The following is a 57,671-nucleotide window of genomic DNA, read 5'->3' as shown; positions in this document are numbered from 1 at the left end:
TGAACAAAAAACTTCTGGACGACACGATCAGTTCGGATGCATACTTTTGTGAAAATGGCATTTTTAAAAGAAATCAGCACTGAGGCGCTGCTCCGGGCAGGATACGCGGGCATGTTTTTTTCTCTTCCCCTGGCGACTTCTCCAACGGTGGTCTGCGGGACCTTTGTCCTTATCGTCTGGGTATTGTCAGGCAAATTTCTGGCAAGCGCACAGGAATTCTATAAATCTGACCTGATGTTACCTGTCGCCATTCTTGTTACGCTTCCCTGGATCGGTCTTCTCTATTGTCCCTCTCCTGCAGACGGCCTCTCTATCGCCCTCAAAACCCATTACTGGTTGTATGCGATAGCACTTGCAACACTCCCTGGTGACGAAAAATATCCTGACCTGACTTTCAGGATGTTTCTCGCCGGACTCTCAGTCAACAGTATTATCTCCGTGCTGCAGTTTGCGGGGATCGTTTCTCTGAAGAAAGGGCTCGCCACCGGACTTCTTGGGGGAAGCTCGCCTCACATTACCTATTCCCTGCTCCTTACGACCGGGATACTTCTTGCGTCCTTCGGCGTCCTGAAATCAGAATCGAAAAGAGAGCGTCTGTTGTACTCAGCGCTCATGCTCCAGTATCTCTTTACCATCGGGTACGTCGGCGGCAGGAGCGGCTATATCGCCCTGATTATCCTGTCCCCTTTTGTCGTATACAACATCATGGGGCAAAAGCATATCGTGAAGATAATCGCGGTCAGCATTATTGCCGTCTCCCTGCTGTTCGTTTCCCCTGTCATACGTTCGCGCTTCATGAAAGCCGGGGAGGATATCGTTTATTATCAGGCTGGTGCTATTAATACCTCCGTAGGGTTGCGGTTTCATATGTGGGAGATTGCGATATCGGAAATAAAGAAAAGCCCCCTGACAGGAATTGGCACGGGAGGCTTCAGAAAGTCCTGGGAAAACTTCAAGGGAGATCCTTTGCTTCCTTTTCATGACCACCCCCATAACAGTTTTCTCCATATGATGGTAAGTTACGGCATCGTAGGTCTGGCCGCCTTCTGTTACCTTCTCTTTCTGCTGCTCAAAAAAGGCTGGCATGGCCGGCATTCTACCCTCGGGTTCTCGGTATTTGCGTTTACCGCAGTTTTCATCATCGGCAGCCTGACCGATACCCAGGTGCTTACCTTTGCAACGGCAATCGCGTTTTCTCTCTTTGCCGGACAGTCCGAGGCAATAGATGTCTCCTGAAAAAACTCCTCTTTCTGTTGCGATCATCACGAAAAACGAGGAGAGAAATCTGCCGGACTGCCTCAGAAGCGTCTCCTTTGCAGATGAAATTATAGTCGTCGATTCCGGGAGTACCGATAAGACGGTGGCCATAGCTCGTGATTTTGGCTGCCGGGTCTTTGTAGAAGACTGGAAAGGCGACGGCCCCCAAAAGAACAGTGCCATTGATAAATGCAGACATGAATGGGTTCTCATCGTTGATGCGGATGAAAGAATTCCAGAGGAGACGAAGGCCGAGATCAAGAGACTTCTGGACAATGACCAGGGCGCGGACGCTTACAGCTTCCCAAGAAAAAACTACTTTCATGGCAGGTGGATCAGACACTGCGGATGGTGGCCAGACAGAATAATACGTCTCGTCAAGAAGAGCAAGGGGCGTTATAAATCCATAACCCACGGCATATGGGCCACAAACGGCACGTTGACCAGGACTCATGCACCGATAGAACATTTCAGCTTTTTCTCCTACTCTGACATGCTGAGGATCATGGAGGGAAGATCTACGGACATGGCAAAGGAACTCTTTGATGCAGGCAAACGCGTTAATGCGGTTACTCCCTTCCTGCATGGGGCCACAATGTTCATGCAGGTCTATATCCTAAAGCTGGGGTTTCTCAACGGCCTTGACGGGTTTATCATTGCGATTACCAGAGCAGGGGGGTCCTTCCTGAAATATGCCAAACTCCTTGAGCTGCAGCGCAGTCAGCACCGCGATGGCTAAGCCATCGGGATAACCGGTAATTGCCCCATGGAGACGGTTTCATGTGATCTGTGCGGCCGCTTGGACTGTCGGCCCTATGTACGTTCAAAAGATTACATAAACAAGAAAGAGGGGGAATTTTCCGTTGTTCAATGCAGGGCATGTGGTCTGATCTATACCAATCCGCGTCCGGACAAGCATGAAATCAGGTCATATTATCCTGAGACAACCCATTATTATGTCTTAAGCAACGCCGCTTTTGTCCCGATAAAAACCGTGAAAGGCATCTATAGAATTCTTCTGCAGTATTTCCGTGGATATTTCCCGGAAAAAAACAGGAGTCGTCTCATCCAATGCCTGCTCTATCCGGTCTATCTCTCAAGGAAAATCAAATTTGATATTGAAGGAATACCACACTACCAGCAAAGGGGAAGGTTATTGGAGATAGGATGTTCATACGGCAAATTCCTCCACGAAATGAAGCAGCTCGGCTGGGAGGTTCAGGGAACCGACATGAGCGAAGAGGCTGTATCGACCGGCAGAAAGGTCTTCGGCCTTCCGCTGATCAATGCTGATATTGATGAGTTTGACCCTGCTCAGGCCTCCTTCGATGTAATTATCATGAGGATGTTTCTTGAGCATGCTCCTTCTCCGCGGAGGATCCTGGAGAAGGCTGCCCGCTGGCTCAGGCCGCAGGGACAGCTTATTATCAGTGTGCCGGATGTCTCAGGTATTGAGTCAAGGCTGTTCCGGAACTATTTTTATGGTCTTCATCTTCCAAACCACCTCTATCACTTCACCCCTGAGACCCTTGGCGCCTATTTAAAATCCTCGGGATTCAGGACGGTAAAGACCGTCCATCATACTACCGATGCTGATTTCTATGGCAGTCTGAAGAACGCATCCGAAGGCGGGTCCTCAATGCGGCTTTTGTCTTTCATGCAATCAGGGGTTATTAAAATCTTCATACGATTAATGCTGAAATTTATCGCCAGGTTCTGGAGGACCGGAAGAATGACGGTCTTTGCGGTCAGGGACTGACCATGCCGCAGAACCGTTGCGCCTTCAGGAGATGGTAACGTGTATACCGTGCTTTTTTTATACCAGGATGAGCTGATGCCAAGCAGCAGGATCAGGGTCTTGAACCTCCTTCCTGAAATACAAAAAGCTGGGGTTTGTGTTGAAGCCAGGGCCTATCCAAAAAGCATCTCTGACAGAATGCGCCTGTTTCGGAAACTCGGAAGGTTCAATGTCGTATTTCTTCAGAAGAAACTGCTCTCCCCCTTCGAAGTAAAACTGCTCAGGTCCTGCGCCCGGAAGCTTATTTTTGATTTTGATGACGCCATTTATTACCGGGATGATTCACACGCGTCCTTTGAAAGCATGGCGAGACTTTCAAAGTTCAAACAAATTACGGGAGCAGCAGACCTCGTTATTGCCGGCAACCGGGTACTGGCCGACTACGCAAATAAATTCAATAAAAATGTGGTCGTGCTGCCTTCGGCAGTTGAGACCCGCAGTATTCCTGTCAAGGATCATTCCGTCCGAAACAGGGATATGGTTATCGGCTGGATCGGCGGGAAAGGGAATCTGCGCCATCTGGCAATGCTCTCGGAAACATTTCAAAACCTTGCCCGCAGCAACAATATCCGGGTGAGAGTGATCTGCAGCGACACGATTCAAATACCCGGCGTGCAGGTTGATTTCGTGCCCTGGAGTCTTACCACACAGGAAAGAGAGATCGCCCTCTTTGACATCGGCGTCATGCCCCTTCCCTCAAATAAATGGAGCGAAGGCAAGTGCGGATACAAGGCGCTGCAGTATATGGCGGCAGGGGTACCGCCGGTCGTCTCTGATGTGGGCATCAACAGGGAGATCGTTGAGCACGGCAAAGAGGGGCTTGTGATATCGACCCGTGAAGGTTTTTATGATGCCCTGCGCTCTTTAATACAGAGCGAAAAACAGAGGATAGAATTTGGGGAGAATGCCAGAAAAAAAACAGAAGCGTATTATTCTGTCGAGGCTATCGGCAGGCAACTTGCAGACCTGCTGCTCAGGATGACCTGATGAGCAGTCGAAATACCGGGACAATCCCGGCCATAGGGCCTGCTGTCTACATTTTCTTGTAGAATTCTGACATCCTTACCAGGACATCTCGAAGCTGGGCATTTTTTTGCTTCAGCAGCTGACCGGGGGCACTGATAACAGCATAGTCTTCTTTTTTATGCACGGTAAAGGAGCCCATGTTATACATCTCGGTAGAGTAGACAATCTTCAGTTCGTGGTCGATCATGACAGCTGTATCCCAATTGGCTGCCGTTATATAGGAGTGGGGTTCTTCTCTCAGCAGGGAAATCCCCTGGGAGTATTCGCCGGGAGGGGAGACACATCCAAGGGACTCCATCAGGGTCGGCACGAGGTCATGATGCGAACTGATCCTCCGGACGACCCGGTGGCTGATGCCGGGGTAATGCATCACAAAGGCAGTCTTCAGCTGGTAGTCATCAAAAGACGACGTATGGCCCCAAAAGCCGTTTTCGAAGAACTCCTCTCCATGATCGCCGGTTATTACGACGATCGTATTGTCCAGCAGACGCCTCTCCTTCAAAGACCTGATGACCTTACCAAGCAGGTGGTCCTCATAGAAGACGGCATTTTTATACATATTCTTCAGCAGCGGGACTTTTGACTTCTCAACGTCCCTGAAATAATTGATCTCACCTTTGAGCACCGGCCTGAACTTTGTAAATTCATCCGGAAAGGCAAACGGCTCATGGGAGGAATTGTAGTAGAGGAAGGCAAAAAACGGCTGCTGAGGACTCCTGTTTCCGAGATAGTCCTCAAAATCCCTGGTCAACAGCTCGTCCCGTTTCGGTATGGTATCAGCATTATAGGTATCCTTTATGCTGTCGGGAATCTTTATGAAGGCAGTCTTTCTGAATTCAGGGAATGTCAGCCGGGTGCTCGACAGGATAGTAAAATCATATCCCTTCTCCTGAAGGGTATCCAGCAGGACCGGGGATCTGCGCTGGGCAAGAAAGGTATGCCAGTATGACCCGTGTACCCCGTACAGAAGCGAAAATATGCCAAACCTCGTGCCGTTGCCTCCGCTGTAGTTGTCGGCATAAACGATGCTTTCCTTTGCAAAGGCCGAGAGGTTCGGCATGACCTCCTCATCAAGCATGTCAAAGCGGAGACCGTCGAGAACGACAACAACAATGTTGTAATTGCGACCGGTTCCAGGGTCAAATACCGGCGGCTTCCGGGGATAATTCAGAGTTGAATCCGAGGGTGAAAACTTGAACCCGGCCTCCCTGTTCACCTGGATATGAAGGACTTTTGAGGCAAATCTCCTTATGGTCAGCGGCTGATACAGAGGGTAAAGCTTGGCGTTGCCAATGATGTCAGTTACATTAAAAAGATCTCCATAGGCATAAAGCCCTTTATCCGCAACAATGAGCAGCAGACAGGCAACAAAGACCGCCCGGGAAATCCTTATCGTATGGGAAAGTCTGGCAGGAACAAATGTTCTGTAGACACTGGCCAGGTATGCATTAATGACAAACTCCAGAGAGAATATTACCGCGCTCCAGAAAGAAAGCAGCGCTATCGTGCCCATACCAAGGATGACAGAATCCCTCACCCCTTCCGTAGTCACAATATTCAGCACAAGGGAATTAATATGGTAGCGGAAGATCTCATAGAGCTTCGTATCCACAAGGAGGAGTATCTGCAAAAGGGAAAAGAGCACTATCCTGAGCACAATCATTGCCCTTCGGGGAAGAAATCCGGTAAACAGCAGTATTATCATCCCTGCGGCGAGGTTAAGCAGCAAATAGTGGCCTGCAAACGATACAAGGCTTACCATCAGGCCAAACAGGGTACCATACTTCGCCCCGAAGGCAAACAGAGGGTAAGAAATGCACATTGAAAGAATAGTGTTGGCCGCCACAACAGGAAACAGAGACGTAAAAAACAGCGGCGGGATGAAATGTTTTTTCATGGTTCCGTTCCTGCGGGAAGGAAAACGTTGCGTTTGCGCATATGCTATTATACTAAAAGAATGGCTCCCAATAACCTATACAGACCTGTTTTATGAATCCTCTTATGCGGGTAGCGATAATCAAGAGCAACTATACCCCCTATGGCGGCGGGGAGAAATATACCACACGGCTGATCGATGCCTTTGCAAAAAGGGATATTGTCGTTGATGTCGTCACCGCGGAATCTGTGCGATGGGAAAAGACCTCCCCGCATGTCAACTGGGTGCCTCTGAAGCAGTTCAGATACAATAACCTGCTCAGGCTTCTCTCTTTTAACGCCTCGGCCAACAGGCATTTTAAAGCCACAAGATACGATTGCGTACTCGGTATGGACCGCACAGATTATCAGACGCACCTGCGTGCCGGGGGAGGATGCCATGCAGCGTGGCTCGACAGGAGATGCACTGAAAGCTCAGCCCTCAGATGCCTCAGCTTCCGCCTCAACCCCTTTCACCGGATGATGCTCCGGATTGAGAAGAGGGCTTTTCTTTCAGAAAATTTAAAAAAGATATTCTGTAATTCTTTTTTTGTGCGCGACGAGATGCTCAGGTATTATCCCGCCGCAGCCGGAAAACTGACCGTGGTGCATAACGGGGTAGAATGGAACGAGTTCTCCGGGGTCTTTGAACAGGGTCTAAGAGAAAAGGATACTCTGCGCAGAGGGCTCTCGTTACAAAACGAAATGTTTTACTTTCTCCATGTGGGGAGCGGTTATGAGAGGAAAGGAGTCGCAAAGTCGATAGAAGCCCTGAAAATGCTCCCCGAAAAGACGGGACTGATCGTAGTAGGAAAAGACAGGAATGAAAAGCAGTATCGAGGGCTGGCCAGCAGGCTGGGACTTTCTGCGAGGGTCATCTTCTGCGGGCCGCAAAAAAACGTCATCCCTTTTTTCCAGTCGGCCGATGCCTTTGTGCTGCCGACAATCTACGATCCGTTTTCGAACGCCTCTCTGGAGGCATTGGCCATGGGACTTTATACGGTGACCAGCAACTCAAACGGCTGTTCAGAGGTCATACAGGAGGGGGCAGGGGCAATAATCAAAGACCTGAAAAATATCGGATCTGTTGCCGGGGCCATGAGCACCGCAATGCAGAAACACCGGTCAAAAACGGAAATCAGAGAATCGGTAAGACATCTTGAGTTCGAGGGACAGTTAGGAAAGATAGTCGACGGCTGTCTTTCTGAAGACGTGCCCTGTTGATATCACGAAACAAGCCTAAGACCCGGTCGCTGCCCTGCTCACCTATTATCTTCTTATGGAGAGCTGGCCATAGGGAGACTCCCGCAGGCTATCTGCTGAACTGAAGCTCATAGAGCTCCCGGTAGATGCCGTTTTTATCAAAGAGCTCCTGATGGTTTCCGGATTCTACAATCATTCCCTTGTCCAGGACAATGATCCGGTCAGCTTTTTTCACCGTCGAAAGCCGGTGAGCGATCACAAAGGTCGTCCTGTTTTCCATGAGGTTTTCGAGGGCCTTCTGCACCATCATCTCAGAGGACGTATCAAGAGATGAGGTCGCTTCGTCGAGGATAAGGATAGGGGGATTCTTGAGTATGGCCCGGGCGATTGAGAGTCTCTGCCGCTGCCCTCCGGAAAGCCTCACCCCCCTTTCACCGATCATGGTCTCGTAGCCTTGCGGAAGTTCCATAATAAAATCGTGCGCGTATGCGGCCTTTGCTGCAGATATCACATCGGTCATATCTGAGCCGGGTTTCCCATAGGCGATATTGGCAAAAATAGTGTCATCGAAAAGTATCACTTCCTGGCTCACGATGCCGAACTGGTTTCTTAATGAATGAAATGTGGCCGAAGATATATCCATCCCGTCGATATAAATAGCGCCTTCTGTCGGCAGATAAAATCTGGGCAGCAGATTAATAAGGGTAGTCTTGCCTCCGCCGCTCTTGCCGACAATGGCAAGTACCGCGCCCTTCTCCACGTGCAGGTCTATATTGCGCAACGCCTCATGTTTGGCTGCCGGATAGATAAAAGAAACCCCTTTAAAATCGATCTCTTTCGCAATCGGCTTTAGTTCTTCACGGCCTTCGGATTCCCTGTTTTCCGCCAATAAGGAATATATCCTCTCCAGCGGCCCGCGCGTCTGCTGAATACCTACATTTACCTTGGCAAGTCTCTTTGCCGGCGTATACACCAAAAAAATGGCCGTCAGAAATGAGATAAAATCTCCGACCGTAATGACATTCTGGGTAATAAGCCTGCCGCCATACCAGATGACAAATCCAATACCAATCCCGCCAACCGCCTCCATGATCAGGCCGGCAAATTCAGAGACCCTGGTCGCACGCATATTTTCCCGGTAGAAATCTTTGTTAATGCGCTTAAAGCGCTCCAGGTCATCTGCCTGTCGGGAAAAGGCCTTTATGATCTTGATGCCTGAAAAACTCTCATTCAGGAATGCCGTAATAATAGATATTTTTTCCTGTGTGCGCCGGCTGATAAGCTTTATTCTCTTGCCCAGTCGTCCAACGCCATAAAATGCGGTAGGCAAAATCAGCAGCGCAATAAGGGTCAGGTCCCATCTCCGCCAGAAAGCGACGGCTGAAAGCGCGACCACAGTGGTGCTCTCGATAAACAGGTCCTTGACCGTCAGGGAGATAACTCCCTGCAGGATAGAGGTATCGTTAATGGTTTTTGATATGAGTTCCCCACTGGACGTTTTGCCGAAATATCCTATCGGCAGATCCAGGATATGAGCATACAGGTTATTCCTGAGGTTCATCACCATTTTCTGTGCCGCAGATTTCATGAGATATTCATGGAAAAAGAGAAACACGCCTTTAAGCAGGAAGATAAGAAATATTGCGGCAGGGAGCAGCCACAGCATCGTCGTGTTCTTCTTGATCAGGATATCGTCCATCATAGGCTTCACCAGCCAGGCAAGAGACCCGTTGAGACCTGACACGATTACACTGATTATGCCCGCGAGGGCAACCCTGTGCCAGTACGGTTTTACGAGTTGAATAATTTTCCTGTAATCTTCCAATAAACTATATCTCCATTAGGTCAGCGGCGGCCGGCAGCGCCATCAGGTTATGATCTCTCAAATCCGAACAATTTCGGACTATTGCCAAAGCAGGTACACTTAATAATTACCGCCGACCAGTGTGGCGGTTATGGCACCGACAGCGACTTTTGTCTGCATTTTGACCGGGGTCCTCTTTTGGTCGTCGGTCAGCCAGATGAGCATTTCGCCCTTCCGGTTGAAGATGCCCTCCGACTTCATCAGCGGCTTGATGACTATGGTCTCCACCTCGCCGAGGATCGTGCTGATCTTTTCTTTTCTGACTACCTGGACCTCGACATTCCAAATTTTTTTACTGTCAAATATATCAACATAGACCGGTTTCCCCACTTCAAGTTTCAGGGTCCTCACATAATAGAGGACTGAAAGGGGATCAAAGACATTTTCGTGCACAGGATATTCTTTCCGGTCCTTCTCTTTTTCAAGATGATCGATAAACTGGGCGGTGTGCTTGACATGGTCGAATATAATCTCCTTGTCTCTTCTGTGCTTGCCTTCCCTGATCTTCAGCCTGAAGTTTTTGGTCTGCCCAATAAAAATGGAGGACTTGCCCCTGGCGAGTACCGACTCAACCCGGTCGTCGACCGTATAGAATACGGAAACCCATGCAGCGGAGTTCGCCGTAGATATCACCCGTATCGCCTCTTTTTCTTCCACCACCTCAAGGACCGCATTCCCTGCTTTCACGCCTGTCCAGGTCAGATCGAAGATGAGCTTTTCCGGCATTGAAAACGCAGACGAATCAGCCGGGGAAAACAGCATGATGCAGATAAGGCATGCAAGCAGACAATACCCTGCTACGACCATTTTCAGGGGAAATTGCATCTCTGCTGCGCTATATTCAGATTTTCTTTTCATGATGGTTATAACTTGCTTAACACTATAATTTAAAAAAGGTTTTTGGTATAGTAATACATGCTTATTATTCCTGCAATAGATTTAAAGGACGGCGTCTGCGTCAGGCTGCAGCAGGGGCGGAAAGAGGCTGTCACGGTCTATTCCGACGATGCCGCAGGTACAGCGAAAAAATGGGAGGCAATGGGAGCTAAAGTGCTCCATGTCGTAGACCTTGACGGCGCCTTCACCGGCAGCCAGAAGAACCTCAGCAAGATCCTGGAGATCAGGAAGAACGTCAAAATGATCATCGAGGTGGGCGGCGGCATCAGGGACATCGTCACTGTAGACCGGCTTATTTCGGCAGGCATCAACCGTGTCATCATCGGCACCGCGGCAATCGAAGACCCCTCGTTGCTGATAGAGGCATGCAGACAGTTCCCCGGCAAGATCTTTATCGGCATCGATGCAAAGGACGGCAAGGTAGCGGTCAAGGGCTGGGAAGAGGTGAGCGCAATCGATGCGATAGAGCTTGCAAAAAGGGTCGAGACCATAGGCGTGGGTGGCATTATTTATACTGACATTGCCCGTGACGGCATGCTGACCGGTCCGAATATCCCTGCCCAGGAAGAAATGGCAAAAACGGTAAAGATCCCTGTTATTGCATCAGGCGGCATCGCAACCATCGATGACATAAAGAACCTCCTGAAGATCCCGAACCTCTGGGGCGCAATCACCGGCAAGGCGATCTATTCCGGTTCCCTTGACCTCAAAGAAGCAATACGGCTGACAGAAGCCGGTCATTGATATGCTTGCTAAGCGCATAATCCCCTGTCTCGATGTCAAGGACGGCCGCGTCGTAAAAGGCGTCAGCTTCGTCAATCTCCGCGACGCCGGAGACCCGGTTGAAAACGCAAAGTTCTATGACGAACAGGGCGCTGACGAACTCATCTTCCTTGATATAACCGCATCCCACGAGAAACGCAAAATCATCCTTGATATTGTCGAAAGGACCGCTGAAGACGTATTCATGCCTCTGACAGTCGGCGGCGGGATCAAGACGATTGAGGACATACGCAACCTGCTCAATTCAGGCTGCGACAAGGTCTCGATCAATACAACCGCAGTGAAAGACCCGCATTTCATCAGCCGCGCTGCAGAGAAGTTCGGCAGCCAGTGCATTGTTGTTGCGATCGATGCAAAGAGGGTCGCTGACAATATGGCCAATGCTACTGGTGAAGACTGGTTTTCCGATGCATCGCTCAAAGATGTAATCCTCGATATGAATGCCCTCTCAAAAGAAGGGGGCGATCTCACCTGGGCGATCTCGACCCATGGCGGCCGTCAGATGAAGCTTATCAATGCCGTGAAATGGGCGAAGAAGATGGAGGAGCTTGGTGCAGGAGAGTTCATGCTCACCTCCATGGACAAGGACGGGACCAAAGATGGTTACGATATCGAGCTGACCAGGACTATCTCAGAGGCAGTCTCGATCCCGGTCATTGCGTCAGGTGGCGTAGGCAATCTTGAACATATTTATGAGGGTCTTACTGCAGGAAAGGCAGATGCAGCTCTGGCAGCCTCGATCTTTCACTTCAGGGAATATTCAGTCAGGGAAGCAAAGGAATACCTCAGAGAACGAAACGTGCCGATAAGACTTTAGTACCTTCTTCCCCAATTAACAAATTAGGACCACTTCCCCTCAGTGCAGAAATTCTATCGCTAAAGCTTACTGCTATGCTGCATGAAGCGGAGCAATGCGTTCTATTGTTTTTTTCATTGCACGCGCTGCCTCCCAGAGATCGATGGCACGCTGTGCATTCAGCCAAAATTCAGGGGTATTGCCGAACAACTTTGCAAGGCGTAATGCCATGGCCGGGCTCAGAGCCCGCCGCTCCCTGAGAAGTTCATTTACTGTCTGGCGCGACACACCAAGGGCTTTAGCAAAACCGGCCACAGTCAGTCCGAAATCCGGCAGGAAATCCTCACGCAGCATCTCGCCGGGATGGACAGGCCGAATGCTCCGTTCTTTCTTGTTAGGAATACTCATAGGGCACCTCTCCTTAATGGTAATCTGTCAGTTCGACATCATATGCATCTTTATCAACGAACCGGAAGCAGATACGCCATTGATCGTTAACCGAGATTGAATACTGTCCTTTCCTATCCCTCACACAACGCCGTGCATCAGCCGGGAGCGTATAGCCAAAGTGAAAAAACTGCGCTTAATGCGACTCGGCTGGATGCGATTGCTGTACGCTGTATTGCTTGCGTTATTATTTTCTCTCTTTGATCTCTTTCATGCGTCGCTGCAATTCCTCAGCTACTTCCTCGTCTCTTTGAATTGCTCGATTCTGCCATTCGTCAAGCTGTTCTTCGCTCGGATATTTTTTCCCCGTTGCCTCCGATATTATTGTGTTAATCCGTTCACTATTATATGCATAAAAATCAGTAGATTTTAGATCAGGGTGGTTGATGCCGAGGTCTGCGCAGTAATACTGATTTCTCTTGTCAGGCTCATGAATGACACAATAGCCGACGGCTGCCCTAAAAAAAGAGGTTTGTGATGCAAGTTTACCAATAATATAAATAGAATGCCGCCGAACTATCGGCGAGACATCTTTTTCTGAGAGATTGCCCACAGCAAGCAGCAACGAAAAGAGCAGGGGGCGATCCTGTATATTTGCATCCTTTATCCTATCCAGCGCCTTTAGTCGTTTCCTTACGGAAGTGTCTGATAGATGGACGGTATACTTTGTAAGGTTAGCAGTATTAAGCACTTGACCTTTTCCGTTTTGTGAATAATCGATGAGCAAGTAAGATGCACGACTTTTAGCATTTCGGTACTTTGTGTAATGCGATTCAAGATCATTATAAATCTGCTTCGCAACTTCAAACTGCCCAAGACTTATAAATGCGCGGGCAAGGAGGTAGAACGAATCCGCCCGCATATCAGCATCTGGTAATTTCGTTATAACAGACTTGTAATTCTTCAGTAAAACAGTTGTATCTTCTAAATCAAATATTTCCGAAAGTCCATTCTCTTTAGGATTCCAGGTAAGCATTCGTAATTGCTGGTTTATTTCATCGATAGCCTGGCGCACATTTGAATTCTTTGGGTACTTAACAATAAAGGGCGAAAATGCATTAATTGCCCGGCGTAAATGGCAATCAATATCGCTTTCGCATTCGCCGATGTTAGCCATGTCACTTGCATGATGAAACATAGCATCTTCAGTAGAATAGTTTCTTTCTTTTGCCAGAACGGCGGCAGGAGAAATCAGAAAGCAAATGGCGACAAAGCAGAATATTATTAGTATCTTCATTTTACTTTGCGTACAACAACTAATATACCCCGAGGGCTTTTTCTTGGCTCATAAGCGAAATGATAGCATAGCCCCCTTGCCTTGTGAAGAATAAAGTTAACTAAATCAACGGGTAATATTTCCGGCAAATGGTATTTGCTGTTATTACGGACTAAAAGCCGGCAGGGTAAAACATCGGAATTTTGTCACTGATGAGTTACAAGAGTAAGTAACACTGATAGCTACAGACGTTCAAAGTCGACTACAGGAAGCACGTGCAACTGTGAATGTCCGAAAGAAGAATAACTCAAACCTTCTGCGGCACCTTGCTTTTGTCTTTCCGCTCTATCTTATACTGGTCAATAGTGGACTGATCAGCAGGGTGCACCGTGAGATAGCGGACGTCGTCCCCGTTCCAGATCTTCACCTTAACTTCGGCCAGATGTTTACCATCGGAATAGCGTGCGCAGAGTGAAGCAGCGATCCTTGTCATCTCTTCATCCGCATCTCCCCTGATCACCGTAATCGGACTGGCATGGTCCTCTGCCTTCATAAAGGTACCCTTTTCTCCAAGGATCAGAAGAATAGCGTTGTTTTCTGCTTCATCCCTTCCGACGATAACTTTACAGGTATCGGACAGCCTGAAATGCCTGCCGACACGGAGCAGGTTCAGGTCGTCAAGAGATGGGTCCCTGTCGTATGCAAGTGATTCGCTTAAGCGATAGGAATAGTTCGGCTCCGTAAGAAGACAGCCGCTGGCCGGCAAAGGATAGTCAGTCAGGCCGAACTCTGCAGCAAGCGCCATCTGCGGTTTTCTCGTGCGGCCGCCAAATCCGTATAACATATCGCGGTCCACAAGCCCCTCCTGTTCGGCAATGGTAGGCTTCAGCAGCTTTGCGGTAAGCGGCCTCAGGATGCGGCCCCGCAGGCCTGTTTCCCGGTCGATGATATCGAGGGCATCCCTGCGCTGGCTCATGGGCCTCTGTCCCAGCACCTCACCGGTGATGATGAAATCGGCGTTGACCATTTTCATGAATACCTTTGCCTCATTCAGCATCAATATCCTGCAGTCCATGCAGGGGTTCATGTTTTTACCATGGCCGAACTTCGGATTTTTTACAATATCGATAAACTTGTCTGAAAGATGGCAGAGCTTCACCTCAAAGCCGAACTGCTGCGCTGCGGCAAAGGGGTTTTTCGAGCATGATGACTTGTCGGTGATGTCGCAGCCGAAGTGGTTCAGGAAGGTGACAGCCTTCACCTCAATCCCCTGCTTCATCACCGTCAGGATTGCAAGCGTGCTGTCAAGACCGCCTGAGTACAGGGCAATGGCCTTTACGGGTCGTGATGGGTTACGAGTAATGAGTGATGAGTTTTCCATGATTGTCTAAACGATATTCCTGATTCGTTACTCGAACGATTCCAGCAACTGTTCCGGAGTAGCTACCGCTGTCCCGACCTCACCGACAACAATACCGGCTGCATGATTGGCGATCACCGCAGAATCCTCGAGGCTTGCGCCTGATGCCGTGGCAAGCGTAAACGCAGAGATGACCGTATCGCCGGCGCCGGTAACGTCATAGACTTGCCGCGCAACGGTCGGGATATGGGTGACCTTGTTCTTCTCAAACAGACTCATCCCCTGCTCTCCTCTCGTAATAAGAGCAGCCTTCAAAGACAATTTTCTCAGGAGCGCCTGGCCTGCCCTGTTCAGAGATTTATCGTCCCTGATATCAAGTCCGGCTCCAAAGGCAGCCTCCATAAGGTTCGGCGTAATGAGCGAGACACCCTTATAAAAATCGAAGTGGCCGACCTTGGGATCAACCGCGACGAACATATTCTTTGCCCGTGTCTTTTTCAGAATGCCTTTGACAAGATCTGCAGTGACCATGCCCTTCTTATAGTCAGATATGATCACCGCGTCATAGTCATTCAGAATGGAGTGGATATGGGAAAGTATGCCTTTTAATATCCTGCCGACAACATATTTGCTGTCCTCGCGGTCGAACCTGACCACCTGCTGGTTATGGGCAATAACACGCGTCTTTACCGTTGTCGGCCTGTTCTCCGTAAAAAGGCCGCTGCAGTCAACGCCCTTCTGCTGCAGAATGCTTTTCAAAGCCTCTCCTGCCATGTCCTCGCCATTGATGCCGATTACTGCGGCATGCGCACCTAACGAAACAATGTTGTGGGCAACATTGGCAGCCCCCCCAAGCAGGAAGGTCTCCCGTGTCACCTCAACAACCGGCACAGGGGCCTCAGGGGATATCCTGTTCACTTTCCCCAGGATATAATGGTCAAGGATAATGTCGCCGATGACCAATATCTTCCTGTTCTTGAAATTCTTAATGATTTTCTGATAATTCATATCATTTATGATACCTGAGCGGCGTAAGAAAAATGAACAACAGGAACGCAGACCACCCTTGCTTAAGGGTATCATCTTCGGGTTCGCCATTCTCCCGGATTAATACCCTGAACGATATGCGGCCTGCCCTTTTGAAACGATCCTGCAACCATTTCTGGACCAGGCTATCCCGTTAATCACCTATACGTCGCGGTGATATTCCTGTATCGATTTAATATTGATCTTCTTTTTCTGGAGCTGTTCGATCGCGGTGACGACCGCCTTAGCGCCTGATACGGTGGTGGTATACGGCACGCCATACTGGAGTGCGCTTCGCCTGATCGACATGGAGTCCATCTTCGCCTGCGCTCCGCTTACCGTGTTTATCACAAAAACGACCTCTTTGTTTTTAATAAGATCCACGATATGCGGCCTGCCTTCCGTTACTTTATTGATCACCTCAACATCATGTCCCTTTTCGTTAAGGAACGCTGCTGTGCCTTTTGTCGCAACTACGGTAAAGCTTGCGGCATAGAGCCTGCTCACAAGATCACAAATTCCAATTTTGTCCTTGTCCCTGATGCTTATCACAATCTTGCCGGATAGCGGGAGCTTATTGTTGCTCGCTGCCTGGGCCTTTGCGTACGCCCTCCCAAAATCATTATCAATTCCCATTACCTCACCGGTAGACTTCATCTCAGGCCCCAGTATGGTGTCGACGCCCGGGAACTTGTCAAAGGGAAATACTGCTTCTTTGACCGCAACATGCTTTATCTGCACCTCAGTTGTGATGCCAAGCTCTTTCAGGGTCTTGCCGGTCATCACCTTGGCAGCGATCTTTGCAAGCGGGACACCGGTAGCCTTCGAAACAAACGGCACGGTCCTTGAGCCGCGGGGGTTTACCTCAAGGATATAGATCTCGTCCTTCTTTACAGCGAACTGCACATTCATAAGGCCGATAACGCCCAGTTCAAGGGCAAGCTCTTTTGACTGCCTTTTTATCTCATCTATGATCTCTTTGCTCAGGGAATAAGGCGGCAATGAGCAGGCGGAGTCGCCTGAGTGTATGCCGGCCTCTTCAATATGTTCCATGACACCGCCGATGATAACGTCTGTGCCGTCAGAGAGCGCATCAACGTCAACTTCGATGGCATCGTCAAGATATTTATCAACAAGGATCGGGTGTTCAGGCGACGCCTTGACCATGCGCTCCATATAATTTCTGATGGTGTCTTCGTCGTACACGATCTCCATCGCCCTTCCCCCAAGCACATAGGACGGCCTTACCATGACCGGATACCCTATGATCTTTGCCGCTGCCACAGCCTCTTCAACTGACATGACCGTGTCACTTTCCGGCTGTTTCAAATTCAGTTTGTGAAGGAGTGCCTTAAAACGTTTCCTGTCTTCAGCCCTGTCGATCGCATCAGGAGATGTGCCTAATATTTTAATGCCCTCCTTTTCAAGGGGAACAGCAAGCTTGAGCGGTGTCTGGCCGCCAAACTGAACGATCACGCCGATCGGCTTTTCTGCATCAATGATATTAAGGACATCCTCGATCGTGAGCGGCTCAAAATAGAGCCTGTCAGCAGTGTCATAGTCTGTGCTGACGGTCTCGGGATTACAGTTGACCATGATAGTCTCATAGCCTAATTCGCGCAGGGCATACACAGCATGTACGCAGCAATAGTCAAATTCTATCCCCTGCCCGATCCTGTTGGGGCCGGAACCGAGGATAATGATCTTCTGTTTTTCGGTTGGGTTGGCTTCAGAGTCAAAAATTGGTAAAGAGTCACCTGTTATCTTGTAGTATGGCCTTTCATATGTTGAATACAGGTATGGCGTATATGCAGCAAATTCTGCAGCGCAAGTATCGACCATTTTATACACAGGCCGGATATTATTTTCTCTTCTGAAATTTCTGATCTCAGCCTCCTGCAGTCCGAGGAGTTGGCCAAGTCTCTTGTCAGAGAACCCGTATTCCTTTGCCTGCCGCACGAGGTCTGCCTTTGCCGAAAGCTGATCACTGATAGCTGACCGTTTCATCTCTTCCTCAAACTCAATGATCTCTCTCAGATTGTTCAGGAACCAGGGATCGATCATCGAATGTTCGTAGATCTCCTGGACGGTCATGCCTGTGCGCAGGGCCTGTGCAACGTACCACATGCGCTCAGCGCTCGGGATCTTCAGTTTCTTCTTGATCTTCTCAAAATCGCCGGTGACCTCTTCAAGGCCGTAGCTGCCGTTTTCAAGGCTCCGCAGTGCCTTCTGGAGGGATTCCTTAAAGGTCCTGCCTATGGACATGGCCTCTCCGACTGACTTCATCTGCGTAGTCAGCAGCGGATCAGCCTCAGGGAACTTTTCAAAGGCGAACCTCGGGAACTTTGTGACCACATAGTCAATGGTCGGTTCAAATGACGCAGGCGTTTCACGCGTGATGTCGTTCCTGATCTCATCAAGCGTGAGCCCCACTGCCAATTTTGCCGCGATCTTGGCAATCGGAAAGCCCGTTGCCTTGGACGCAAGCGCAGAACTGCGCGAGACGCGAGGATTCATCTCTATGATGATCATGCGGCCGGTGTCCGGATTAAGTGCAAACTGGATGTTCGATCCTCCGGTGTCAACACCGATTTCGCGTATGATCGCGATCGAGGCGTCCCGCATGCGCTGATATTCCTTGTCTGTCAGCGTCTGGGCAGGGGCAACGGTTATCGAATCGCCGGTATGCACGCCCATGGGATCGAAATTCTCAATCGAGCAGATGATCACCACGTTGTCTTTTGTATCGCGCATCACCTCGAGTTCATATTCCTTCCACCCGAGGCACGATTCCTCGACCAGTATCTGGCTTACCGGGCTGAGCTTCAGCCCTTTATCAAGCAGCTCCGTATACTCCTCGATGTTGTAGGCAATACCACCGCCTGTGCCGCCGAGCGTGAAGGCAGGCCGCATGATCGCAGGGAAGCCGATCTGGTCGATAGCATCAAGACCTTCTTTGAGTGTCGAGACCGTAGAGCTCTTCGGAAGATCAAGCCCGATCTTGAGCATGGCCTGTTTGAAGAGTTCTCTGTCCTCAGCCTTTTTGATCGCATGGAGCTTTGCGCCGATAAGTTCCACCTTGTATTTATCAAGGATGCCGCCTTCTGCAAGTTTCACTGCCAGATTCAGCGCGGTCTGTCCGCCCATGGTCGGCAAAATGGCATCAGGCCGTTCTTTTTCTATGATCATCTCGAGGATCTCGACGGTCAGCGGCTCGATATACGTCACATCAGCAGTCTCAGGGTCTGTCATGATCGTGGCAGGGTTTGAGTTGACGAGAACTACCTGGTAGCCCTCGTCGCGCAGCGCCTTGCACGCCTGGGTGCCGGAATAGTCAAATTCGCATGCCTGGCCGATCACGATCGGGCCTGAACCGATAAGCAGTATCTTTTTGATGTCTTCTCTCTTGGGCACAATTACCTCTCAGCTCTCTATATTAGATTTTCAGAAATTCCTTTATCTCATCATAAACAGTAATCACATCCTGCATCGCACTGTCAGCAAATAGTATACTGTCAGTCCCGTCAGCATGCCTGAACTTGAGGCAGTAGAAGATCGTTTCTTCGCCGAATCCGGGTATCGCCGCATTGTGCTGCGCCGAGATCTTCTGCACAAATTCGACGCCGTCACGGTTTGTGACCTCTGTCTTCTGCGTATCTATCCGGAGGCCGGTAATTTCTGCCAGCGGGACCGTTTCCAGGACCTTCTTTCGGATGCCCTGTCGGGTTATTACGGCCTTTGCTTCTGCCCTGTCGAATACCGTCTCAAGAAATTGTTCCCTGAATACAAATTTTCTGAAGAGCGGAAAGGTCCCGATGAACAGAAGCATAAAGATTGCATAAAAAACCATCTCTTTTCCAAAACTCATCACCAGAATAAAATAGGCGATACCGGCAAGGGTAAAGGATGCAAGCCAGGATGAAAACTCCCTGTTGTACACCCCGCTATGCAGCACACTTGCCTGGCCGGCGATAAAGCTGGCTGTCCTGAGGATGAGCCTTTTTTCGTCTTTTGACAGGCTGTATGTACCGGTCTGTTTTTCAATCAAGCCGCACCTTTCTCTATCATCTGCCTGAACTGCGTAAATAGGTGCGTTGAATCATTGGGGCCGGGTCCGGCCTCAGGGTGGTGCTGCACAGAAAAGACCGGGAGCTCGACATGATGCATGCCCTCTTCAGACCCGTCGAACAGATTTCGGTGCGTCAGTTCCACTTTGCCCTTGAGGCTGCTGATGTCAACGCAATAGTTGTGGTTCTGCGAGGTGATTTCGACCTTCCCGGTTGCGAGGTCCTTGACCGGGTGGTTGCCTCCGTGATGGCCAAATTTCAGTTTATAGGTCTTTCCGCCCAATGCGAGGCCGAGGATCTGGTGGCCAAGGCATATGCCGAAGACCGGCAGTCTGCCGATGAGCTTGCGCGCGTTATCGATCCCATAGGTGATCCTTTCCGGATCGCCCGGCCCGTTGCTCAGAAGCACTGCGTCAGGCTTCATCTCAAGCACTGCCTCTGCCGGTGTTTGGGCAGGCACTACGGTCAGGCTGAATCCTGCGTCAGCGAGATTCCGCAGAATATTCATCTTTACCCCGAAATCATAGACAACCATGCGGGGGTTAGGGGTTAGGGGCTGGGGGATCCCTTTGGTGCAGACACCCCATTTCCAGCAGCCTTCATCCCAGGTATAGATCTCCTTGGTGGAGACCTCTTTTACGTAGTCAAAGGCGGAGATGCCGGGATGAGCCATCACCTTTTCCAGAAGCTTATGCGGATCACTGCCCTCCGTAGAGATGATGCCCATCTGTGCACCGTGGTTCCTCAGATGGCGTGTGAGGGCCCTGGTGTCAATGGCCTGTATGCCTACTATATTGGACTTTTTCATGTATTCCGTCAGACTTGACGACGACCGCCAGTTTGAGGGATATTCACAGGCCTCTTTCACGACAAAGCCTTCAGCCTTGATCCCGCCTGCAGACTCGATGTCTTCATCATTCACGCCGTAGTTTCCCATCTGTGTATAGGTCATGGTGACGATCTGTCCCTTGTATGAAGGGTCAGTCAGGATCTCCTGGTATCCGGTCATTGAAGTGTTGAAGACCACCTCACCGATCGTCTCTCCTTCTGCACCAAAGCTCTTTCCCTCAAAGACTGTGCCGTCCGCGAGGACGAGCAGCGTTTTTACTCCCATCGGTATATCCTTCCCTTTGCAATGGTGACTGCAGGTGCTGCGTTCAGCATCCAGCCTTCAAAGGGAGTATTCCTGCCCTTTGACCTGAAGTCTGCTCCACTGACTACATATTCTTTTTTTGTATTTATGATAGAGATATCTGCATCTGCCCCGGGCCTGAGCGAGCCCTTTTTATCAGTGATGCCGAGGATCTTTGCAGGCGCCGCGCACATTTTTTCGACGAGCTGGGCGATGGTAAGGATCTTCTCATCCACAAGCCTCATACTCAGGCCGAGCGAGGTCTCGAAGCCTGAAATGCCTGAAGGCGCATTATCAAATTCGCCGGACTTCTCGTCTTTGTGGTGAGGCGCATGGTCTGTTGCGATAACATCTATGGTCCCGTCCTGCAGGCCTTCTTTAATCGCCTCGAGGTCTGCCTGTCTGCGGAGAGGCGGGTTTACTTTTGCATTAGCGTTGTAACCAATGACCGCCTCCTCAGTGATCGAGAAGTAATGGGGACAGGTCTCGGCAGTGATATCGGCAACTCCCCGCTTCTTTGCCTGCCTCAGGAGTTCGACTGAGCCCGCAGTTGATACATGCGCTATGTGGAGCCTGCCGCCGGTCAGTTCAGCAAGTGCGATATCGCGGCTGATCATGACCTCCTCTGCCTGTGCAGGGATACCTTTCAGCCCAAGGGTGATCGAAAGGAGACCTTCATTCATCACGCCGCCGGCTGCCAGGGACATGTCTTCAGCGTGGGATATGATGAGGGCCTTTCTGATCCGTGCATACTCAAGGGCCCGGCGCATCAGAAGGGAGTCCATAACCGGCCTGCCGTCATCAGAGAAAGCCACGCAGCCGGCATCATACATCATGCCGAGTTCTGCAAGCTCCTCGCCTTTTTGGCCCTTGGAAATAGCGCCAATAGGAAATACCGTGCACGAACCCTCCAGTATCGCCTTTCTCAGGATGAACTCGGTGATCCCTGGGTTGTCGTTTACCGGATTTGTATTGGGCATGCAGCAGACCGAAGTGATGCCTCCCCTTACAGCCGCTTCAGTGCCTGTTTTTATCGTCTCCTTATATTCAAACCCCGGCTCTCTTAAATGAACATGCATGTCCACCAGTCCGGGTATTACCAGCATGCCTGCTGCGTCGATAACTTCCTGTCCTTCATCTGCGGCTTTCCGCTCCGAACCGTTCTTCTGCGCTTTGCCTTTGGTCTTCTGCCTCTGGATCTCTTTGATTTTGCCGTCCTCAATAAGGATGTCGCAGATTTCGTCGATCTTCTGCATCGGGTCTATGAGATGCCCGTTCCTGATAAGTGTGGTCATGACTTGACTCCTGAAACCAGATAGAGCACTGCCATGCGCACGGCGATGCCGTTGGTCACCTGATCGAGGATTACCGATCGGTCGCTGTCAGCAACCTCTGACGCTATTTCGATGCCCCGGTTCATGGGGCCGGGATGCATGATGATCGCATCTTCTTTTGCCCGGGAGACCCTGGCAGCAGTTAGGCCCCAATTCCTGAAATATTCGTGGGTGGAAGGAAAGAACCCCTTGCCCTGCCGCTCAAGCTGGATCCTGAGCATCATGATCACATCAACGCCTTCAAGCCCTGCATTCATGTCAAAATAAACGCTGACGCCGAGGTCTTTCAGACAGTCAGGCACAAGCGTCGGAGGACCAATGAGCCGCACGTTAGCACCGAGCTTTGTGAGCGCATAGATATCCGATTTTGCGACCCTGCTATGCAGTATGTCTCCGACGATCGCCACCTCAAGGCCCTTGATGCTGCCTTTCTTCTCCTGAATGGTGAAGAGATCGAGCAGTGCCTGCGTGGGATGTTCATTTGTGCCGTCACCCGCATTCACCACAGAGGCCTCAATATTTCTTGCAAGGAAATGCGGTGTTCCCGAGCAGCTATGCCTGATCACTACAATATCCGCACCAAGCGCCAGTACTGTTTTGGCTGTATCGAGCAGGGTTTCGCCCTTAACCACGCTGCTGGTTGAGGTGGCTATGTTGATGACATCAGTGCTGAGCCTTTTTGCGGCAACCTCAAAAGATGTCCGCGTGCGCGTTGAAGGTTCATAAAAGAGGTTGACGGTCGTCTTGCCCCGGAGTGCAGGCACCTTTTTGATGTCCCTGCCGAGCACATCCTTAAATCCTGCGGCTGTTTCAAGGATAAGTTCAATCTCCTCAGGGCTGATGTCCTTGATGCTGATAAGGTCTTTGGACGTGAGGCTCATGCGAGCACCACCCGGTCTTCTTCTCCGTCCTCGGTCAGTTGAACCTTTACGGTTTCGTTCATTGAGGTCGGGATGTTCTTCCCAACATAGTCGGCCTTGATGGGCAGTTCCCTGTGGCCTCTGTCCACCAGCACGGCCAGCTGTATTGCAGAGGGCCTGCCGAGGTCCATGATCGCATCCATGGCAGCGCGGATCGATCTGCCGGTAAAGAGCACATCATCAATAAGCACGATCTTCTGGTCATTGATCTCACAGGGCACCTGGGTCCGGCGGACCACAGGCTGTTCTGCCCTGACATTCAGATCGTCGCGGTAAAGAGATATATCAAGGGTGCCTACCGGCAGGTCGCTTCCTTCTATCTCCTTCAGTTTTGCGCTCAGCCGATGCGCTATGTGTACACCTCCGCGCTGAATGCCGACCAGGCAGATGTCCCGGACGCCCTTGTTCTTTTCAATGATTTCATGGGCCATACGCGTGATTGCCCGTTCTATATCTTTTTTATCCAGAAGTTCTTTAGGCATAATGAATACCGTAATGCGTAATGGGTGATGAGTAATGAGAAAGAAAAAATATCACAAAAAAGGGAATAGCTGACTGTGGTATTAATAAAGTGTATGAGAAGGGTATTTTGTAGCGAATGCAGCTCACGCTGACTCCTTTGCTTTTTAGCCTCACAGGGCTATTATTAAAGCGAAAATATTAAACCACAGACAATAAAACGATGTCAAAAAAACAATATCAAATTACGACGGGTGCAAGATCCCCGGCGAGGGAAACGACGCTCATGTCGCATTGATATGCCGAAATCGCGATCCGTAATAACTCGTCTGTTCTGTCAAATAACGAACGTTCTGCTTTATGCAGCCGGTGCTGCAGCCGCCTGTTTCGCCTTCTTTGCCGCTGCCGCTTCAAATACTTCCCGTGCATTGAAGGTCCCGTCAATCGCCTGTGCAGGGCATTTGGCGGTGCAGATGCCGCAGCCGATGCACTTTACCTGATCGATCTCATGTTTCTTCTTCAATTCTCCGGCAGGGGCATCAACGGGGCATACCTTGGTGCAGATCTGACAGCCAATACATTTTTCAGTAATAAATGCCTTCGGACGGATGGGCAGCAGATCCACAATAGCCTTTGTCGGACACTTGGCAACGCAGAGGCCGCAGACCTTGCACTTGGCAGGGTCGATACGCGAGAAGTTATTCTGTACGGACGGCGCGTCAAACGGACAGACCTTCACGCATGCGCCGCAGGCGATGCAGCCAAGATCGCAGTTTTTTCTGGTATCCCCGCCTTTGTCCCTTGAATGGCAGCCAACAAGCACCATCTTTGATGCAGGAAGAACCTCGATGACCTTCTTGGGGCACGCCTGTTCGCATTTCCGGCAGCCGGTGCATTTTGTGATATCAACAACCGGAAGGCCTTCAGTGCCCATATGCAGGGCATCGAAGGGGCAGACCCGAGTGCAGGTGCCGTACCCGAGACAGCCATTTGCGCAGGACTTGTCTCCGCCTCCGGCAAGCACTGCTGCCCTGCAGTCAATAACGCCTTCGTAGATAAACTTCCTTCTTGACCTGCTGGTCGAACCCTGGCACATGATCCGTGCAAAGATCGGCTCTTTTATATCAGCCTTTTTCCCGGTAATCAGGGCAACCGCCTCAGCACCTTTTGCCCCTGCAGGGGTACAGAGGTTCGGCGCAACATCCGCGTTTTTCACCACAGCCTCGGCATACTGCTCGCATCCCGCATATCCGCAGGCTCCGCAATGCGCATGGGAAAGCACGTCTAAAACTTTCTCTACCCGCGGATCGACTTCAACGGCAAACCTCTTTGCGGCAATGGCAAGGCTGGCGCCGAAAACAGTCCCAAGCCCTGCCAGGAAGACGAGCGTCCATTTGACAAGGGGAACAATATCGATTTTCTCTTTTGCCTCGATCCCGCCGCCAACACCTGCAAAGACGACGGTGAATAGTGTCAGTGTCAGTGCCAGTGCAAAGACACATATTTTTCTTATCATAGAAGCATTAAGCATCGTATCACTCCTTAACAATTAGTGTCAGTAACAAGTGTCTGTGTCAGAAAAACTGCCGCTAATAACTGACACTGGCACAATAAATTTACAGCGTAATGAGACCTGAAAATCCGGTAAATGCAAGGGCTATCAGGCCGGTGATCACAAATGCCATCGGCAGACCCTTGAAGGCAACGGGTACATCGGCAAGCTCAAGCTTTTCGCGGATGCTTGCCATAATGATCAAGGCAAGCGCAAAGCCCAATCCTGAGCCAAGTCCAAAGGCAAGGCTCTGAATAAAGGTATATTTCTCTCCGGCATTCACAAGCGGAACAGCAAGAATGATACAGTTCGTCGAGATTAGCGCAAGGTAAATCCCCAACTTGTAGTATAGACCGGGAGATACTTTCCTCATGATCGTATCAGATGCCTGGACAAGGCCGGCGATGATCCCGATAAAGACTATAATCTCCAGATATGCGATTTCAAGAGGCACCATCACCTTGGTGTACACAACCCAGCTGACTGCCGCACTGATCATCATGACCGCGGTAAAGGTAATGCTCATGCCGACCGCTGTCTCCATCTTTTTCGACACGCCGAAAAAGATGCAGAGGCCGAGGAACCGCGTAAAAACGAAATTATTAATGAGCGATGCCGAAACGATTAGTTCAAAATATTTAATGAATTCGCTTTCCATTGTTATCTCCTTCTAATGCGAAACCGCGCCCTTCTTCATGTACCGGATATCGATCCAGTTGAAGAGGGCCATGAGTATTCCGACCGCAAGGAAGCCGCCTGCAGGCAGAACCATGATCAGAACAGGCTTTGTATTGATAAACGTAAAAACATGCTGGGTCGAGAGTCCCGTGGGAACAGTCAATGACCCTTTGCCGACCAGTTCTCTGAAGAAGCTGATCACCGTAAGAGCAAATAAAAATCCGACACCCATGCCAAGACCGTCAACCATGGAGGGTACAATGCTGTTTTTGGACGCGAACATCTCTGCCCTTGCCAGGATCGATGCAAAAGCAACGATCAGGGCAACATAGAGACCTACCTTGGCATAGACATCCGGCACAAAAGCAGCCATCAACATCTGGGTTATCGTGACCCACCCTGAGATAACGAGCATAAAGATCGGTAATCGTACCTTCGGCTGTATGACTTTTCTCATCAGGGAGATGGTAAGGTTCACCATCGTCTGGACAAACAGTACTGCCAGTCCCATAAATATCCCGTTCTTTAAATTGTTCGTAACCGCAATCGAAGGGCATAGGCTCAGCGCGAGTTTGAAGATCGTATTCTCTTTAACGATCCCGTTAAGAAACAGCTCTTTGAGATTAATTGTGCTGGTGCTGGACATCCGTATTGCCTCCTTCCCTGATCGTCTTTATGAGAAAAGCTACACCATTCTTTACCGCGTCTTCAGAAACGGCACGGGTCGAGATCGTTGCCCCCGAGATGGCCTGGATATATTCCGTGGTCTCTGTTTTCATTACTTTCAGATGTTCAATGTCCTTGCCCGCAAACTGCGCCTTGAAAGAATCGGTCTCGATCTCATCGCCCAGTCCCGGCGTCTCACCGTGACCGAGGATATTGATCTTCTGGACCTTGAAATCCTTGTCCACCGCAACAAAGGTATTTATGTAGCTTGAATATCCTTTACCAAAAGACTGGATAACATACCCGACGGTTTCGCCGCCTTTTTTGGCTTCAAAGTATTTGGCATGCTTATCGTGGATCGTCCAGTCCCCGAGCTTCTTAAAGTCAGCTCCGGGGATCAGGAGCTTCAGCGCATCCTGCTCAGCCTTTTCATTATTCTGAAAGATCTTCGGCGAAGCATTTGCGTAGACAAATGCAAGAATAAAGCCGCCGATAAGATAGACGATGACGAGGTTTAAGGTTATCTTGAAAATGTCCTTGCCGGTCATTATTTGCTCTCCTTTGCCGTTACCTGCTTCACGGCACCGAAGACCTTTGACTGGAAGCTGCGGTCGATCAGGGGAGCAAAGCAGTTCATGATAAGTATCGCGAACATGACGCCTTCGGGAAACCCGCCTTTAAGCCGGATGAGCATGGTAAGGAAACCGCAGCCGATACCGAAGAGAATCTGGCCATTTCTGACAGACGGCGAAGTGACATAGTCGGTTGCCATGAACCAGGCACCTAACATCAGACCTCCGCTCAAAAGATGAATGATCGGATCGCCGGCCATCAGGATCATCTTGCCGGTTGCAGGGTCCTTGCCGCCAAACACATATGCCATTACTGCCACCGTACCAAGGAATGACACAGGAATATGCCAGGTTATATATTTCTTGTACAGGAGAAAAAGGCCGCCGATCAGGATGGCAATGGCTGACACCTCGCCGATCGAGCCTGCCCTGTTGCCGGTCAGCAGATGCATATACAGATTCATCTTGTCACCGAACACCTCGATCAGCTTGGTTATTCCTTCTTCCTTTAATACGCCCAGCGGGGTCGCCGTCGTTTTTGCGTCCATGGCAAAAAAAGCGGCAGCCGGTTCGTTCCAGATGGTCATTGCCTTTGGCCAGGATATGAGGGCAAACGCCCTTCCGATCAGAGCAGGATTGAAGACATTGAAGCCAAGTCCGCCAAAGAGCTGCTTGGTTATGACGATCGCAACAAACGAAGCGATGACCGGCACATGTAGGGTAAAAGGCGAAAATGACCAGAGAGACGCCGGCATGTTCATGCCAAGGAGCAGTCCCGTAAGAAAGGCGCTGCCGTCGCTTACGACCGACTTTTTGCCGACCATCTTCAGATACCACTGCTCGGATATCATACAGCTGATAATGCAGAGTGCGGTGACGAAGATCCCCTTGAGACCGAAGAAATAAACGCCCGCGAGCATGGCAGGCATGAGCGCAATACTCACGGTCCACATGATGCGGCTTGTGGTCTCGTCGCTCCTCACATGGGGACTTACCGATACGATCAATTGTTCTTTTTTCGTTGCCTCCATCTATATCTCCTTACGGCTTTACCATGGATTTCGCTAATCTTACGAGCTGAACGATCGGCCTCTTTGACGGGCATACATACGCGCAGGAGCCGCACTCAAAACAGTCGAACAGATTATATTCCTTTGCATCTTCGTAAAACCCTTTTTCCGAGAGCACGCTCAGCATGGAGGGCATCAGGCCCATAGGGCAGATGTCGATGCACCTGCCGCAACGGATACAAGGACCGAACTCCTCGGTATGCGTAACGATCTCATCCGGAATGACCAGAATACCGGACGTGCCCTTTGTAACAGCAACATCGAGGGAAGAAAGGGCAAATCCCATCATCGGGCCGCCTGAGATGACCTTTGCAACGCCGTTTTTCAATCCGCCGCATTCTTCGATCAGATCGCCGACCTTTGAACCGATCCTGGCCATAAGGTTCTTCGGCTGTTTTATGCCTTCCCCGGTCACGGTCACGACCCTTTCGATCAGGGGCTTGCCGAACCGCGCCGCCTCATAGATCGCAAGCGCTGTGCCCACATTCTGGACAACAACGCCGACATCCATGGGGAGCGCCCTGGGGGGGACTTCTCGACCCAACGCTGCCTTAATAAGCATCTTCTCGGCACCCTGCGGATATTTCACCTCGCAGGTAATGATGCTGATGTCCGATTCTCCTGCGGCAGCTTCCTTCATCTTTGCTATTGCCTCAGGCTTGTTGTCCTCAATCCCTATATATCCCTTCTGCACACCGCGGATCCTCATCGTGATCTTGAGGCCCTCGATGATCTCCCGGGGCTTTTCGAGCATGAGCCGGTAGTCTGCCGTAAGATACGGCTCGCACTCTGCGCCGTTCAGAAGGATCGCATCAATGGTCTTTTCCTTGGGCGGTGATAATTTAACGACAGTCGGAAAGGCTGCGCCGCCCATGCCGACAATGCCTGCTGCTTTAACCTTGTCCTTGAGCTCATCCGCCGAAAGACTCATATAATCAGGGTTGTCCCTGAGCACTGCCCATTCTTCTTTGTTGTCATTCTCTATAACAATAGAATTGATCATCCTGCCCATGGCATTGGGGAACTCGCCGATCGCAACCACCTTGCCGGAAACCGAAGCATGAACAGGCGATGAGACAAAGGCTGACGCTTCTCCCACAACCTCTCCTTTCTTCACTTCCTGCCCGATTGATACGACAGCGTTACAGGGTGCGCCGATATGCTGGCTGAGAGGAATGACCACGATCTTGGGGGCTTTTGCATCAATGATAGGTGAGTTGGCAGCCAATTCCTTCTTGTCAGGCGGATGTATCCCGCCTTTAAACGTTGCTGTGCCCATTATGAAGATTTCCTCCTTGGGATTTTGGGAGAACAAAAAACACTATTTGATACCATGACAATGCGTGATCTGTCAAGCTGCCGCTTATTTTTTTATAATAATAACTTATGTCTGAAGCAGCGTAAATTTATCACCCGCTGTCTTGATGCACAACCAGGTCAAAGCAATGCTGATCAGGGCCGTTCGCACCAGTTTCTGGCATTCTGGAACATCCTGAGCCACGGCGATGCATCAAGTTCCCTTTTCCACTGCTCAGGCATATATGCCCACTGCCATTTCAGAAATACACGCTCCGGGTGCGGCATGATGGCAAGATGTCTGCCGTCTGGCGAACAGAGCGCTGCAATGCCTTCAGGAGAGCCGTTGGGGTTAAAGGGATAGACCTCGGTAGGGTTGCCGTTATCATCGGCATAGCGCGCAGGCGCGAGGCCTTCGCGAAGGACCCGCTCTTTTATTGAACTGTCCGGGAAATAAGCATGACCTTCGCCATGAGCAACCCAGACGCCAAGCACAGAGTTCTCCATGCCCTTCAGCATGATTGACGGACTTTCCAGTATCTTCAGGGATGAGAAGCGTGATTCAAACCTGCCGGAGGTATTATGGATAAAGCGCGGCTGCTTCTCGTTATCTATGCCCTGCCACGGCACCCAGCCAAGGAGTGCCGAAAGCTGGCATCCATTGCATACGCCGAGGCTGAAGGTATCAGGCCTGTTATAGAAGGTCTGAAACTGCTGATAGATCTCCTTATTGAAGCGTATGACGCCTGCCCATCCCTTTGCAGAATCGAGCACGTCCGCATAACTGAACCCGCCGACAAAGACCACGCCTCTGAAATTCTCAAGGCTCACCTTCTGCTCAAGAAAATCGGTCATGGTAACATCCCAGGTCTCGAACCCTGCCTGGAAAAAGGCTGAGGTCATCTCCCGGTCTCCGTTGCTGCCCTCGTCGCGGATAATAGCAACTTTGGGCTTGCCGTTTCGTTCCAGAATCTCCTGAGCAGTATCCTCTGGAACAAAAGAAAGACTGAACGTCTGCCCCTTCCTGTTATAGACAGTCTCCTTCTCCTGCCATGCAGATGCAGGATTTCTCTGGAGCCTGTCTAACTGATAACTCGTCTCCTCCCAGACACCCCTGAGCCTTCTCATATCTTCAAGCAGCACGGATTCTCCATCAATCGAGATGCTGATCTCTTTTTTCCGCGTTGTCCTGCCTATCTGCTGATACGAGACGTTCTTTTCTTCAAGAATCTTCCTGATCTTCCTCATATGCTTCGGCTGATATTCGATCACTATGCCGAGTTCTTCAGCAAAGAGCACTGACAGGGCATCCCCTCCTCCATCAGGTGAAGTCATTTTTATCTCTATCCCACAATTGCCTGCAAAGGCCATTTCAAGAAGCGTGGCAGCAAGACCGCCGTCGCTCCGGTCATGGCCTGACAATATCAGTCCTTTATCGATACATTCCTGGATCGCAGCAAAACCGTTCTTCAACATGGCAACGTCATCAACGTCAGGCGACTCATTGCCGACCTGGCCATAGCACTGCGCAAGAGCTGATCCGCCGGTCCTGTGCCTGCCATTGCTCATATCAATAAAGATGAGCCTGCTCTTGCCCGGCTGCTTTATGTCAGGGGTTACGATCTTTTGAATGTCCTGACAGGTCGCGTACGCAGAGATGACCAGCGTCCCGGGTGACTTGACGATCTCGGTCGTGCCGTCAGCATTCGTGACCTTTGCTGCCATGGAGAGGCTGTCCTTGCCGCCGTCGATTGCAATGCCGAGGCCTATCATGATATCCCGCATCGCAATTGCCGCGTCATACAGATCAGCGCCCTCCCCCGGAAGCTTGGGCGCCCACATCCAGTTGCCAGAGCATTTGATGTCCTCAAGGCTGCTTATCTTTGCCCACATAATATTCGTAACAGCTTCTGCCACAGACATCCTTGCCATGGCAGCAGGATCGATGAGGCCTTTCAGCGGCTGCTCGCCGATCGAGATGGCAGCACCAGTCGTTCCAAAATGGCTCTGCGCAATGACTGCAACATCCGATACGGTAAGCTGGAGAGGACCGACGCACTGCTGCTGTGCGATCAGCCCGGTAACTGACCGGTCGACCTTACTGGCGAGGAATCTCTTGGAACCGACCGAAATAAGCCTGAGCACACGGTCAAGGGCATCTCTCACCGTAAGCCCTTCAGGCAGTGCAAGAGGCACTCTTTCCCGCTTTATCCGGTCGAGGACAAACGTTTTTTGGGGCATGCTGCCCAAGATCTTTTCGAGGTGCAGGTTGACCGGCGTGCTGCCGTCTGTCTCGTCGTGAAGCACAATATATCCGTCGCCCGATATCTCACCGATAAATGCACAGGGGACCTTCTCCCTTCTGCAGAGGCTGAGAAACTCCTCTGACCGCTCAGGGCTGATAAGCAGGGCGTTCTGCTCCTGATACTCCGCGCCCCATATTTCGAGCACCGAAAGCGTATTGTCGCCGAGCTGCACCTTTCTGATCTCTATCTTCGCACCTGCAGGATAGATGATCTCCTTCACCACATTGCAGTTTCCACCTGCGCCCTGGTCATGGATGGACACGATCGGGTTACGGTCGCCAAGCTCAACACATGCCCGGATCACCCTGTTCATCTTCTGTTCCATCTCGGCATCGCCGCGCTGCACCGCATTGAAATCAAGTTCAGCAACATTCTGTCCCTGGATCATGCTTGAAGCTGCGCCGCCGCCCATGCCGATTCGATAGGCAGGTCCGCCCACCTTGGTAACGAACATGCCTTTTGCAGGCTCGTTCTTTTCCGAATGTCTCGCATCCATCTGGCCGACCCCGGCAGTGAACATGATCGGTTTGAGCCATTCTCTCCGCTCATGGTCAGGCAGCCTCATGCCGAGTGAACGGGTAAACCCCTGGATCATAGGCTCGCCAAACTTATTGCCGTAGTCTGATGCACCATCGCTCGCCTGGATCTCGATCGCCAGAGGGCTGGCAAGGTTTGACGGGTATGCAAAGGAGCTGTCTTCCCACGGCAGCGCATATCCGGGGATGTTCAGGTTTCCGACACAGTAGGCAGCAGTTCCTGCAATAAACAGGGAGCCGGTCCCTGTTGCCTGCACGTCCCTGATCCTGCCGCCAGTCCCTGTTTCAGCCCCCGGAAAAGGGGCTACGCCGCTGGGGAAATTATGCGTCTCTGCCGTAAAAATAATGTTATAGTCACGCTTCACCTTTTTGAATCGGGATACATTTCCCGGCTTTTCAGGGATTATCGTCTCAATCGCATAGCCTCTGATCGCACTTGAGTTGTCCTTGAATGCTATGACACTATTGCCCGGACGCGCATCAAGGGTCTGTTTGATGATCTTCATGAGGTTGCCCGGCACTTCATTGCCGTCAACCACAAGCCTGCCCCTGAAGAACCAGTGGCGCGAGTGTTCGCTGTTGGACTGGCTCAGATCAAAGCATTCCACATTGGTCGGGTTTCTGCCTATATCCTTCACAAAGAGATTGTAGTAATAGTCAATGTCCCAGTCATCGAGGCCCAGCCCCATCTCCCGGTTGATCTTCTCAAGCGCTGCCCTGCCTTCCTCTATCAGGGGGATCGATATGACCGGCTCAGGCCTTATGCCTGTTTCAAAAGTTTTGAGCTGCTCGGGATACATACACTCTGTCATACGGTCATGGAGGCTTTCAGCGAATTTCGCAATGCGTGCAGCATCCAATTTCTTTGCTGATTCAATCCAGTAGCAGCGGGACCGCTCCATTCTCGTTATCTTATTAAGGCCGCAGGAATGACATACGGCAACAGCATTGGCCGACCAGGCAGTCGTAAAGTTCATGCGGGGGCCGATCTCGATAAGGCAGCTATTGGGGGCTGAGGATTGGAGATTAGTTAAAAAGCTGACTTCAGAATACTGGTCAGGCTCGAAGGTCTCGCTCAAAAGCCAGCGCAGAAGTTCCGACTCATCCGCCGTAAGAGGTGCTGAGGCATCGATATAAAAACAGAACTCTGTTTCGATGTTCCGGATGGAGCCGGAGATCGCCTTTTTTGCCCGGGCAAGAAGGTCTTTCTTCTTTGCTTCAGAAACAGCAGGTGTTTTGTATCGATATATCAGGGGCATGTATTTTCTTCTCAGGCCTTGCCGAATACGCGCTTAAAAATATAATCAATATTCCTGAAATAGTTTTTCAGATCGAAAATGTCATTCAGCTCTTTTGACGAGAGGTGTTTCTTTACTTCTTTGTCCTTTGCCAGTAGTGCCTTGAACTGTTTTCTGGTCTTCCAGCTCATCATCGCATTCTTCTGCACCAGTGCGTATGCATCCTCACGCGTCATGCCCTTTTCCGTGAGACTGATCAGCATATTTTGGGAGTTGTACAGGCCGTAGCTCCTGTTTAGGTTCTCCATCATCCGTTCAGGATATACCTGAAGATCTGACAGGATGCCGGTCAGTCTGTGGAGCATATAGTCAACAAGGATCGTACTGTCTGGTATGATCACGCGCTCGACCGAGGAATGTGATATATCCCGTTCATGCCAGAGGGCAACGTTTTCCATTGCGGCAAGTGCGTTAGTCCGCACCACGCGCGCGAGGCCTGAGAGGTTCTCGCAGCCGACCGGATTGCGCTTATGCGGCATTGCAGATGACCCTTTCTGGCCTTTTGCAAAAGGCTCCTCTGCCTCAAGCACTTCTGTTCTCTGGAGATGTCTGATCTCCACGACGATTTTCTCTATGGATGCCGCGATGATCGCAAGGGTCGAGAGATATTCAGCATGCCTGTCCCTCTGCACCACCTGGGTCGCAATCGGCTCGGGCTTCAGACCAAGCCTGGCGCAGACCTTTTCTTCGATCGCAACAGGAATGTTTGAGAAGGTCCCCACAGCTCCGGAAAACTTGCCGATACTGATAACCTTCCGCGCCCGCTCCATCCTCTCAAGGTTCCTTTTCGCCTCTTCATACCAAAGGGTGAATTTCAGGCCAAAGGTCATCGGCTCTGCATGCACGCCATGGCTTCTGCCGATACAGACCGTGTTTTTATATTTAAATGCCTGCTCCTTTAACACTGCAATGAGGACCTTGAGGTCCTTGATAATAATGCCCGCAGCTTCTTTCATCAGCAGGGACTGTGCAGTGTCCACAATATCAGAAGAGGTGAGCCCTTTATGCACATACCGGGATTCAGGTCCGACCTTCTCAGCAACCGAGGTGAGAAACGCGATCACGTCATGCTTCACCACTGCCTCTATTTCGTCAATGCGTCTGACATCAAAACCGGCGTTCTTCTTTATCACCGCAAGTGCAGCCTTCGGGATCTTGCCGAGCTCGGCCCAGGCTTCACAGGCCGCGATCTCGACATCGAGCCATTTCTGGAACCTGTTTTCAGGCTCCCAGAGCTTTCCCATCTCTTTTCGTGTATATCGTTCGATCATGAATTATTACCTCTTCGATTATTTTTCATACTCTCGCCTCAGCAACTGGTTCGTTGCACTTTCAGACAGAGAGAATGAGGGTTTCTATTTTAACAATATCGAAAAGATAATGAAAACTATTCGTCCCGACAACAGGAAGACGCTTTTTCTGCATATATGTGCATTCTCTTAACCATGCCTGCATTGACAGCGCATCTGTCCGTTACGGGAACTTTTTTCTCTCCCCTTCTGTCTAACGCATCAAAGACCATCACAAAAAGGAGAAGGACATGAAAACGGTAAAGGCAGTAATCCTGGGGATCGTTATGGTATTAATGGCAGTGCCGGTATTTGCATCACGGGGCAGAAACGTAGATGTGGAGGTTGTCTCAGACAGGGGTAATGTGTTTCAGCTCATACCGCACAAGGAATTCAGCACCGGCGGCACCTATGTATTCAAACAGTATCTCGAAGCACGGAAAGGAGAGAACTACAATATCCGGATCAGAAATCACTTATCAGAAAGGATCGGGGTCGTAGTCGCCGTTGACGGCAGAAACATCATAACCGGCAAGAAGTCATATCTGGGCAGCAGCGAGATGATGTATATAGTCGAACCATACGGACAGGCACGACTTGAAGGCTGGAGGACAAGTGACGACAAGGTAAACAGGTTCTATTTCACCAGCAGCGCTGATTCCTATTCTGTCAGGACCTTCAGCGATACTTCTGCCATGGGCGTAATTGCTGTTGCGGTGTACCGCGAAAAGCAGAGGCCTGCTGTGCTCTATGAGCAGGAAAGGTCACTTGGCAAGGCTCAGGGAGCACCTGCTGCGCCTTCTGCGGCAAGGAGTGAGGCAAAAAGGGCAGCAAGGGACGAGGCAGGCACAGGCTTCGGCAATGAGCAGTATTCACCGGTCGTGAAGGTCGAGTTTGAACCGGAGAGTATTCCTGTTGAAAAGTTTCTTGTCAAATACGAATGGCGTGAGGAACTCTGCAAAAAAGGCATTATCCCGTGCAGACCTGAGCCCAAAAACCGCTTGTGGGATCGTGACGAATATGCACCCTATCCTCCTGGCTATTACATGCGATAAGCCTCACATTCACCTACCCATCTGACGTTCACGGAGTGGAATCATGTCGCATTGCAGGGCTTTTCAGCGGATTCGCCTCTCCATGTCAAGCTTTCTATCACAAACAAGAAGGGGCTGAAGATATTCTCTTCAGCCCCTTCTGAACTCAGGCAAAATACTTATTACAGCAGTTTCTTGATCTTGCTGAATGCCTCTTCGATGATCTTCGGTTCCGGCAGAAATGTTGTCCTGAAATAGACACCGTCTTCCTGCCTGCCAAACCCCGAGCCAGGCACGAAGACAACACCTTCCTTCAGAGCAGCGCGCACGAACTCGATATCCTTCCGCCATTTCGGCGTCTCAATCTTCATAAACGCATAGAAGGCACCCATAGGGACCGGAAACGAAAGCGGCATCTTCTTTGCCATCTTTATAAAGGTGTCCCGTCTCTCAAGCAGTCTCTTCTTCATATCAGCAATATAGGCCGGGTAAGAGGGATCGACAAGGGCTGCGGCTGCTGCCTTCTGGTATTCCCAATTTACAGACAGGCGCTGGTTGCAGAGGAGGAAAAATGCATTCTTCACCTCTGACCATTTGTCTCCATGAAACGTTACCCATCCTATCCGCGCTCCGGTGTAGCAAAAATCTTTCGAAAGCGAGCTTCCATATATGAACGGTATCTTGTTTCTGGCTATTTTTCTGAAGTCCACGATCTTGCCTTCAAGGATAAGCTGATCGTATGACCCATCATAAAATATTGGCACGTCGTATTCAGCGCAGAGCGCAACAACCTCGGCAAGGTTCTTTTCAGAATAGACCGAGCCCAGGGGATTGTTGGGGTTGATGATCACCATCGCCTTGGCGCCCTCGATCTTCTTTGCCAGATATGCCACATCAATCTGGCCGTCAGAATCGTGCCGGTAAAAGACGCTCTCACCCTCGAACTGTTTGGCCTTGCTCAAATAAAGCGGATATACCGGATTGGGAAGGAGCACCTTCTCACCAAACCCGATAAATGAATGGAAAAAGAAATCTATGCCCTCGGTGAGGCCTGCAACAGCAAAGACATCTTCAGGCCTGCATTTCTCGATTTTGGCCACTGTGGTCCTGAGCTCTTCGTCGCCCTCAGAAGGGGCATAGCCCTTCCAGTTTTCGTCAAGCGAGCTCTTTACCCTATCCGCTATCACCTTAAACGGCTCAAACCCGTATTGGGGGGGGTCGCCGATATTGAGGTAGATCATCTTCTTGCCCTTGGCCTCTTCGCGTTTTGCCTCCATCACAATGTCCCGGATCGGATAGCTCACCACATTCATCCGCTCTGTGGGCCGGTAAGGCAATTGACGTTTTAGATGTAACATACTTTACTCCTTAGCATTCATAGCTTAATTTCTTAATAACCGGAACAGACCTCTGCTGACAGAACAGTCAAAAACGCGGTTTATCCTTATAAAAAAGAATAACACAGGCGAAAAATAAATTGCCCGCATCTGCGGTCCGCGGGGTCCGGCAGGTCCTCAACTGCTCGGCGTTACCCTCCTAATACGTCATGCAGGCTGCGTTGATGATGCCGGTTGCGACAGAGACGATCCCGAGGAAACAGCCTGCAGCCACCTTGTTGGCCGGAATGTCAGAGACGATCCCGGGCATCGAGAGCCTCACCGCCAGAAAGGTAACGATCTGAACAACGAGGGCCACAATGCCCCATATGACCATGTCGAAAAGACTGACGCTGTGGGAGATGGCGCTCGAAAGGGGAAAGGCGAACCCGAGCAAGGCTCCGCCATAGCTCAGTGCCGCCGCAAGGTTACCGCCAGATATAAGGGCAAACTCCCTGTAGGGCGTGACCCTTCCATACACGACGAGAAAGAGCAGAACAAGCAGGACAGACGCGCCGAAGTATGCGAGAAAGGCTGTCATGCCTGCCAGTGATGTGCCAATGGTTCCTGTGATCATTCCTTTATTTCTCCTTTTTACGCCTCCAGGGCGCCTACTGTTGGTGCGTTTGGCCGGAACAGATGCGGCACAAACCGGCTGGTGTTCTTTGTGATGGGCGTATCGTCCTCGCGTATGCCAATGCCTGCAGGCAGGCCGTTAACTACCCATGACCCGATGATCGCATAGTTGCCGTCGAAACAGGGCGGTTTGGCTATCTTCTGATAAATATATCCTTCCTGCCCGTAGGTACCGTCAGTCTCTTCCCGGTAGCTCATACGACTGTCCTGCATAAGGATATTGGCCCCCTCCCGGGAAAAGAGCGGCTTGCGCACATAACCATCCTTCAGCCTTTCAGGCTCAAAGAATGCGGGCAGCAGGTTCGGATGATCCGGATACATTTCCCAGAGGACTGCAAGGGTCCCCTTGTTCGAGAGCACCATTTTCCATGCAGGCTCGAAAAATGCAACTGATGCACCAGAAATATGAGGGCCGAAATCCTCGGCCAGAAGCCACTCCCAGGGATACAGCTTAAAAAGGCAGCGTATCTCGTTTTCTTCAAGGTCATAGAACCTGTTCGTCTCGCTGCTATAACCGATATCTTCCATGAATATATGCCGGGCATCAAACCCTGTCTGAAACGCAACGTCTCTCAAATATTCTACGGTAACAAAATCCTCTTCGTGGTCTTTGGCACAGGCAAAATAGAAGGGCTGCAATATGCCCCTGGAAGAGGCGACAGCACCAAAGGCGTCCATCAGCTTTTCATGGACCGAATTGAACTGGTCCATCTCAGGAAACCGCTCCTGCAGCCAGACCCACTGGACAACTGCTGTCTCAAAAAGTGCGGTCGGCGTGTCGGCATTATATTCAAGAAGCTTCAACTCCTGTTTGCTGTCATAGACCAGGTCGAACCGCCCATATAATGAGCGATCAGCTCTGCTCCACGAATCTCTGACAAGGGCTGCGCCTGCCTCGGTGATACCCATTTTCAGGAAAAGATTATTCTTGACCACATGATCGACTGCCTCAAGACAGATGGCGTGGAGATCTTCTGTAACTGCCTCCAGATGATCAACCTGATCATTCGAAAATTCGTAGTATGCGTCCTCTTGCCAATAGGTGCTGCCGGGGGTATGAAAGGTAAAGCCGATCTCCTCCATGCGCTGCTGCCAGTTATTCCGGGGAGAGACAGTCAGGCGCTTCATGGCTTATGAACCTGAACCGTGAAAAGAGCCGAGCCTGCCGAAGCCGCCCCGGCTGACATGTGTTGAAGTTACCCGACTCAGTGAAGAGCCGGACTTTGCACCTTCGGCTACCTTCGAGAATTTGGCGCTGTCAGCAACCGGGACAGGATCGTCACCCCCGCGGGGGAAGTAGAGGGGTCTGCCGCCACGATAATAGTAATGGGGGCCGTAGTAATACCGGGTATTCTTGTCCTCTTCACACTCCTGCTCAGAACCCCAGTCCTCAATACACTTCTGTTTGGACTCGTAAAGCTCCCTGTTGGTTGCCTGCTTATGACTGCAGCCCTGGAGGCAGAGAGAGACCGTGGCAATGAGCGTTAGGGATATGGCTTTCGACCGTTTCATATCCTGTTAGAGACCGCAGCATTTCTTATATTTTTTGCCGCTGCCACAGGGGCATGGATCATTCCGCCCGGTCTTCGGCGCTTCACGGACAACCTGCTTTGCAGGCAGCGGCTCGCCGCTGACCAGATACCACATACCGTTTTTTTTGCTAAACAGAGCCCGCTCGCGATAGTCCTTTTTGCTCCCCTGCTCGGTATAGGTTACGGCAAAGGCAACCTTCCCTTCACTGTCGTCAGGGCCGCCGCCGATGGTTTCGATGATCTCAAGGTTATGCCATTCAGCGCCCTCTGCCCAGGCACGGGTCGTCTTTTCGTTGAAGTCGGCCCTGTGGTCAGGATGCAAAGAGGTGCGGAGATAGTCTATTTCCTTCATGACGTAAGCGCTGTACCGGGAACGCATAAGCTGTTCAGCAGTTTCTGCCGGTCTTTCACCTTTAATTATTGCCTGGCAGCATGCATCATACGCCAGGGTTGATCCGCAGGGGCATATATTCATATGAATCTCCTTCTGAAAAATATCGACATTATATCACAGGTCTCGATGCGCAATAGAGGCTTTCAGAGCGGAATACACTCCGCCGGGAGTACATAACAAAGGGGAAGGCAGATAACTGCCTTCCCCTTTCGACTGACCGTCTCCTGAATATGGCTTAGATGTCGTAATACAGGAAGAACTCATAAGGATGAGGGCGGAGCCTCAATGCGTCCACTTCATTCTTCCTCTTGTATGCAATCCAGGTATCGATCGCATCCTGGGTAAAGACATTGCCCTTAAGAAGGAATTCATGGTCTGCCTCAAGCGCATCGAGTGCCTCATCAAGGCTGCCCGGCATGGTCGGAACTGATGCCAGCTCCTCCGGTCCAAGATCATAGATGTCCTTGTCAAGAGGCTCCCCTGGGTGGATCTTGTTCTCGATACCGTCAAGACCTGCCATCAGCATTGCAGAGAAGGCAAGATACGTGTTGCAGGAAGGATCAGGGAACCTTACCTCGACCCTCTTTGCCTTCGGGTTTGCTGAATAGGTCGGGATACGGATCGATGCAGAACGGTTTCTTGCAGAGTAGGCAAGGTTGACCGGAGCTTCAAAGCCGGGGGTGAGTCTCTTGTATGAGTTAGTGGTCGGGTTGGTCAGCGCTGCGAGGGCATGTGCATGCTTCAGCACGCCGCCGATGTAATAAAGCGCCATCTCGCTGAGGCCTGCGTATCCATTGCCTGCGAAGAGGGGTTTGCCCTTCTTCCAGATCGACTGGTGCACGTGCATGCCGGAACCGTTGTCGCCGAAGAGCGGCTTCGGCATAAAGGTTGCGGTCTTGTTATGCCTGCGCGCTACGTTCTTGACGATGTATTTAAAGAGCATGTTTTTGTCAGCCATCTTTACGAGTGAGTCAAACCGCATGTCGATCTCTGCCTGACCTGCGGTTGCAACCTCATGGTGCTCGCGCTCAACATAGATCCTTCCATCGAGTCGATGAAGTAGTACCCGCTATGTGCGTTCTGATCGAACTGGATGCCGTCGAAGATAAAGAACTCTGCCTCAGGGCCAAAGTACGCGGTGTCGCCAAGGCCGGTGGACTTGAGATATGCCTCTGCCTTCTGGGCTATGAAACGGGGGTCTCTGGTGTACTGCTCCTTGGTAATCGGGTCAACGATGTTGCAGATAAGGCTGATAGTCGGGTATTCCATGAACGGGTCCATGAACGCGGTCTCTGCATCAGGCACGATAAGCATGTCCGAGGTGTTGATCGCCTGCCAGCCCCTGATGGATGAACCGTCAAAGCCGAGGCCTTCTTCGAATACTTCTTCCTTCAGCTCTGCAATGGGCACTGCGAAGTGCTGCCAAATTCCGGGATAGTCAAGGAACTTGAAGTTCGCCATTACTGCCTTGTTTTCCTGCGCTAACTTGATTACGTCTTTTGCTGTCATTGCTCCTCCTATATAAGTAATGAGTTATGGGTAATGAGTAATGAGTTAAAAACTTATCACGCATCACTATAGTCTTGCTCACGCGTAACGAGAAAATATCTTATCACGCATCACACTGATCACGCATTACTGCCGTTATACTGCCGTTTCTCCCTGCTCTCCTGTCCTGATCCTTATGACCTCTTCTACTGCATAGACAAAGATCTTGCCATCGCCGATCTTGCCGGTCTTGGCAACCTTCTCTATGGTCTGTACAACCTTGGCAGAAAGACTGTCCGAAGTGACGATCTCTAGTTTGATCTTGGGGATAAAATCAACGATATACTCAGCCCCGCGATACAGTTCTGTGTGGCCCTTCTGTCTGCCGAACCCCTTAACCTCGGTTACGGTCATGCCCTGAATGCCAATCTCGTTCAGCGCGTCCTTCACCTCGTCAAGCTTGAATGGCTTGATGATTGCCTCTATCTTCTTCATGTCTCACCTCCTGTGTTCAGGTGTTAGGGATTAGGGCTCAGGGATCAGTATCAATACTAAAACCCAAACTCTAAAGCCCAGCCCCGGTATTTTAAAAGAATGCCTTATAGAAATTCTCTGCCCTTGCAGCATAGTCTGCGTAATATGCTTCGGTCTCCTGATCGAGCTTCTTCAGATCAACAGGCTCATTTTTCAACCAATCGGAGATCATCTGTCTGGACACTTCGATATGGAACTGAAACGCGTAGGCATTATTGCCATACCTGAACGCCTGGTTCGGATACAGGTCAGATGCTGCGAGCCGCTCTGCCCCCTGTGGTATGTCAAAGGTCTCTCCATGCCAGTGGAAGACTTTGCAACTGCTGCTGTCAGGCGCAAGATAAGCCATAAGCGGGTCCTGTGTACCGGCATCTTTCAGCTCAATATCATACCAGCCGATCTCTTTTTCCCTTCCAGGGTATACTCTTGCACCGAGCGCCTTTGCCATGAGCTGCGCGCCGAGGCAGACACCAAAAACTTTTTTGCCGTCTTTCATGAACTGCTCGGCAAGCTTCATCTCCTGAGTCAGATAAGGATACTCAGCCTCATCGTTGACGCTCATCGGCCCGCCCAGCATAAGCAGGGTATCATAGCCTGCGGCAGAATCGATTGCGTGACGCGCAAGGTCTATAGTCGTATGGTGCATATTGTTATGCACGAGAAAATCCTCGATAGTGCCCGGGCCTTCGGTCGAAATGTTCTTTAATATCAATATGGACATAAGAGTATTCCTGATTTCTAAGTAGTGCAATATAGCTGCCATAGTCTCTTTTCTTTAAAAACAATCGGTTATCGTCCATTGCCATGCCATAATTGCCTGATATTCAGGCATATCTGTATAAAAAACAGGCACCGGGCAATGCTTGGGAACCCGGCTCAAAGCACCTTGATCAGCAGCATGATATTCAGGACAGAAACGATCACTGCCGAGACCCAGAGCACGATCTTGTCCCGGCTGGAGTTTGAAAACTTGCCCATCACGCTTCTGGAAGAGGTCAGAGCAATAAGAGAGAAGATGGTCCAGGGCAATTGCAGACTCAGGGCGATCTGGCTCCAGATAATGCCCTGAAAAGGGTCTTTCAGAAAAAAAACAATCAGAAGGGCACCGGCAAAGGTGATGATGATGCCGATGCGGGAATGGGAGTCTGCCATATCAAAGGGTTCCCGGAACATGCCGGCAAAGATGCTGCCGCCTGCCATGGCAGCAGTGATTGAAGACGAGAAACCTGCCAGCAAAAGAGCAAGCGCAAATACCACTCCGCTGGCATTGCCCAGGAGCGGTTTCAGCGTTGCCTGGGCCTGGGGCAGGTCCGTAACTACAGTGTCGTTTGCATGAAAGACCGCAGCAGCCACCAGTATTATGGCGCTGTTGATTGCCCAGCCCACAAGCATGGCAGCCAGGGTATCAATGAACTCATACTTGAGCTGCTTTTTTATCACTTCTTCGCCCTCAATATTCCATTGTCTGCTCTGTATGATCTCTGAATGGAGAAAAATGTTATGAGGCATCACAACAGCCCCCAGCACGCTCATCATAATCGGCAGCGAGCCGGCAGGCAGTGCAGGCACAACCCAGCCCTTTGCTGCCTCGCCCCACTGCACAGGAACCAGACTCAGTTCAAAGATAAAGGCAAGGCCGATAAGAGAGACAAAACCGATGATCCATACCTCAAGCCTTTTGTAACTGTTTGTGATCAGCATGATGCAGGCCAGGACCGCGGTAATCGTTGCGCCGATCGTAAGCGGCAGCCCAAAAAGCATGTTCAGGCCGATGGCAGCGCCCAGGATCTCGGCAAGGGCGGTCGAGACAGAGGCCAGCATGGCGCTTCCGAGGAATATCCTGCTTGCGGGTTTCGGGAAATGCAATGTCGCCGACTCGGAAAGGCAGAGACCGGTGGCTATCCCCAGATGCGCTGCGTTATGTTGGAGCACAATGAGCATGAAGGTCGAGAGTGTAACCATCCAGAGCAGCGAATAGCCGTATTGCGAGCCGGCAGCGACATTAGAGGCCCAGTTGCCGGGATCGATAAAACCTACGGTCACCAGAAATCCGGGGCCGATATATTTGAGGATCTCCAGCGCACCGAGCTTTGGACTGTGCCTGCCGAACAGGGACTTCGGGTTCATGCTGACATTCTACCGCCTTTTGTGCAGAGTGTGCAGCAGTTCATCGATATAGTGTATTATTTTAGAGCGTTTCCCAATACCATGACCATCATGAAAAACGATAAGACCCTTGAACTGACAGCGCTCTACGAGATCAGCAAACTCCTCGGTTCATCGCTCAACCTGAAGCAGAACTTCAGGGGCGTAATGCGCGTGCTGTCGGAATACCTCGATATGAAGCGCGGCACCGTCGCTCTCAGAAATAATAACGAGGTCTCGATTCTTGCCGCTCACGGCATGTCAGAGGAAGAGATCAAACGAGGCAGATACAAGCTTGGAGAAGGGATCATTGGCCGTGTTGCCAAGCTCGGCTCGCCGATCGTTATCCCGAATATCGGAGACGAGCCGCTCTTTTTGAACAAGACCGGCGCCCGCCAGATGATCAGGAAGGAGAATGTTGCGTTCCTCTGTGTTCCGATCAAGTTCAAAAACGAAGTCCTCGGCGTGCTGAGTGTTGACAGGCTCTTCGGCGCAAAGGGCGTCTCCTTTGAAGAAGACCTGAGGCTTCTGAAGATCATTGCATCGCTCATGGCCCAGTCCGTCAAGCTCCATCTGGAAGTGGAGAAAGAGCGCGAGGCCATGCAGGAAGAGAAGGAACTGCTTAAGCAGCAGCTCAAGTCCAGATATAAGGTAGAAAACATCATAGGGCAGTCTGACAGCATGCAGGAGGTATTTGAAGCGATACACCGGGTGTCACCGTCTAAGGCAAACGTTCTTCTGCGCGGGGAAAGCGGCACCGGCAAGGAACTCGTTGCCAAGGCCATCCATTTCATGAGCCCCCGCGCCAAGGGCCCGTTCATCAAATTCAACTGTGCGTCCATCCCCGAGGGGCTGCTTGAATCGGAGCTGTTCGGCCATGAAAAAGGTTCGTTCACCGGCGCGGCTGCATTGCGCAAGGGACGGTTCGAGCTTGCGGACAGCGGAACGATCTTCCTTGACGAGATCGGAGACCTGCCCCTTGCGCTCCAGCCCAAAATCCTTCGGGTGCTCCAGGAAAAGGAGTTCGAGCGCGTGGGGGGAGAAAAGACGATTAAGGTCGATGTCCGTCTTGTCGCGGCAACAAGCAGAAACCTCGAAGACCTGGTAAGAGAAGGCGCTTTCAGGGAAGACCTGTACTACCGGTTGAACGTTGTGCCTATTTATCTGCCTGCGCTTCGCCAGCGCAGAGAGGACATACCTCTGCTCCAGGAATACTTCCTCGATAAATACAACCAGGAAAATAACAGGGCTGTGCAGATCACGCCAGAGGTGCTGAACATCATCATGAACTATGACTGGCCCGGCAATGTGCGGGAGCTTGAAAATACGGTAGAACGCCTCGTCGTCATGAGTGGAGGCAAAGCAGCGACCAGGGCCGACCTGCCGGTCAATATCCGGGACCACTCCTTTAAGGTAAAGTTTGCCGCGCAGATGAAGGATGCGCTGCCCTCTGCCATTGAGAATATTGAAAAAACAAAACTCATTGAGGTGCTCTCGCGGACCGGCTGGAATCAGGCAAAGGCCGCCCGCATCCTCGGCATCACCCCGCGACAGATCGGTTACAAGATAAAGAAGTACAACCTTAAACAGTCGTGATCATTCCTGCATTCTGCGGCTGATTATCCTGCGCCCATGCTGCGTCACATCACATGAGTCTGAAAGAAAACGGGAGGAAGATTGATCCCCTATATTGATTACAGCAAATGCACGGGCTGCTCCGCCTGTGCTGAATTATATCCCCTGTTTTTCGAGATGAGAGATGACAGAGCATGGTTCATTAATTTTGAAAAGTTTATTTATGCTGAACATGGCAATATCATTTACTCCTGCCCCTTCCGCGCTATTGTTATCGAGTAGTACGAAGACGCCTGATAAACAAAAATAGATATTGACGGACAGTCAAAAGAGCGCTAAGATGAAATCAGGAAGAAGACATAGGAAACTCTGAGCCGGAGGTTGAGCGGTTGGTGAGTTAAACACGGGAGAAGATTCCGATGTTAACGTCAAGGACGGCTCCCCCGCAGGACATAAATCGACCTCTGGTTCGGAGCTTAAAAGAGCGTTAGGGAGCCATAAAAGGATTGTGGGCATTCTGTGACGGCAGAGCATTTTAAGCGTCGCGGTTTTACCAAGCTATATCCTGGAATGGCTCTTTTTATGTACATTCTTCTTCTTTTCACTGAAAGGGCGTTTTGTATATAAACATCGTAAAATCGTACAAAATCCGGTCATGCCTGAGTGCAACAAATGGAGAGAGATTCCTGACAGCAAAGCCGAAGATATCCTGGGGCGAAGTGTAGTAGAGTTCAAAGTCTTTTTTCGGATTCAGGTCTGAGAGCGCATTAAAAGCCAACCCTCTGCGGCAATGCTGAAAAAGCCTGGTCAAAGTGTTCCGTATATCCTCATCAAGCCCGGCCATTCTGAGATTGAATACGCCACAGAGAAAAATATAGTCAAAATCTTCGGCAAGGGTATCACAGGCAAGATCAAACACCCTAAAGCGGGCAGAGGGGTGCTTCGTTTTTGCAAGGGAAATGAGTTTTTCATTAATATCATACCCGGTGTAATCGACCTCTATGCCTCGGTCAGCAAGAAACTGACAAAGATCGCCCTTCCCGCAGCCAAAATCCAGGATCTTCGCCTGGTCAAGTCTGCCAATATCGAGCAGACATTCATAATGCAAACGCTGCCCCTGATCACTCCACCGGACAGCCTCAGGTCTGTCTCCATGGAGCTGCAGATTCTTGTCAAAGAATGAAATCACATATTCTTTTGAAAGTTCGTCCATATACCTGCCTCGTTCAAAACAGCGGTGAAAACAGAAAACAGAGCAACATCGTCATAAAAATATCTCCGGCCTCTATCTGCATTTTGATTATCCAACGGTATATAATTATAGCGAATGAACCACGATAATAACATGAACTCCACGATGACAGAGATAGAGGTCAAAATCCTCGAGATTAACAGAGAGTCGGTTGAACAGAAGCTTATTGCCCTTGGGGCAAAAATGACTTTTGACGATGAAATGCATGCCATTTACTATGATCTGCAGGATGACAGACTGAAAAAGGCCGGGAAAGCGCTCAGACTGAGAAAAGAAGGCAAAAGAACAATCCTTGCACTCAAGGTTCATAGGGAAAACAGGTTGGCAAAAGAGCGCGCCGAGATCGAGGTTGAGGTCTCCGGATTTGAGGAGATGAAAACGCTCCTCGAAGGCCTCGGGTATACGCCGTGGCTTGAGATGCAGAAGCACAGGACAAGCTACGAATATGGGGGCACACGCTGCGAGCTTGACCATTATTGCGGCGAGCATGCCTTCATTCCTGAATTCCTTGAGATAGAGGGAGGGGACATAGAAACCATATACGGCTGCGCTGAAACCCTGGGCTTCAGCAGACTCAGCTGCCTGCCCTGGGATGCAGCCGAACTTATTACGTATTATGCTCTTAAAAATAAAGATCATTAGGAATTCGGCAGCATGTCCGAAAGGCAGTTTCTTCTTTACTTGCCCTCCGGCATCTGTTAGGGTAACTTACTTATGATGATTGTCCTGAATACCGAGGCAATGAAACTGCCCATGCGTATGTTTTTTCTCTTTTTTCTCATCTTCACGATTTCCTGCGCTTCATTCGTTACGGATAGCGCTACGCAAAATTCAGCCGCGCGCTATAAAATAGGAGTCGGCTATTATAGTGAAGGCAAGGTCCAGCAGGCGTTTGTGGAGTTCCAGCATGCTTACGAAATGAACCCGCAAAACAAGGAAGCCGTCTATGGGATAGGCATAATCTATCTGCTTGATTTTGATGAAACAATAAAGGCAATCGAGTTTTTCGAAAGGGCGGTAAGGATTGACCCTGACTATTCAGATGCCTATAACAACCTGGGCTATGCACATGCAAAAATCGGCAAGTTTGATGCCGCAATCCCTTATTATAAAAAAGCCGTATCAAACCTTTTTTATCCCTCCCCTGAAAAGGCATTTGTCAACATGGGGAAAGCCTATTATCGACTGGGCAGACACGATGAAGCTGCGGCAGCGTATAAGGAGGCGATCAAGCGGGCTCCGAATTTTGATCTTCCCTATTTAGGTCTTGCGCTTTGTTACAATGCAGCAGGCAAATATGGCGATGCTTCAGCCGCACTTTCTCACGCCATAACCCTAAGTAATCAGTACAGAGGGAACATCAAAATGGCTGCCGATGATTTTTTAATACGCAAGCTCGGCGCAACGGGCTATGACCAGAAAGACTACGCTGACTACCTTGAAATACTGAAATATTGATCTCTTTTGACTGCATTCCGAAATCTTTTAGCCTTTTATTGACATTTCCCATTCCGAAATCTTTTAGCCTTTTATTGACATTTCCTTTTTGTCTCCTGTATTTTAAATAGTTCGGGGCGTAGCGCAGCCTGGCTAGCGCACCTGCCTTGGGAGCAGGGGGTCGGAGGTTCGAATCCTCTCGCCCCGACCATTCCTCCCATTGATTTTAAAGGATTTCCCCTTCCAAAACCCCCTAAATTCAGTTGCATGGCAGTTGCATGGACTTAACAAAAAATCTTATGCAATATTTCACTTAAATGTTACAGTCAATGAAGCAATTACTTAACTGAGGTCCTTATGCCAAAAATTGACATTAAAGAGATTTGTGCTGAGTTTGAAGGCAAATTGCATATATTCATGGATGAAGTGCTATGTTTAGAAGATAGTTACTTTGCTCCAAGAACTGTTTATAAAATTCTTTCTGAAAATGGCAATATTCACCGAGCAGTCAATGGGAACGGATTCTTTTGGCAGAGAGTGTTGAACTCTTTTCAGGTTAATTTCTTCATGACATTAGGAAGAATATTTGACTCACGTGATGATTCATTTTCTATTTATCAGTTGGTGGCTTACTGCAAGAACAATTTAGCGATATTTTCGAAAGAGCAGTTGGCGGTTAGAAAAAGCAAGGACTTAACCCCTGACCAAGTAGTCGAATACATGCGAGACATCCCTGAACAGATTGTTAGAGCCAACGAATTTGATGAGCTTGAGCAAGAAATAAATGGTCAACGAGACATATACAGGCGGAACTATATTCAGATTAGAAGTGCTATCTTTGGACATAAGAGCTTGAGAGTAGTCGGTAATGAGGATAATTTATTTGCCAGAACATCAATCTCTGAAATCGAATCTATGATTGAATTTCTTAATAAGACCAGTATAAGCATTTGGGAACTTTACAATAATGGTCGCACTTTGAACATAGCCAATACCACTCCCTCAAGCGACTTTAGAAACATAATTATTCAAGATGTGGAAGACGTTCTGAATAAACTGGTAAGAAGAGAGACTTCGTAACAAGTGACCTTAATCCACTGCACAGCCAAACTCCTGAAGGAACTCGGAAACCCTCCCCTCCAAAATCCCGATAGCCCTACCCCTGAAGGTCTCGGTAATTGGTACGCCAACCTACTGAGGATAGACCGTAGGAAGTGTATCCTGTTCACCAATGAGAAAACCCTGTATTCCTTCCTCATCACAAAGGTCAAAAAAGAAAACCTACAAAATATTTTTGATGAATTCCTGTTCAACCTCAATATGAACCTTCAGGCAGAGGGGTTCTCTCTTGAGGTCATAACTAAGGTCATGTCTGAGTACACGGACATGGGGTTTGCTAAAACGGCAAGCAAGACGGTATTAGGGGCTATGACTCAGCTAATGTTTGAAATTGAGATTCTGATTGAGATGAAAGAAGGCTTGGAGAACGTCAAAGTTCTTGAGATGAACAAGAACATCAACAGAAGCCTGATGAGAGGCAGCAGACACCTCCACCCGATAGAGATGCTTCAGGAGCTTCTAACAGGAGTGGAAGTACCAAGACCAAGGGTGAGGACAATATAGCCGTTCAAACGCAAGGAAGGGCAAGGGGAGGGTTTTAAAGCGGGATTAGACTAAGAGGCGGGAACGCTTAAGAAGCGTAGCGGAATTGCCAACCGCTTCTTAAGCACTTAGCCAAAAACAGAGAACAATTGTCATAGGCTTCGCTCTTGCACTGCTTCAACCTTAACGATGCTCCTATTTTCAGGGATGTCACGGATGCCTTGCATTCATCAGCAGTATCATCACAGTACGGGCATACTTCTTCAGTAGCGTCTTTTGCTATTTGGTTCATTTTGTCTACCTCCTTTCTATTAGATTTATGACTATGAACATTTTAAAAGGAGAAGGTTACAGGAGTATTACAGAAATATTAATTTTTGTTGTTCCTGCTGTCTTTATCTTATCTATCACATAACGCTATAATTTCCCGTGAGATTTCTGTGAGGGGAAGGTAACTGATTTGAGAAAAAAGAGCCTTGTTGAAGACATCTTAGAAGCAGCATTCAAGAATCCTATTTTTGGTATTGTTATAAGTCTCTTTCTTGTTGGGTTAGGATTATACCTGACAAACAAGCAAGCCCCTGTTGGTGCAAAATCAAGCGAGATGATGTTCCTACCTGCTATGCACATGTTCGGTAAAGTCAGCTATATTTTTTCCGCTATTGTCCTGATTGTCACTGGTATTGGCTATGCTGTGATTTCGACTAAAAAGAAGAATCAAACAGTTTTCTTTGGAACAAGAAGAACCCTTGATGATTTAAAGAACCTGTCATGGAAAGAATTCGAAGAATATGTAGGGTCAATGTTTGATAAAATGGGCTTCTCGGTTGAAGTAACAGGGGGATTGAAAGATGGGGGCATTGACCTGACAGTAAGGAAGGACGGAAAGACATCCTTAGTTCAATGCAAAAACTATAGGGTCAGCAAAGTCAGCCTTTCTATGGTTCGTGATTTTTATGGAGCGATGAACGCAAACCTAAACTATGAGGCTGGCTATTTTATTACCACAGGTATCTTTACCCTTGATGCCAAGCAATTTGCAGAGGATAAACCTATTGAATTGATTGACGGGGCAAAGCTGATGGATTATGTGAATCTGACTCCCCCGAAGACAGCACCTCAGAGAGCTGGGGCAACAAAGCAAGCAGCACCCTCAGATAGCCCTGTTTGTCCCAAATGCGGTTCGAATATGGTCAGGAGAACAGCTAAGAAGGGTAATATGGCTGGTTCACAGTTTTGGGGGTGTTCTGCTTATCCAAAATGTAACGGCACGAAGAGCATCAGTTCATAAGATGACCACCGAGATATATGAAGGGGTCATAATCCCTGCCTGATGGGTCAGACCACCTGCCGTAATAGCCCTAAAATGCGTCTATCAGGGGGTGCCATAGGTTTCTGGACACACAGGTCATACAGATATGCCAATGCACCCTGTGAAAACGGTCTGAGGGCTATCTGTAGAGAGACCCTTAAGAGACCACTCGCTCATAATGCAACCGTCAAGAATACCTATCAAAATCCTGCTCCGCTTGTTACTTTTGTCTAAACCTTTACCACGTGTGTTCGTGAGCAAACCTGTTTTTCACAAGACAATGATAATTGATAATTGCTTTTATGTGGCGGTATAGTATGACATTACAATCTTCTGAATAATATTTTATGGAGGCTATTATGGGTTTGCCAAGAACTTTTGTCGGCTTCAGTAGCACTGATATTAAATATTATAGGCTCATGAAAGCATGGAAGGAAAATAAGAACATTGACTTCGATTTTGCTGACTGTCAATTGGATGATGATATAAATTCTCATTCCTTATTCCCCGTATATTATTAAATTTGCCCTTGAAGATTACACAATGCACGAAAAAGGCAATTATAAATATAACGATGGGGTCTACAAAAAGCTTGGTTATGACTAAACCCGTGCCGAAGAACGACTTTGATAGAAAAATAATAGGCCCAGATTCTTACGAGTATTTTAATGATATTTCCAAGATATGCCAAAAGAAGTATATGGGACTCCTAAAAGGGCAAATTGGATTATTGTTAGGAATCGCTTGTATATCAGTCATTCCTCCAATAACAAAATATGAAAATATACAACTATTTGCACAGCTAATTCTTATCGTTATTGTGCTAATTCTAATGGTAATTCAATATAAAGAAAATTACGTGGCAGGATGGCAGAAGGCTAGATTCCTATCTGAGAGCATCATGAGCAACTGCTGGTTATTTATTTTTAAATATGAAAATTACGATACAAGTTATGAGAAAGCCTTATTAATTTTCCATGCAAGAATAAAGGAAATGAAGAAAGAAATTGATATAAATAAATTCTTATCTATTACAAAGACACCTAACAATGACAGTGATAATCCTAAATGGATTATGAATTCATTTGATAAGAACATTGATGATAAAAAAAATATTTATATCAAGCAGCGTATTGCCGACCAAATACGTTGGTACACAAAGAAAGCAGACTATAATGCTATTAACAGCAAGGTTTATTTTTTGGCGGGTCTAATTTGTATGGTAACTGGAATGCTGCTAACGATTTTGGTGCTTATGAAATATATTCCTAATCTTTCGTATCTGGGGTTTTTTACAACAATTGCAGCAAGTATTTTTTCTTGGACACAAACCAAGAGATTCGAAGAACTGAAAACAACTTATAGCGTGACAGCGGATGAACTGAACGATTTCAAGAAACTAATTTTAAATTCAACTTCAGAAGCTGAATTAAGAGAAATAATATTTAGCACAGAAAAGGCTATTAGTCGAGAGCATAAATTATGGTTCAGCAAAGTCATAGAATGATACTTAATGAATAGAAAATTGTTTAGGTTCGGCAGGGCTGAATTCTCACCTTTTTATAATCGTCTCATTGGTATTATCATACCTAAATCTAACAATATCGCCCGATACAATAAGCTTTACTGCCTCCTCTATGACACTTAAAGGAGCAATAAACCATTCTCTTGGTGTGTGTCGGTTTCCGTCTTTGTCAAACACGTCAATGTTTAGGCATGAGTTGCCGAAAAAATTATGAAGCAATAGTTCTAACTTCTGTGGGTTCATGTTGTAACACTTATAAGCCATGACAATTCTAACGTCAGCCATTAGATAAGTCGGTTCCTGACTGGCATTCTTTATTCTCTCATCAACTGCTATTTTGGAGAAACCAATTTTGTACAGGTGTTGTATTTCCCTTATTTCTTGCTTGTCACTCTTTGATTTGAGAATATAAATAAACCCTGCTTCTTCATCTTCGTCTGTTATGTTGCTGAATTTCTCAATGAAGCCTTCATTAACCTTGTCTATATTTTCTGAAACTGCTTTACCATTTGCTAACAGTGCTTTGTATAAAGAACGATAAAGCATATTGGATTCCGTTCCATTTTCAAAAATAACTCTCGTTCTTCCATCTTTTCTTATACGGCTACCACTTTTGAATGGCCGAACTTCCTCTTCAAAGTCTACGTTCTCTAACAAAAGCAAGACCCCATTGTGAACGTAAAAAATACCAGCTTTCAAATTATCCTCTGTGAAAGTAAGCAGCTTGCGTTTACCGTTTGACAGGTCTTTTTGAACTTCCTTAAACTGTTCTTCATATTTGGCAAAGTCTCTACAGGGTTTGCGTCTTGCAATAAAATCAGCAATAGCTCTTTCGTCTTGCTCTCTAACATGTTTAAAGTCAAAAAGGCCTTCCGAATCATCGTCAAGCAAACCCATTGTATCATCATTCAAAATGTCGTCTAACGAATTGATTTGCTTTTGCTCATAGTTTAACAAACCAAACTTGTCATAGCTTTTGAGCAGTTCCATTTTTGTCGGGTTCTCTCTAAGTGATTTTAGTCTTGAATACAATTGATGTTCTTGTATGCCCCCGCCTTGTTCGGGTTCTCGGCTGTTCTTCTCGAAGAAGTCATTTATCTCTTCGAATGAAGCAATGAGTCGTTCATCTTCATTTCTTGAAGGCGAGGTTGAAGGCTTTATATTTAGCAAACCAAAAGGGTCATCATTAAATATATCTTGTAATGACTTCTTATCCGACATTGTTCTGTTTTCTTTTTTGTTCTTTTATATAAATCAACACTTCTGCCATTCTCTTTTCAAGAGGGTCTGTTGAATTAAGATTAGGCTCACGTTTGAATGTAGAATAAAAATCTTTTATTTTTGTCCACATTAATACAGCCTCTTCTTCACTAACTTGAATTCGTGTTAATTGAATGACATCTTGTATCACTTTCAACACTTTTGCAGTTACATCTTTCGATAAAATCTCAAATGCCTTTTGGAATGGATTAATTCGGTCTATCAAATCAATGTGCAAATCATCAATGTTTACAAACTGACCAGCCATTCTTATAAATCTTTTATCGCCAACTTCTTTAATTTCTCCGCTTTTAATTACAGAATCAACCACTACATACTGGCGTACTTCTTCTACTTCTTGCTCTGATAAATCAGGATATTTGATTTGAATGATTTTGGGGATTAAGACCTTATTTATTACTTCAGAGTCAATATTGCCTGGCATCGCTTTCAGCATAGTGTCGTCTTGCAGAATGGTAGCCTTTAAATCATTCAGGTCAGATTCAATAATGTCCTTTACTCGCTTTGAACTTGGTGTTTTAAACCCTCTGATTTTTATTTCCCCTGCTTCGGCTTTGTCATCATCAGAAAGTTTAGTTTTAAACTTAAAATTGGGTGCCAGTACCTGTTCCATTAGCAGCGATGCAGTAATAGCTTTCAACATGTTGTTTACCGATAGCCTAACCAAATCATCTGCTGCATCTGGTTGAGCTATTAAGTTAGTAAACTGAGCATGGCTTTTATTGCTGCTGTCTCTAGTGCAACGCCCAATAATTTGAATGATTTCCGTTAACGAACCTCTATAACCTACGGTCAATGCATGTTCGCAGAAAGGCCAGTCAAAACCTTCTTTTGCCATACCTAAGGCAATTATCAAATCCATATCATCAAGTACTTTGATTTCTCGCAGATAAGTAATCACTTTCTCTCGGTCTCTCGGATTATCATTTACCAAATCGGCAACTTTCAAAAGCTTACCGTCTGAATGTCTTTTTACAAATATGATTCCTGTTTCGGGGTCAACCTTTGTAACATCTCCAATTGCATCTATGATAGTATCAACTTCATTGTGCTTGTCTTTGGTTGATTCTCCTGAATTTACGTTTGGTATGTGCAGTATCGTCTTTTTATCTGTATCCAATATTTCAAGAATGGCAGAAGCGTATCTTCCTTGATAAAAATGGTAGCCAATGCCTAATGATTTTAAATAGGTGTATCCGTTAAGCTGCTCATAGTAATTGTAAGTTACTTTGGTGAATTTGGCTTCATCTTCAGGCAATAGGACGGGGAAGGTGTCTCCACGAAAATATGAACCTGTCATAGCTACGATATGAGCATTTGACTTAGCCATTATACTTCGTAACAATTCACCTAAACGGCTGTCGGCATCGGCTGAAACGTGGTGAAATTCATCTATAGCCAAAAGGGTGTTATTAAATTGTGATTCTTCCACTTCTTCAAATGCAAAGCGGAGAGTAGCATGAGTGCAAATCAATATCTTTTCATCATTATCTAAAAAGTTCTTGAAAGCCTGAACTTTGCTTTTACTTCCATCCATTCCAGGAGTACATAGGTTATATTCATCAGTTGGCTCCCAATTTGAGAAAAAGCCAAAGTCTTTCAATTTGGTTTTGCCAAATGAACCGCCAATTGTTTTTTCGGGAACGGCTACAATAACTTTCTTCAATCCTTGGTGAACTAATTTGTCCAAAGCAATAAACATCAAGGCTCTTGACTTACCAGAAGCAGGTGGGGCTTTCAATAAAAGGTATTGAGCATCTCTTGCCTGATATGCTTTTTCCTGCATTTCACGCATACCCAAGCTATTTATTTTTGAGCTTTGCCCTGTTTGAGCGTAGGTCACATGCACAATATCAGGCATAATTATTTCCTTTTCCTTTTTGCCTTAGTTTGGTCAAAAATCAAATCTCCATTTCGCTCTGCTATCATTTGCTCATAGAGTTTAAACAGATACTCAAGACGTTCCTCATCACTTTCAAAGGGTTTGCTTCGGTAGCAGCGTTCTACAGCAAGGTCTAATTGATGGTGTGCTTCCATTAAACCCTGTGGCATTTTATCAGGGTCGTAAAGTTGAGCAAGTGTTTTTTCCGAGTGGCGTTCTCGTGCTTCAAGAACTCTAAGCACTGCATAGGTAATATGTTGTTTTTGTTCCTCTGAAATCTCAGGAAAAGGAAATGAATTGTAAGCAAGATTCACTGAATATCTAATACGTGATTCAAGTTTTCCAGAAACGGCCTGTGTCCAACACATATGCATTTTTGATGCTATTAAACCCATCATATAAGGTTCAGCATCGTAAACCACAAAAACGCCATTGCTTACTATTGCTCTATTTGTTAAGAAGCCAACGGGTAAATATGTTCTTTTTTCAGAACTTGTCATTGGTAAAATAATTGCGTCTTTATCTTTATGTTTTCGGTAGAAGAATCTATGCGGTACGTTTGCAGCCTTTTTTGCATCCCTACCTGCTCCTAATCTATATTCTCTACATTTATCAACTCTATCTTTGATTGATTCTATCTTTAACGCCTCTTTTATTTCGTTGTCATCAACCCAAATGCAAAATCTTTCTGTTCCATCTACAAAATCACCACCACCAATAAATGATTTTATAAATTTCCCCGAATTAGGATTTGATTTAATGAATGCTGCCTTTTCATCTGAACTTAATATCAAATTACCACCATCTATCCCACTACTTCCCAAAATCATTTCAGGAAAATTAGATAATGGCGACTTTCTTTGTGTCATTATTACGGGGTTGCCTTCTATTAAGTATGGGCTTATACTTTTTACAATTTTACTCCTGCCTTCTGAGAAAATTAATTTATTACTTAAATTTTCATTCTGAATACCAAGTATAACGCAAGTAACTCCTGCGTTACCTTTTGCATTGTTAGTCCATTTGAATGGCTGAAAGGCAAAGCAAATTTCCTGTTTTTTAGAGAAAATATGAGGCCATAGCAGACTTACTTGTTCTCCTTGACAAATTGAATTTGTAGAAACAAAAGCATAACGAGAATTAATATCTTGGATGTAATCAGTCGCTTTTACAAACCAGCACCCTATGTAATCTAAGCGTTGAATATTTCCGATATTGTTCAAAGCAAAATCCATATCAGCCTTCTGTTCTTTGCTTCGCTCGTTGAAACCCAAGTAAGGCGGATTTCCTAAAATATAAATCTCATCTCCGTCCTTTTTTGGACAAACGTTTTCCCAGTCTATGCGGCAAGCATTACCATGTGCAATATTGCCTGTTTCTTTTAAAGGTAAGGCTGGTTTGGTTCGTCCAAATTCCTTAAGGAACTCTTGGTTCATCTGATGCTCTGCCAGCCATAGAGACAGAATGGCTATTTCGTGTGCAAAGTCGTCTAATTCAATGCCATAAAAATTACTCAAACTGATATTAGAAAAGGCAAAGCTGTTCATCGTCTTAAAGATTTTCATTTCCAATCTGCGAAGTTGTTTGTAGGAAATAATCAAAAAGTTACCGCTACCACAGGCAGGGTCAAATATTTTGATGTTCTGGATTCGTTGAAGCAGTGCATAGAGTTTTTTGCTATTGCCCTTCGCTGCTTCAAATTCTTCGTACAATTCATTCATAAAAAGTGGCTCAATCACTTTCATGATGTTAGGTACGCTGGTATAGTGCATACCCAAGCCACCACGTTGCTCAGGGGAAATCACAGCCTGAAACATAGAGCCAAATATATCGGGGTTAATGGCACTCCAGTCTAATTCGCCACTGTTAATAATGGCTTGTCGGCTTCGTCTTGTAAATACAGG

At 48.4% G+C, this 57,671-nt stretch carries 51 protein-coding genes, 1 tRNA gene and 1 pseudogene (1 of these 53 running past the window's edge); 18 read left to right on the top strand and 35 right to left on the bottom strand.

Going from position 1 to position 57,671, the window contains the following annotated elements; translation table 11 throughout:
- From HZB31_07535 to HZB31_07515, 5 genes are all read left to right on the top strand, one after another.
- Positions 1–83, top strand: partial view of a glycosyltransferase family 2 protein gene (locus tag HZB31_07535; protein ID MBI5847783.1) — the end only. Its footprint begins 712 nt before the window's first position; only the last 83 of its 795 coding nucleotides appear in the window; its start codon lies off the left edge, out of view; it ends in the stop codon at positions 81–83.
- A complete protein-coding gene (locus HZB31_07530; protein ID MBI5847782.1) occupies positions 55–1,236 on the top strand; it encodes an O-antigen ligase family protein in 1,182 nt (393 codons plus the stop codon). Before HZB31_07535 ends, HZB31_07530 begins: the two co-directional genes overlap by 29 nt.
- Positions 1,226–1,996: a glycosyltransferase family 2 protein gene (locus HZB31_07525; protein MBI5847781.1), complete on the top strand. Its 771-nt coding sequence runs from the start codon at positions 1,226–1,228 to the stop codon at positions 1,994–1,996. Before HZB31_07530 ends, HZB31_07525 begins: the two co-directional genes overlap by 11 nt.
- 60 nt (positions 1,997–2,056) lie before the next feature.
- Positions 2,057–3,016, top strand: a complete 960-nt coding sequence (locus HZB31_07520) for a class I SAM-dependent methyltransferase (GenBank protein MBI5847780.1) — start codon at positions 2,057–2,059, stop codon at positions 3,014–3,016.
- A gap of 75 nt (positions 3,017–3,091) precedes the next feature.
- Positions 3,092–4,042 carry a glycosyltransferase family 4 protein gene (locus HZB31_07515; protein ID MBI5847779.1) on the top strand — a complete coding sequence of 317 codons (951 nt, stop codon included), beginning with the start codon at positions 3,092–3,094 and terminating at the stop codon, positions 4,040–4,042.
- Positions 4,043–4,088: 46 nt separating this feature from the next.
- Here the strand turns inward: HZB31_07515 and HZB31_07510 are convergent, their stop codons facing one another.
- Positions 4,089–5,978, bottom strand: a complete 1,890-nt coding sequence (locus HZB31_07510) for a sulfatase-like hydrolase/transferase (GenBank protein MBI5847778.1) — start codon at positions 5,976–5,978, stop codon at positions 4,089–4,091.
- A gap of 92 nt (positions 5,979–6,070) precedes the next feature.
- Here HZB31_07510 and HZB31_07505 point away from each other — a divergent pair, with 92 nt between their 5' ends.
- The gene (locus tag HZB31_07505) at positions 6,071–7,219 is read left to right on the top strand and encodes a glycosyltransferase family 4 protein (GenBank protein ID MBI5847777.1); all 1,149 of its coding nucleotides are present in this window, start codon (positions 6,071–6,073) and stop codon (positions 7,217–7,219) included.
- A gap of 88 nt (positions 7,220–7,307) precedes the next feature.
- Here HZB31_07505 and HZB31_07500 read toward each other — a convergent pair whose 3' ends face one another.
- Both HZB31_07500 and HZB31_07495 read right to left on the bottom strand, forming a co-directional pair.
- Entirely contained in the window at positions 7,308–9,023 is a 1,716-nt protein-coding gene (locus tag HZB31_07500; protein MBI5847776.1) for an ATP-binding cassette domain-containing protein, read from the bottom strand.
- A gap of 99 nt (positions 9,024–9,122) precedes the next feature.
- On the bottom strand, positions 9,123–9,824 hold the full coding sequence (locus HZB31_07495) for a DUF3108 domain-containing protein (protein ID MBI5847775.1): 702 nt from the start codon (positions 9,822–9,824) through the stop codon (positions 9,123–9,125).
- A 153-nt stretch (positions 9,825–9,977) separates the two neighbouring features.
- Between HZB31_07495 and hisA the strand changes: the two genes are divergently transcribed.
- Positions 9,978–10,703, top strand: coding sequence for a 1-(5-phosphoribosyl)-5-[(5-phosphoribosylamino)methylideneamino]imidazole-4-carboxamide isomerase (gene hisA / locus HZB31_07490; protein ID MBI5847774.1), 726 nt, complete (start codon positions 9,978–9,980; stop codon positions 10,701–10,703).
- Between the two features lies 1 nt (position 10,704).
- Entirely contained in the window at positions 10,705–11,559 is an 855-nt protein-coding gene (hisF, locus tag HZB31_07485) for an imidazole glycerol phosphate synthase subunit HisF (protein MBI5847773.1), read from the top strand.
- Between the two features lie 72 nt (positions 11,560–11,631).
- Here the strand turns inward: hisF and HZB31_07480 are convergent, their stop codons facing one another.
- From HZB31_07480 to HZB31_07390, 19 genes are all read right to left on the bottom strand, one after another.
- The gene (locus HZB31_07480; GenBank protein ID MBI5847772.1) at positions 11,632–11,946 is read right to left on the bottom strand and encodes a HigA family addiction module antidote protein; all 315 of its coding nucleotides are present in this window, start codon (positions 11,944–11,946) and stop codon (positions 11,632–11,634) included.
- Between the two features lie 13 nt (positions 11,947–11,959).
- Positions 11,960–12,070, bottom strand: coding sequence for a type II toxin-antitoxin system RelE/ParE family toxin (locus tag HZB31_07475; protein ID MBI5847771.1), 111 nt, complete (start codon positions 12,068–12,070; stop codon positions 11,960–11,962).
- Between the two features lie 102 nt (positions 12,071–12,172).
- Entirely contained in the window at positions 12,173–13,222 is a 1,050-nt protein-coding gene (locus HZB31_07470) for a hypothetical protein (protein ID MBI5847770.1), read from the bottom strand.
- A 286-nt stretch (positions 13,223–13,508) separates the two neighbouring features.
- Complete coding sequence (locus tag HZB31_07465) at positions 13,509–14,582, bottom strand: hypothetical protein (protein MBI5847769.1); 1,074 nt, start codon at positions 14,580–14,582, stop codon at positions 13,509–13,511.
- 27 nt (positions 14,583–14,609) lie between these two features.
- A complete protein-coding gene (gene rfaE1, locus HZB31_07460) occupies positions 14,610–15,569 on the bottom strand; it encodes a D-glycero-beta-D-manno-heptose-7-phosphate kinase (GenBank protein MBI5847768.1) in 960 nt (319 codons plus the stop codon).
- A 180-nt stretch (positions 15,570–15,749) separates the two neighbouring features.
- Positions 15,750–19,001: a carbamoyl-phosphate synthase large subunit gene (gene carB / locus HZB31_07455; protein ID MBI5847767.1), complete on the bottom strand. Its 3,252-nt coding sequence runs from the start codon at positions 18,999–19,001 to the stop codon at positions 15,750–15,752.
- 22 nt (positions 19,002–19,023) lie between these two features.
- On the bottom strand, positions 19,024–19,635 hold the full coding sequence (locus tag HZB31_07450; GenBank protein MBI5847766.1) for a hypothetical protein: 612 nt from the start codon (positions 19,633–19,635) through the stop codon (positions 19,024–19,026).
- Positions 19,632–20,768, bottom strand: coding sequence for a glutamine-hydrolyzing carbamoyl-phosphate synthase small subunit (carA, locus tag HZB31_07445; GenBank protein MBI5847765.1), 1,137 nt, complete (start codon positions 20,766–20,768; stop codon positions 19,632–19,634). Before carA ends, HZB31_07450 begins: the two co-directional genes overlap by 4 nt.
- On the bottom strand, positions 20,759–22,081 hold the full coding sequence (locus tag HZB31_07440) for a dihydroorotase (protein MBI5847764.1): 1,323 nt from the start codon (positions 22,079–22,081) through the stop codon (positions 20,759–20,761). The genes carA and HZB31_07440 overlap by 10 nt, the downstream gene beginning before the upstream one ends.
- Positions 22,078–23,001 carry an aspartate carbamoyltransferase catalytic subunit gene (locus HZB31_07435; protein MBI5847763.1) on the bottom strand — a complete coding sequence of 308 codons (924 nt, stop codon included), beginning with the start codon at positions 22,999–23,001 and terminating at the stop codon, positions 22,078–22,080. The genes HZB31_07440 and HZB31_07435 overlap by 4 nt, the downstream gene beginning before the upstream one ends.
- The gene (pyrR, locus tag HZB31_07430) at positions 22,998–23,522 is read right to left on the bottom strand and encodes a bifunctional pyr operon transcriptional regulator/uracil phosphoribosyltransferase PyrR (protein MBI5847762.1); all 525 of its coding nucleotides are present in this window, start codon (positions 23,520–23,522) and stop codon (positions 22,998–23,000) included. Before pyrR ends, HZB31_07435 begins: the two co-directional genes overlap by 4 nt.
- Before the next feature lie 335 nt (positions 23,523–23,857).
- Entirely contained in the window at positions 23,858–25,015 is a 1,158-nt protein-coding gene (locus HZB31_07425) for a 4Fe-4S binding protein (GenBank protein ID MBI5847761.1), read from the bottom strand.
- A gap of 100 nt (positions 25,016–25,115) precedes the next feature.
- Complete coding sequence (locus tag HZB31_07420) at positions 25,116–25,709, bottom strand: electron transport complex subunit RsxA (protein MBI5847760.1); 594 nt, start codon at positions 25,707–25,709, stop codon at positions 25,116–25,118.
- Positions 25,710–25,721: 12 nt separating this feature from the next.
- Positions 25,722–26,357 carry an electron transport complex subunit RsxE gene (gene rsxE, locus HZB31_07415; GenBank protein MBI5847759.1) on the bottom strand — a complete coding sequence of 212 codons (636 nt, stop codon included), beginning with the start codon at positions 26,355–26,357 and terminating at the stop codon, positions 25,722–25,724.
- Positions 26,353–26,943, bottom strand: coding sequence for an RnfABCDGE type electron transport complex subunit G (locus HZB31_07410; protein MBI5847758.1), 591 nt, complete (start codon positions 26,941–26,943; stop codon positions 26,353–26,355). The genes rsxE and HZB31_07410 overlap by 5 nt, the downstream gene beginning before the upstream one ends.
- Positions 26,943–27,998: an RnfABCDGE type electron transport complex subunit D gene (locus HZB31_07405; protein MBI5847757.1), complete on the bottom strand. Its 1,056-nt coding sequence runs from the start codon at positions 27,996–27,998 to the stop codon at positions 26,943–26,945. The genes HZB31_07410 and HZB31_07405 overlap by 1 nt, the downstream gene beginning before the upstream one ends.
- A 10-nt stretch (positions 27,999–28,008) precedes the next feature.
- Entirely contained in the window at positions 28,009–29,316 is a 1,308-nt protein-coding gene (gene rsxC / locus HZB31_07400; protein MBI5847756.1) for an electron transport complex subunit RsxC, read from the bottom strand.
- Positions 29,317–29,489: 173 nt separating this feature from the next.
- Complete coding sequence (gene purL, locus HZB31_07395; GenBank protein MBI5847755.1) at positions 29,490–33,434, bottom strand: phosphoribosylformylglycinamidine synthase; 3,945 nt, start codon at positions 33,432–33,434, stop codon at positions 29,490–29,492.
- 11 nt (positions 33,435–33,445) lie between these two features.
- Positions 33,446–34,744, bottom strand: coding sequence for an adenylosuccinate lyase (locus tag HZB31_07390; GenBank protein MBI5847754.1), 1,299 nt, complete (start codon positions 34,742–34,744; stop codon positions 33,446–33,448).
- Positions 34,745–35,013: 269 nt separating this feature from the next.
- Between HZB31_07390 and HZB31_07385 the strand changes: the two genes are divergently transcribed.
- The gene (locus HZB31_07385) at positions 35,014–35,817 is read left to right on the top strand and encodes a hypothetical protein (protein ID MBI5847753.1); all 804 of its coding nucleotides are present in this window, start codon (positions 35,014–35,016) and stop codon (positions 35,815–35,817) included.
- A gap of 161 nt (positions 35,818–35,978) precedes the next feature.
- Here HZB31_07385 and HZB31_07380 read toward each other — a convergent pair whose 3' ends face one another.
- The 9 genes and pseudogenes from HZB31_07380 to HZB31_07340 form a co-directional block, all read right to left on the bottom strand.
- Positions 35,979–37,154, bottom strand: a complete 1,176-nt coding sequence (locus HZB31_07380; GenBank protein MBI5847752.1) for an aminotransferase class I/II-fold pyridoxal phosphate-dependent enzyme — start codon at positions 37,152–37,154, stop codon at positions 35,979–35,981.
- 178 nt (positions 37,155–37,332) lie between these two features.
- Complete coding sequence (locus tag HZB31_07375; GenBank protein MBI5847751.1) at positions 37,333–37,749, bottom strand: DUF350 domain-containing protein; 417 nt, start codon at positions 37,747–37,749, stop codon at positions 37,333–37,335.
- A 17-nt stretch (positions 37,750–37,766) separates the two neighbouring features.
- Complete coding sequence (locus HZB31_07370; GenBank protein MBI5847750.1) at positions 37,767–38,936, bottom strand: glutathionylspermidine synthase family protein; 1,170 nt, start codon at positions 38,934–38,936, stop codon at positions 37,767–37,769.
- A gap of 3 nt (positions 38,937–38,939) precedes the next feature.
- Positions 38,940–39,320 (bottom strand): hypothetical protein, encoded by a 381-nt coding sequence (locus HZB31_07365; GenBank protein MBI5847749.1) that lies wholly within the window; start codon positions 39,318–39,320, stop codon positions 38,940–38,942.
- 6 nt (positions 39,321–39,326) lie between these two features.
- On the bottom strand, positions 39,327–39,815 hold the full coding sequence (locus HZB31_07360) for a YchJ family protein (protein MBI5847748.1): 489 nt from the start codon (positions 39,813–39,815) through the stop codon (positions 39,327–39,329).
- A 154-nt stretch (positions 39,816–39,969) separates the two neighbouring features.
- Positions 39,970–41,243, bottom strand: a pseudogene (gene glnA, locus HZB31_07355) (type I glutamate--ammonia ligase).
- 135 nt (positions 41,244–41,378) lie between these two features.
- The gene (locus HZB31_07350; GenBank protein ID MBI5847747.1) at positions 41,379–41,717 is read right to left on the bottom strand and encodes a P-II family nitrogen regulator; all 339 of its coding nucleotides are present in this window, start codon (positions 41,715–41,717) and stop codon (positions 41,379–41,381) included.
- Positions 41,718–41,808: 91 nt separating this feature from the next.
- Positions 41,809–42,477, bottom strand: a complete 669-nt coding sequence (locus HZB31_07345) for a glutamine amidotransferase (protein MBI5847746.1) — start codon at positions 42,475–42,477, stop codon at positions 41,809–41,811.
- Between the two features lie 155 nt (positions 42,478–42,632).
- Positions 42,633–43,883 carry an Nramp family divalent metal transporter gene (locus HZB31_07340; protein MBI5847745.1) on the bottom strand — a complete coding sequence of 417 codons (1,251 nt, stop codon included), beginning with the start codon at positions 43,881–43,883 and terminating at the stop codon, positions 42,633–42,635.
- Positions 43,884–43,973: 90 nt separating this feature from the next.
- Between HZB31_07340 and nifA the strand changes: the two genes are divergently transcribed.
- Entirely contained in the window at positions 43,974–45,497 is a 1,524-nt protein-coding gene (nifA, locus tag HZB31_07335) for a nif-specific transcriptional activator NifA (protein ID MBI5847744.1), read from the top strand.
- An 81-nt stretch (positions 45,498–45,578) separates the two neighbouring features.
- Positions 45,579–45,758, top strand: coding sequence for a ferredoxin (locus HZB31_07330; GenBank protein ID MBI5847743.1), 180 nt, complete (start codon positions 45,579–45,581; stop codon positions 45,756–45,758).
- A 319-nt stretch (positions 45,759–46,077) separates the two neighbouring features.
- On the opposite strand, the gene HZB31_07325 is transcribed toward HZB31_07330, so the two are convergent.
- Positions 46,078–46,689: a class I SAM-dependent methyltransferase gene (locus HZB31_07325; protein MBI5847742.1), complete on the bottom strand. Its 612-nt coding sequence runs from the start codon at positions 46,687–46,689 to the stop codon at positions 46,078–46,080.
- A 132-nt stretch (positions 46,690–46,821) separates the two neighbouring features.
- Between HZB31_07325 and cyaB the strand changes: the two genes are divergently transcribed.
- From cyaB to HZB31_07290, 7 genes are all read left to right on the top strand, one after another.
- The gene (gene cyaB, locus HZB31_07320) at positions 46,822–47,370 is read left to right on the top strand and encodes a class IV adenylate cyclase (protein MBI5847741.1); all 549 of its coding nucleotides are present in this window, start codon (positions 46,822–46,824) and stop codon (positions 47,368–47,370) included.
- Between the two features lie 72 nt (positions 47,371–47,442).
- Positions 47,443–48,186, top strand: a complete 744-nt coding sequence (locus HZB31_07315; protein MBI5847740.1) for a tetratricopeptide repeat protein — start codon at positions 47,443–47,445, stop codon at positions 48,184–48,186.
- A 112-nt stretch (positions 48,187–48,298) separates the two neighbouring features.
- Positions 48,299–48,376: transfer RNA gene (locus HZB31_07310), tRNA-Pro, on the top strand.
- A 146-nt stretch (positions 48,377–48,522) separates the two neighbouring features.
- Positions 48,523–49,245 carry a hypothetical protein gene (locus HZB31_07305; GenBank protein ID MBI5847739.1) on the top strand — a complete coding sequence of 241 codons (723 nt, stop codon included), beginning with the start codon at positions 48,523–48,525 and terminating at the stop codon, positions 49,243–49,245.
- Positions 49,246–49,248: 3 nt separating this feature from the next.
- Entirely contained in the window at positions 49,249–49,788 is a 540-nt protein-coding gene (locus HZB31_07300; GenBank protein MBI5847738.1) for a hypothetical protein, read from the top strand.
- 439 nt (positions 49,789–50,227) lie between these two features.
- Positions 50,228–51,058, top strand: coding sequence for a restriction endonuclease (locus HZB31_07295; GenBank protein MBI5847737.1), 831 nt, complete (start codon positions 50,228–50,230; stop codon positions 51,056–51,058).
- A 619-nt stretch (positions 51,059–51,677) separates the two neighbouring features.
- Entirely contained in the window at positions 51,678–52,586 is a 909-nt protein-coding gene (locus HZB31_07290) for an SLATT domain-containing protein (GenBank protein MBI5847736.1), read from the top strand.
- Between the two features lie 45 nt (positions 52,587–52,631).
- Here the strand turns inward: HZB31_07290 and HZB31_07285 are convergent, their stop codons facing one another.
- The 3 genes from HZB31_07285 to HZB31_07275 all read right to left on the bottom strand — a co-directional run.
- Positions 52,632–53,825, bottom strand: coding sequence for a GIY-YIG nuclease family protein (locus tag HZB31_07285; GenBank protein ID MBI5847735.1), 1,194 nt, complete (start codon positions 53,823–53,825; stop codon positions 52,632–52,634).
- Positions 53,815–55,746, bottom strand: coding sequence for a DEAD/DEAH box helicase family protein (locus tag HZB31_07280; GenBank protein ID MBI5847734.1), 1,932 nt, complete (start codon positions 55,744–55,746; stop codon positions 53,815–53,817). The genes HZB31_07285 and HZB31_07280 overlap by 11 nt, the downstream gene beginning before the upstream one ends.
- A gap of 2 nt (positions 55,747–55,748) precedes the next feature.
- A partial coding sequence (locus HZB31_07275; protein ID MBI5847733.1) for a class I SAM-dependent DNA methyltransferase occupies positions 55,749–57,671 on the bottom strand: 1,923 nt, incomplete at its 5' end.

The organism is Nitrospirota bacterium, from assembly GCA_016235245.1.
Lineage (GTDB): Bacteria > Nitrospirota > Thermodesulfovibrionia > Thermodesulfovibrionales > UBA6898 > UBA6898.
The sequence above is the reverse complement of the archived record's forward strand: the minus strand, read 5'-3'. Positions and strand labels throughout refer to the sequence as shown.

Excerpts from the sequence above, each read along its gene's own strand:
- carA (MBI5847765.1), bottom strand. The coding sequence starts at position 20,768 with ATGGGAGTAAAAACGCTGCTCGTCCTCGCGGACGGCACAGTCTTTGAG.
- nifA (MBI5847744.1), top strand. The coding sequence starts at position 43,974 with ATGAAAAACGATAAGACCCTTGAACTGACAGCGCTCTACGAGATCAGC.
- HZB31_07290 (MBI5847736.1), top strand. The coding sequence starts at position 51,678 with ATGACTAAACCCGTGCCGAAGAACGACTTTGATAGAAAAATAATAGGC.
- HZB31_07405 (MBI5847757.1), bottom strand. The coding sequence starts at position 27,998 with ATGGAGGCAACGAAAAAAGAACAATTGATCGTATCGGTAAGTCCCCAT.
- HZB31_07425 (MBI5847761.1), bottom strand. The coding sequence starts at position 25,015 with ATGATAAGAAAAATATGTGTCTTTGCACTGGCACTGACACTGACACTA.
- HZB31_07285 (MBI5847735.1), bottom strand. The coding sequence starts at position 53,825 with ATGTCGGATAAGAAGTCATTACAAGATATATTTAATGATGACCCTTTT.
- HZB31_07420 (MBI5847760.1), bottom strand. The coding sequence starts at position 25,709 with ATGGAAAGCGAATTCATTAAATATTTTGAACTAATCGTTTCGGCATCG.
- HZB31_07315 (MBI5847740.1), top strand. The coding sequence starts at position 47,443 with ATGATGATTGTCCTGAATACCGAGGCAATGAAACTGCCCATGCGTATG.
- pyrR (MBI5847762.1), bottom strand. The coding sequence starts at position 23,522 with ATGCCTAAAGAACTTCTGGATAAAAAAGATATAGAACGGGCAATCACG.
- HZB31_07365 (MBI5847749.1), bottom strand. The coding sequence starts at position 39,320 with ATGAAACGGTCGAAAGCCATATCCCTAACGCTCATTGCCACGGTCTCT.
- rfaE1 (MBI5847768.1), bottom strand. The coding sequence starts at position 15,569 with ATGAATTATCAGAAAATCATTAAGAATTTCAAGAACAGGAAGATATTG.
- purL (MBI5847755.1), bottom strand. The coding sequence starts at position 33,434 with ATGCCCCTGATATATCGATACAAAACACCTGCTGTTTCTGAAGCAAAG.
- HZB31_07470 (MBI5847770.1), bottom strand. The coding sequence starts at position 13,222 with ATGAAGATACTAATAATATTCTGCTTTGTCGCCATTTGCTTTCTGATT.
- HZB31_07480 (MBI5847772.1), bottom strand. The coding sequence starts at position 11,946 with ATGAGTATTCCTAACAAGAAAGAACGGAGCATTCGGCCTGTCCATCCC.
- HZB31_07530 (MBI5847782.1), top strand. The coding sequence starts at position 55 with ATGGCATTTTTAAAAGAAATCAGCACTGAGGCGCTGCTCCGGGCAGGA.
- HZB31_07465 (MBI5847769.1), bottom strand. The coding sequence starts at position 14,582 with ATGGAAAACTCATCACTCATTACTCGTAACCCATCACGACCCGTAAAG.
- HZB31_07495 (MBI5847775.1), bottom strand. The coding sequence starts at position 9,824 with ATGCTGTTTTCCCCGGCTGATTCGTCTGCGTTTTCAATGCCGGAAAAG.
- hisF (MBI5847773.1), top strand. The coding sequence starts at position 10,705 with ATGCTTGCTAAGCGCATAATCCCCTGTCTCGATGTCAAGGACGGCCGC.
- rsxC (MBI5847756.1), bottom strand. The coding sequence starts at position 29,316 with ATGGGCACAGCAACGTTTAAAGGCGGGATACATCCGCCTGACAAGAAG.
- HZB31_07325 (MBI5847742.1), bottom strand. The coding sequence starts at position 46,689 with ATGGACGAACTTTCAAAAGAATATGTGATTTCATTCTTTGACAAGAAT.
- HZB31_07410 (MBI5847758.1), bottom strand. The coding sequence starts at position 26,943 with ATGACCGGCAAGGACATTTTCAAGATAACCTTAAACCTCGTCATCGTC.
- HZB31_07360 (MBI5847748.1), bottom strand. The coding sequence starts at position 39,815 with ATGAATATATGCCCCTGCGGATCAACCCTGGCGTATGATGCATGCTGC.
- HZB31_07370 (MBI5847750.1), bottom strand. The coding sequence starts at position 38,936 with ATGAAGCGCCTGACTGTCTCTCCCCGGAATAACTGGCAGCAGCGCATG.
- HZB31_07350 (MBI5847747.1), bottom strand. The coding sequence starts at position 41,717 with ATGAAGAAGATAGAGGCAATCATCAAGCCATTCAAGCTTGACGAGGTG.
- HZB31_07375 (MBI5847751.1), bottom strand. The coding sequence starts at position 37,749 with ATGATCACAGGAACCATTGGCACATCACTGGCAGGCATGACAGCCTTT.
- HZB31_07380 (MBI5847752.1), bottom strand. The coding sequence starts at position 37,154 with ATGTTACATCTAAAACGTCAATTGCCTTACCGGCCCACAGAGCGGATG.
- HZB31_07435 (MBI5847763.1), bottom strand. The coding sequence starts at position 23,001 with ATGAGCCTCACGTCCAAAGACCTTATCAGCATCAAGGACATCAGCCCT.
- hisA (MBI5847774.1), top strand. The coding sequence starts at position 9,978 with ATGCTTATTATTCCTGCAATAGATTTAAAGGACGGCGTCTGCGTCAGG.
- HZB31_07390 (MBI5847754.1), bottom strand. The coding sequence starts at position 34,744 with ATGATCGAACGATATACACGAAAAGAGATGGGAAAGCTCTGGGAGCCT.
- HZB31_07505 (MBI5847777.1), top strand. The coding sequence starts at position 6,071 with ATGAATCCTCTTATGCGGGTAGCGATAATCAAGAGCAACTATACCCCC.
- HZB31_07440 (MBI5847764.1), bottom strand. The coding sequence starts at position 22,081 with ATGACCACACTTATCAGGAACGGGCATCTCATAGACCCGATGCAGAAG.
- HZB31_07385 (MBI5847753.1), top strand. The coding sequence starts at position 35,014 with ATGAAAACGGTAAAGGCAGTAATCCTGGGGATCGTTATGGTATTAATG.
- HZB31_07345 (MBI5847746.1), bottom strand. The coding sequence starts at position 42,477 with ATGTCCATATTGATATTAAAGAACATTTCGACCGAAGGCCCGGGCACT.
- cyaB (MBI5847741.1), top strand. The coding sequence starts at position 46,822 with ATGAACTCCACGATGACAGAGATAGAGGTCAAAATCCTCGAGATTAAC.
- HZB31_07510 (MBI5847778.1), bottom strand. The coding sequence starts at position 5,978 with ATGAAAAAACATTTCATCCCGCCGCTGTTTTTTACGTCTCTGTTTCCT.
- HZB31_07340 (MBI5847745.1), bottom strand. The coding sequence starts at position 43,883 with ATGAACCCGAAGTCCCTGTTCGGCAGGCACAGTCCAAAGCTCGGTGCG.
- HZB31_07280 (MBI5847734.1), bottom strand. The coding sequence starts at position 55,746 with ATGCCTGATATTGTGCATGTGACCTACGCTCAAACAGGGCAAAGCTCA.
- HZB31_07515 (MBI5847779.1), top strand. The coding sequence starts at position 3,092 with ATGCCAAGCAGCAGGATCAGGGTCTTGAACCTCCTTCCTGAAATACAA.
- HZB31_07305 (MBI5847739.1), top strand. The coding sequence starts at position 48,523 with ATGCCAAAAATTGACATTAAAGAGATTTGTGCTGAGTTTGAAGGCAAA.
- HZB31_07525 (MBI5847781.1), top strand. The coding sequence starts at position 1,226 with ATGTCTCCTGAAAAAACTCCTCTTTCTGTTGCGATCATCACGAAAAAC.